The 57,553-nt window shown below is 59.8% G+C and carries 48 protein-coding genes and 4 pseudogenes (1 of these 52 running past the window's edge); 30 read left to right on the top strand and 22 right to left on the bottom strand.

Features of this window, described 5'->3' with window-relative positions:
• Positions 1–312, bottom strand: a 312-nt coding sequence (locus EYW47_RS41415) for an FAD-dependent oxidoreductase (protein ID WP_205710168.1), incomplete at its 3' end; no start/stop codon positions are given.
• Between the two features lie 241 nt (positions 313–553).
• Here EYW47_RS41415 and EYW47_RS27930 point away from each other — a divergent pair.
• From EYW47_RS27930 to EYW47_RS27955, 6 genes are all read left to right on the top strand, one after another.
• Complete coding sequence (locus EYW47_RS27930; RefSeq protein ID WP_133198082.1) at positions 554–1,531, top strand: LysR family transcriptional regulator; 978 nt, start codon at positions 554–556, stop codon at positions 1,529–1,531.
• A 163-nt stretch (positions 1,532–1,694) separates the two neighbouring features.
• The gene (locus EYW47_RS27935; RefSeq protein WP_133198083.1) at positions 1,695–2,651 is read left to right on the top strand and encodes a VOC family protein; all 957 of its coding nucleotides are present in this window, start codon (positions 1,695–1,697) and stop codon (positions 2,649–2,651) included.
• A 54-nt stretch (positions 2,652–2,705) separates the two neighbouring features.
• Complete coding sequence (locus EYW47_RS27940; RefSeq protein WP_240763957.1) at positions 2,706–3,500, top strand: alpha/beta fold hydrolase; 795 nt, start codon at positions 2,706–2,708, stop codon at positions 3,498–3,500.
• 162 nt (positions 3,501–3,662) lie between these two features.
• Entirely contained in the window at positions 3,663–4,754 is a 1,092-nt protein-coding gene (locus EYW47_RS27945) for a maleylacetate reductase (protein ID WP_133198085.1), read from the top strand.
• 1,111 nt (positions 4,755–5,865) lie between these two features.
• A complete protein-coding gene (locus EYW47_RS27950; RefSeq protein ID WP_133198086.1) occupies positions 5,866–6,579 on the top strand; it encodes an alpha/beta hydrolase in 714 nt (237 codons plus the stop codon).
• Between the two features lie 115 nt (positions 6,580–6,694).
• On the top strand, positions 6,695–7,603 hold the full coding sequence (locus EYW47_RS27955) for a SphA family protein (RefSeq protein WP_133198087.1): 909 nt from the start codon (positions 6,695–6,697) through the stop codon (positions 7,601–7,603).
• A 574-nt stretch (positions 7,604–8,177) separates the two neighbouring features.
• Here EYW47_RS27955 and EYW47_RS27960 read toward each other — a convergent pair.
• Positions 8,178–8,525, bottom strand: a pseudogene (locus EYW47_RS27960) (PDDEXK nuclease domain-containing protein); the annotation flags it as partial.
• A 754-nt stretch (positions 8,526–9,279) separates the two neighbouring features.
• On the opposite strand from EYW47_RS27960, the gene EYW47_RS27965 reads away from it, so the two are divergent.
• Positions 9,280–10,059: an alpha/beta hydrolase family protein gene (locus tag EYW47_RS27965; protein ID WP_133198088.1), complete on the top strand. Its 780-nt coding sequence runs from the start codon at positions 9,280–9,282 to the stop codon at positions 10,057–10,059.
• Positions 10,060–10,192: 133 nt separating this feature from the next.
• On the opposite strand, the gene EYW47_RS27970 is transcribed toward EYW47_RS27965, so the two are convergent.
• Entirely contained in the window at positions 10,193–10,825 is a 633-nt protein-coding gene (locus EYW47_RS27970) for a malonic semialdehyde reductase (RefSeq protein ID WP_133198089.1), read from the bottom strand.
• 518 nt (positions 10,826–11,343) lie between these two features.
• On the opposite strand from EYW47_RS27970, the gene EYW47_RS27975 reads away from it, so the two are divergent.
• Complete coding sequence (locus EYW47_RS27975) at positions 11,344–12,063, top strand: hypothetical protein (protein ID WP_133198090.1); 720 nt, start codon at positions 11,344–11,346, stop codon at positions 12,061–12,063.
• A gap of 1,599 nt (positions 12,064–13,662) precedes the next feature.
• Here the strand turns inward: EYW47_RS27975 and EYW47_RS27980 are convergent.
• Both EYW47_RS27980 and EYW47_RS27985 read right to left on the bottom strand, forming a co-directional pair.
• Positions 13,663–14,430: a hypothetical protein gene (locus tag EYW47_RS27980; RefSeq protein WP_133198091.1), complete on the bottom strand. Its 768-nt coding sequence runs from the start codon at positions 14,428–14,430 to the stop codon at positions 13,663–13,665.
• Between the two features lie 823 nt (positions 14,431–15,253).
• On the bottom strand, positions 15,254–15,793 hold the full coding sequence (locus EYW47_RS27985) for a hypothetical protein (RefSeq protein WP_133198092.1): 540 nt from the start codon (positions 15,791–15,793) through the stop codon (positions 15,254–15,256).
• A gap of 744 nt (positions 15,794–16,537) precedes the next feature.
• Between EYW47_RS27985 and EYW47_RS27990 the strand changes: the two genes are divergently transcribed.
• Entirely contained in the window at positions 16,538–17,188 is a 651-nt protein-coding gene (locus tag EYW47_RS27990) for a hypothetical protein (RefSeq protein WP_133198093.1), read from the top strand.
• Positions 17,189–17,248: 60 nt separating this feature from the next.
• Here the strand turns inward: EYW47_RS27990 and EYW47_RS27995 are convergent.
• Together EYW47_RS27995 and rdgC are read right to left on the bottom strand one after the other, a co-directional pair.
• Positions 17,249–18,002, bottom strand: a pseudogene (locus EYW47_RS27995) (IS5 family transposase); the annotation flags it as partial.
• Between the two features lie 466 nt (positions 18,003–18,468).
• Positions 18,469–18,798, bottom strand: a pseudogene (rdgC, locus tag EYW47_RS28000) (recombination-associated protein RdgC); the annotation flags it as partial.
• A gap of 284 nt (positions 18,799–19,082) precedes the next feature.
• Between rdgC and EYW47_RS28005 the strand changes: the two are divergent.
• The 3 genes from EYW47_RS28005 (at position 19,083) to EYW47_RS28015 (ending at position 21,250) form a co-directional block, all read left to right on the top strand.
• On the top strand, positions 19,083–19,517 hold the full coding sequence (locus tag EYW47_RS28005; protein ID WP_133198094.1) for a hypothetical protein: 435 nt from the start codon (positions 19,083–19,085) through the stop codon (positions 19,515–19,517).
• Between the two features lie 151 nt (positions 19,518–19,668).
• The gene (locus tag EYW47_RS28010) at positions 19,669–20,319 is read left to right on the top strand and encodes a hypothetical protein (protein WP_133198095.1); all 651 of its coding nucleotides are present in this window, start codon (positions 19,669–19,671) and stop codon (positions 20,317–20,319) included.
• Between the two features lie 286 nt (positions 20,320–20,605).
• Positions 20,606–21,250 carry an ankyrin repeat domain-containing protein gene (locus EYW47_RS28015; RefSeq protein WP_133198096.1) on the top strand — a complete coding sequence of 215 codons (645 nt, stop codon included), beginning with the start codon at positions 20,606–20,608 and terminating at the stop codon, positions 21,248–21,250.
• A 796-nt stretch (positions 21,251–22,046) separates the two neighbouring features.
• Here EYW47_RS28015 and EYW47_RS28020 read toward each other — a convergent pair.
• Complete coding sequence (locus tag EYW47_RS28020; RefSeq protein ID WP_133198097.1) at positions 22,047–22,262, bottom strand: DUF3820 family protein; 216 nt, start codon at positions 22,260–22,262, stop codon at positions 22,047–22,049.
• 279 nt (positions 22,263–22,541) lie between these two features.
• Here EYW47_RS28020 and EYW47_RS42495 point away from each other — a divergent pair, with 279 nt between their 5' ends.
• From EYW47_RS42495 to EYW47_RS28035, 4 genes are all read left to right on the top strand, one after another.
• Complete coding sequence (locus tag EYW47_RS42495; protein WP_276322965.1) at positions 22,542–22,670, top strand: hypothetical protein; 129 nt, start codon at positions 22,542–22,544, stop codon at positions 22,668–22,670.
• 103 nt (positions 22,671–22,773) lie between these two features.
• Entirely contained in the window at positions 22,774–23,280 is a 507-nt protein-coding gene (locus EYW47_RS28025; protein WP_165976694.1) for a papain-like cysteine protease family protein, read from the top strand.
• Between the two features lie 42 nt (positions 23,281–23,322).
• Positions 23,323–24,336 (top strand): hypothetical protein, encoded by a 1,014-nt coding sequence (locus EYW47_RS28030; protein WP_133198099.1) that lies wholly within the window; start codon positions 23,323–23,325, stop codon positions 24,334–24,336.
• A 644-nt stretch (positions 24,337–24,980) separates the two neighbouring features.
• The gene (locus EYW47_RS28035) at positions 24,981–25,685 is read left to right on the top strand and encodes a LuxR C-terminal-related transcriptional regulator (protein WP_133198100.1); all 705 of its coding nucleotides are present in this window, start codon (positions 24,981–24,983) and stop codon (positions 25,683–25,685) included.
• A gap of 43 nt (positions 25,686–25,728) precedes the next feature.
• Here the strand turns inward: EYW47_RS28035 and EYW47_RS28040 are convergent, their stop codons facing one another.
• A complete protein-coding gene (locus EYW47_RS28040) occupies positions 25,729–27,675 on the bottom strand; it encodes an ATP-binding response regulator (protein ID WP_133198101.1) in 1,947 nt (648 codons plus the stop codon).
• Positions 27,676–27,744: 69 nt separating this feature from the next.
• Positions 27,745–29,694: an ATP-binding response regulator gene (locus EYW47_RS28045; RefSeq protein WP_133198102.1), complete on the bottom strand. Its 1,950-nt coding sequence runs from the start codon at positions 29,692–29,694 to the stop codon at positions 27,745–27,747.
• A gap of 593 nt (positions 29,695–30,287) precedes the next feature.
• Between EYW47_RS28045 and EYW47_RS28050 the strand changes: the two genes are divergently transcribed.
• The gene (locus EYW47_RS28050; protein ID WP_133198103.1) at positions 30,288–30,641 is read left to right on the top strand and encodes a DUF4148 domain-containing protein; all 354 of its coding nucleotides are present in this window, start codon (positions 30,288–30,290) and stop codon (positions 30,639–30,641) included.
• 70 nt (positions 30,642–30,711) lie between these two features.
• Here EYW47_RS28050 and EYW47_RS28055 read toward each other — a convergent pair whose 3' ends face one another.
• The 4 genes and pseudogenes from EYW47_RS28055 to EYW47_RS28070 all read right to left on the bottom strand — a co-directional run bounded on the left by EYW47_RS28055 (position 30,712) and on the right by EYW47_RS28070 (position 33,936).
• On the bottom strand, positions 30,712–30,948 hold the full coding sequence (locus tag EYW47_RS28055; protein WP_133198104.1) for a hypothetical protein: 237 nt from the start codon (positions 30,946–30,948) through the stop codon (positions 30,712–30,714).
• Between the two features lie 10 nt (positions 30,949–30,958).
• Positions 30,959–31,495: pseudogene (locus EYW47_RS28060) on the bottom strand (sigma-54-dependent Fis family transcriptional regulator); the annotation flags it as partial.
• Positions 31,489–33,057 carry a methyl-accepting chemotaxis protein gene (locus EYW47_RS28065; protein WP_133198105.1) on the bottom strand — a complete coding sequence of 523 codons (1,569 nt, stop codon included), beginning with the start codon at positions 33,055–33,057 and terminating at the stop codon, positions 31,489–31,491. The pseudogene EYW47_RS28060 and the gene EYW47_RS28065, both read right to left, overlap by 7 nt.
• Before the next feature lie 201 nt (positions 33,058–33,258).
• Entirely contained in the window at positions 33,259–33,936 is a 678-nt protein-coding gene (locus EYW47_RS28070) for a TetR/AcrR family transcriptional regulator (protein ID WP_133198106.1), read from the bottom strand.
• Positions 33,937–33,999: 63 nt separating this feature from the next.
• Here EYW47_RS28070 and EYW47_RS28075 point away from each other — a divergent pair, with 63 nt between their 5' ends.
• Positions 34,000–36,129 carry an alpha/beta hydrolase fold domain-containing protein gene (locus EYW47_RS28075; protein ID WP_133198107.1) on the top strand — a complete coding sequence of 710 codons (2,130 nt, stop codon included), beginning with the start codon at positions 34,000–34,002 and terminating at the stop codon, positions 36,127–36,129.
• A gap of 519 nt (positions 36,130–36,648) precedes the next feature.
• A complete protein-coding gene (locus EYW47_RS28080) occupies positions 36,649–37,722 on the top strand; it encodes a porin (protein ID WP_240763951.1) in 1,074 nt (357 codons plus the stop codon).
• 27 nt (positions 37,723–37,749) lie between these two features.
• Here EYW47_RS28080 and EYW47_RS28085 read toward each other — a convergent pair whose 3' ends face one another.
• From EYW47_RS28085 to EYW47_RS28100, 4 genes are all read right to left on the bottom strand, one after another.
• Positions 37,750–38,406, bottom strand: coding sequence for a Crp/Fnr family transcriptional regulator (locus EYW47_RS28085; protein ID WP_240763952.1), 657 nt, complete (start codon positions 38,404–38,406; stop codon positions 37,750–37,752).
• 210 nt (positions 38,407–38,616) lie between these two features.
• Positions 38,617–38,931, bottom strand: a complete 315-nt coding sequence (locus EYW47_RS28090) for a hypothetical protein (RefSeq protein ID WP_133198109.1) — start codon at positions 38,929–38,931, stop codon at positions 38,617–38,619.
• A 273-nt stretch (positions 38,932–39,204) separates the two neighbouring features.
• Positions 39,205–40,011 carry an acetoacetate decarboxylase family protein gene (locus EYW47_RS28095; RefSeq protein ID WP_133198110.1) on the bottom strand — a complete coding sequence of 269 codons (807 nt, stop codon included), beginning with the start codon at positions 40,009–40,011 and terminating at the stop codon, positions 39,205–39,207.
• Between the two features lie 52 nt (positions 40,012–40,063).
• Positions 40,064–40,468 carry a tautomerase family protein gene (locus EYW47_RS28100; RefSeq protein WP_133198111.1) on the bottom strand — a complete coding sequence of 135 codons (405 nt, stop codon included), beginning with the start codon at positions 40,466–40,468 and terminating at the stop codon, positions 40,064–40,066.
• Between the two features lie 284 nt (positions 40,469–40,752).
• Between EYW47_RS28100 and EYW47_RS28105 the strand changes: the two genes are divergently transcribed.
• The 6 genes from EYW47_RS28105 to EYW47_RS28130 all read left to right on the top strand — a co-directional run bounded on the left by EYW47_RS28105 (position 40,753) and on the right by EYW47_RS28130 (position 47,357).
• A complete protein-coding gene (locus EYW47_RS28105) occupies positions 40,753–42,390 on the top strand; it encodes a fatty acid--CoA ligase (protein WP_133198112.1) in 1,638 nt (545 codons plus the stop codon).
• An 18-nt stretch (positions 42,391–42,408) separates the two neighbouring features.
• The gene (locus EYW47_RS28110) at positions 42,409–42,873 is read left to right on the top strand and encodes a MaoC family dehydratase (protein WP_133198113.1); all 465 of its coding nucleotides are present in this window, start codon (positions 42,409–42,411) and stop codon (positions 42,871–42,873) included.
• Positions 42,874–42,929: 56 nt separating this feature from the next.
• Positions 42,930–44,636, top strand: a complete 1,707-nt coding sequence (locus EYW47_RS28115) for an alpha/beta fold hydrolase (RefSeq protein ID WP_133198114.1) — start codon at positions 42,930–42,932, stop codon at positions 44,634–44,636.
• 59 nt (positions 44,637–44,695) lie between these two features.
• Complete coding sequence (locus tag EYW47_RS28120) at positions 44,696–45,118, top strand: phasin family protein (protein ID WP_133198115.1); 423 nt, start codon at positions 44,696–44,698, stop codon at positions 45,116–45,118.
• A 110-nt stretch (positions 45,119–45,228) separates the two neighbouring features.
• The gene (gene phaZ, locus EYW47_RS28125) at positions 45,229–46,071 is read left to right on the top strand and encodes a poly(3-hydroxyalkanoate) depolymerase (RefSeq protein WP_205710169.1); all 843 of its coding nucleotides are present in this window, start codon (positions 45,229–45,231) and stop codon (positions 46,069–46,071) included.
• Positions 46,068–47,357, top strand: a complete 1,290-nt coding sequence (locus tag EYW47_RS28130) for a DUF445 domain-containing protein (RefSeq protein WP_240763953.1) — start codon at positions 46,068–46,070, stop codon at positions 47,355–47,357. Before phaZ ends, EYW47_RS28130 begins: the two co-directional genes overlap by 4 nt.
• Before the next feature lie 194 nt (positions 47,358–47,551).
• Here the strand turns inward: EYW47_RS28130 and EYW47_RS28135 are convergent, their stop codons facing one another.
• Entirely contained in the window at positions 47,552–48,736 is a 1,185-nt protein-coding gene (locus EYW47_RS28135) for a helix-turn-helix transcriptional regulator (protein ID WP_133198169.1), read from the bottom strand.
• 475 nt (positions 48,737–49,211) lie between these two features.
• Between EYW47_RS28135 and EYW47_RS28140 the strand changes: the two genes are divergently transcribed.
• From EYW47_RS28140 to EYW47_RS28155, 4 genes are all read left to right on the top strand, one after another.
• Positions 49,212–50,579, top strand: coding sequence for a DUF1329 domain-containing protein (locus tag EYW47_RS28140; RefSeq protein WP_133198116.1), 1,368 nt, complete (start codon positions 49,212–49,214; stop codon positions 50,577–50,579).
• 101 nt (positions 50,580–50,680) lie between these two features.
• Complete coding sequence (locus EYW47_RS28145) at positions 50,681–51,121, top strand: nuclear transport factor 2 family protein (RefSeq protein WP_133198117.1); 441 nt, start codon at positions 50,681–50,683, stop codon at positions 51,119–51,121.
• Positions 51,122–51,183: 62 nt separating this feature from the next.
• Positions 51,184–51,939 (top strand): glucose 1-dehydrogenase, encoded by a 756-nt coding sequence (locus EYW47_RS28150; protein WP_133198118.1) that lies wholly within the window; start codon positions 51,184–51,186, stop codon positions 51,937–51,939.
• Positions 51,940–52,040: 101 nt separating this feature from the next.
• Positions 52,041–52,763 (top strand): TetR/AcrR family transcriptional regulator, encoded by a 723-nt coding sequence (locus EYW47_RS28155; protein WP_133198119.1) that lies wholly within the window; start codon positions 52,041–52,043, stop codon positions 52,761–52,763.
• 786 nt (positions 52,764–53,549) lie between these two features.
• Here the strand turns inward: EYW47_RS28155 and EYW47_RS28165 are convergent.
• On the bottom strand, positions 53,550–54,002 hold the full coding sequence (locus EYW47_RS28165; RefSeq protein ID WP_133198121.1) for a monooxygenase family protein: 453 nt from the start codon (positions 54,000–54,002) through the stop codon (positions 53,550–53,552).
• 60 nt (positions 54,003–54,062) lie between these two features.
• Here EYW47_RS28165 and EYW47_RS28170 point away from each other — a divergent pair, with 60 nt between their 5' ends.
• Positions 54,063–54,650, top strand: a complete 588-nt coding sequence (locus tag EYW47_RS28170; RefSeq protein WP_133198122.1) for a TetR/AcrR family transcriptional regulator — start codon at positions 54,063–54,065, stop codon at positions 54,648–54,650.
• Here EYW47_RS28170 and EYW47_RS28175 read toward each other — a convergent pair.
• The gene (locus tag EYW47_RS28175; protein WP_133198123.1) at positions 54,626–54,985 is read right to left on the bottom strand and encodes a hypothetical protein; all 360 of its coding nucleotides are present in this window, start codon (positions 54,983–54,985) and stop codon (positions 54,626–54,628) included. The genes EYW47_RS28170 and EYW47_RS28175 overlap by 25 nt on opposite strands.
• Positions 54,986–55,549: 564 nt before the next feature.
• Positions 55,550–57,553, bottom strand: the 3' portion of a protein-coding gene (locus tag EYW47_RS28180; protein WP_240763954.1) for a winged helix-turn-helix domain-containing protein. The gene runs 828 nt beyond the window's last position; 2,004 of the gene's 2,832 nt are visible here — the last part of the coding sequence; the start codon falls outside the window, past its right edge — the gene reads right to left on this strand; its stop codon occupies positions 55,550–55,552.

Here is a 57,553-nt window from a genome sequence, read left to right on the forward strand (position 1 = left end):
GTGAAAGCGGAACGGAAAGTCGGTAGCGTCGGCGAGCACGCCGAGATCGAATTCCGCGTACACGCCATTGACTCGATCGCGCATCTGCCAGACGGGAATGCGCAGGCCCATCTTCATCAGCGGCTCGCCGACGCCTAGCTCATGCAACATCTCGAGCGTGGGCGGGTGAAACGCAGCGCCGCGCTGCTCGCGGGCGATTCCATGAAGTGATTCGTAGACGACGCAAGGTACCCCGCGTCGCGCGAGTCCGAGCGCGGTCGTCAGCCCGACAGGCCCCGCTCCGATGATTGCGATTTTTTCATCCTGGTGCATATTGCTTTCCTGAATCATACGTTTGTCCGTACTGGGGAGTGATTTCCCCAGCGCCTCTCCAAGCGTGTGTCGCCTTGGGCAAACTAACGGTCAACCGGCACGATGTCGACATCGCAACCTGCATTCACGTCATGCCGAATCCGAATGCGCCACTAGTGTGGGAGTCGAGACCGTTCCCTATTGACGGGAGTTCGCTGGCGTACGACGATCGCTGCGAAATCCGGAACTGGAGGTATCAATCATGGCCGTCCCCAATGGGCTCGCCGCGTCGCTCGACCTGCGACTGCTGGTCGTGTTTGACGCGGTCATGCGCAAAGCCAGTCTCACGGTTGCGGGCGACAGTCTCGGCATGAGCCAGCCGCTCGTGAGCCAGTCGCTTGCGAGGCTGCGTCAGTACTTTGGCGATCCGTTGTTCGTACGGACCTCGGGTGGTATGTCGCCCACGCCACGCGCGCGCGAACTTGCACCGAAGATCGAAGGGATGATCCAGCTGATGCAGGAGGCGCTGGAAGTCACAGCACATTTCGATCCGGCCACCTCGTCCCGCACGTTCAGCTTCGCCGCCACGGACTTTGGGGCGGCCTGCCTGTTGCCAAAATTGCTGCGGCACCTGACGCAGCATGCGCCCCGGATTCGTGTGCGAGCCACCAATGCTCCGCGTCATGGTGTCGATGAAATGCTCGAACAAGGAGAGGTGGACATTGCCGTGGGCAGTTTTGCTGTCAGCCGGCAACCGTTCTACCAGCGTCGCCTGTATTACTCCGACTACGTTTGTCTGGTGCGGCGTGAGCATCCAACGATCAGAGGCCACCTCACGCGAAACACTTACCTGTCTGCCGTCCACGCGGTGGTTGCTCCGTTGCCGAGCGGCTACGAGGCGCTCGAACATTTTCTGCTGGAAAACATTCCCGCCGCGAATTTCGCCGTTATCGTGCCGAACTTCCTCACCGCGATCACGACACTGCCGAGTTCTGACGCGCTCTTCACAGTCTCCCGGCGCGCGGGCGAGCAGATCGCGGAGTTGCTCGGCGCGCAAGTACTCGAACTGCCGGTTGATATTCCCGGGTTCACGGTGCGCCAGTTCTGGCACGAGCGTTTCCACAAAGATCCCGCGAACAAGTGGTTTCGCGATCTAGTTTATGAGTTGCTCGCCAATCCCGGCTATTTGCCGGGCGACGACCCCGGTGTTGCCTCCGACTCGTCGCCACCGACAGCTTGATGATGTGTTTGCGTAGCTGCATGCCGATTCGGCATGCAGCCCATTCAGCACTGAGGATGGTGCTTCGTTTCCTGAGCCTGCATACTGGTTTCCAAGCCAGCCGGCACGCGCGGCAAGCACGCCTTGCGCGCTGGACTGAGTTTTTACCAGCCAAGGAGACGCAATGGAAAGCGGACTGATACGTGGACTCCATCACATCACGCTGTGTACGTCGACGGCGCAAGGCGACGTGGACTTCTTTGTCAAAGTCATAGGGCAGCGCTTCATCAAGCGCACGCTGTTTTACGATGGTCGCATCCCGATTTACCACCTGTACTTTAGCGATGCGGATGGTACGCCAGGCACCGTCATGACGACATTCCCGATGCGGCGCACTGGGCTGACCGGGCGCAAAGGGTCGGGACAATTTACCGCGATCGCCTATTCGATTCCAGGTGGGTCGATCGACTTCTGGCGCGAGCATTTCCGTCGCAATGGCGTGGCTGTTGCCGAAGAATCCGAACGTTTTGGCGAAAAGTATTTGCGTGTCGTTCACGCAGGGATCGACTTTGAGGTGGTAGAGGATCGCACGGATCAGCGCAAGCCGTGGAAGTCGGAGTACGTTCCCGAGCAATTTGCAGTACGTGGCTTCCACAACTGGACTGCGACAGTTCGCGAGCTGGAGGACATGGATTCGTTCATGACCGGCGCCTGGCATCTCCGTCAAACCATGCGGGATGGGCGGTTCACGCGCTACGAGGCGGACGCGGGCGGCGCGGGTCGGCGCATCGATGTCCTGCACTCTCCTGATTTGCGCCAAGGCACGTGGACGCTTGCCGAAGGAATCGTTCACCATGGCGCATTCGATGTACCCGACTACGATGCACAGGCCCGCGTCAAGTTCGACACCGAAGGTATGGGCTTTACCGACTTCTCCGACAGAAAGAATCGCGGCTATTTCGAGTCCGTTTATGTGCGCACGCCCGGCGGTGTCATGTTCGAGGCAACCAAGTCGCTCGGCTTCAAGATGGACGAGGAAGAGTCGATGTTAGGCACAGAGCTGAAGATCTCGCCGCAGTTCGGCATGTCGCACGACGATCTGCGCAAACTGATGCAGGTTGAGGACCCTATCCATGTCTGACTGGAAGAATCGGCGGCAACTCGTCTGTACGACGAAGGAGCGACTGTGAAATCGATGAAGCTTGTTGGGAATGGGCCGGGAAAAGTCTTGCTATTTCCTGGGTTGCTCGGCACGCGTGATGCCTTTGACGAGATGCTACGTTACGCGGATCTTGACACGTTTCAGTACGCCGTGGCGGAGTACCGTGGCTATGGACACGCACGGAATGACGTCGGATTGCTGACGCTGCGTGAAGTGGTCATCGATGCGGTACGGCTTGTCGAGTATCTGGGCTGGACGAGATTCGCCGTAGGAGGGCATTCGTTAGGGGCGCTAGTAGCGCAGATGCTGGCCGTCGCGTTGCCAACCCGCGCAAATTCGATCGTATCGATCGCAGGATTGAGCGCGGCGGGTGCCAGTGCCGAACCGGGACGGCTGTCCTTCATGCGGTCGCTAGCGGACTCTCGTGAACGACGCGAGGAACTGGTTCGGAAGGGAACGGCAGATCGCTACGCGCAGGCGGTCGCGCGAAGGATCGTGGCATCGACGTGGGATGAAATCGACGGTCACGCGCTTACGAGCTATACGTCCGACGCGAGCCGAACGGACATCCATGAAGAGGTTCAGAAGCTGGATGCGCCCATGCTCGTACTCATCGGCGAATACGATCCCAATTGCACCGAAGCGGCTGCTCGCGACAGCACGTTGCGATGGTATCGACATGCGACACTGGAGATATTGCGCGGCGCGGGGCACTACCCGATGTTCGAAACACCTGTCGCGACGATGTCGGCTATCGAGAGCTTCGTTGCCACGCAAAGTGTCGGTGTCGAGCAAACAAAAGGAAAATTGCCGGCGGTGCAGAAGTAGCGGAACGCTGCATGAGACGTTTTCCGGCAAAGCTGTGATGCCGGAAAGCGCTGTGCGGCCCGTATCCTCCCATGTGTAGTATGCGAGACGTATGCGCAATGCTCAACCTCTGCGCGGCCGCGTCAGCATCTTGATCAACGCCCGGATATTCCTGGCCTCGTTATGTTCCAGCGCTCATTTATTTTTTCCCCACTGCCGTCACGAGTTGTTTTCGGTGCCGGTAGTCTTGGCAATTTGCTCGCCGAATTCAATCAGTTGCGGGTGGCGCGTGCACTCGTTATTTGCACGCCAGAGCAGACCCACCTTGCTAATAGTGTGGCCAACAAGCTCGGAAACAAATGCAGTGGTGTGTATCCCGGGGCCCAGATGCATGTGCCCATTGAAGTCGCTCGACACGCGCGTGCGCACGCACGCGAAACTGGTGCCGATTGCATCGTGGCCGTCGGCGGCGGCTCGACGATCGGACTCGGCAAAGCGATCGCGCTGGAGTCTAGCATTCCAATTCTGGCAATTCCTACTACCTACGCGGGCTCTGAGATGACGCCTATCTACGGTCTCACCGAGAACGGCGCAAAGAAGACCGGGCGCGATATCAGGGTGCTGCCACGCACGGTTATCTACGATCCGGAACTTACGCTGTCTTTGCCTGCGCGGATGAGTGCGACAAGCGGAATCAACGCAATCGCCCATTGTGTCGAGGCGCTCTATGCAGCGGACGCGAGTCCGGTCACGTCGATGATGGCCGAGGAAGGGATCCGCTATCTGGCGCGCGGCCTGCCACGCGTCGCGCGATGCCTCGAGGATATCGACGCACGCGCGCAATGCCTGTACGGCGCATGGCTTGCCGGGACGGTGCTTGCCACTACGTCGGTGGCGCTTCATCACAAGCTGTGCCATACGCTAGGTGGAATGCTGAACCTGCCCCACGCCGAGACGCATACGATCGTGCTCCCTCATGCGACTGCCTACAACGCTTCGTCGACGCCACAAGCAATGGATCGCATATGTAGCGCGCTGGAAAGGAGCAACGCGGCTCAGGGTCTGTTCGACCTTGCGGCGCAGTTGGGCGTACCTATGTCGCTGGAGGCTCTGGGTGTGCAATATACGGACCTCGACCGAGTCACCGAGGCCGCGTTGGCCGCGCCGTATCCGAATCCACGTCCTCTTGATCGCGATGCGGTTCGCGCTCTTCTGGAGGATGCTTACTGGGGGCGCCGTCCCGATGATTGTCCGCCGGAGATGAATGCACCATAGGGTTGCACATGGGGCGGACAATTACATAATCAAAATCCCCAGCGGAATACGGTCGGTTGATTGCGCGTGACCTTTTTCAGATTCCTTTCAACCAATTGCTTTCGGCGCGCGGTATCGCTTCCTCACCGCAATGGAGGCGGACAAACTTCCGTAGCAGACGGACGAATTCGTGTGAGTCCTCTTGTTCCGTTCTGTCGAACAGGCGGGCGTGTATTTCTTCTCCTGCCAGTCTCAGGCGGATCAGCAACTCCTCTCCCGCAGGATGCAGGACGAGCGGGCGTTGGCGTCTGGGGAGTATTTCTTTCAAGATCGCGCTTTTCGCGTCAAACGCTACAGCCGTGTCCTCCGTCGCTTACGTGTCGAGAGTAACCTTCTGTACCAGTGTCACCTGATCAATTCGCGGCCGTTCGTCGAGTATGCGAAGCACCGCGAGATGAAATCCGCTTCAGCCTTAGCATGCAGGGCATATCGATCAAGACGGGATCGAAAGCTACTTTCAGATAAGCGACTGATGTCACATTGAGGATTGCCGCATTCGGATTTCTAATGGAGTGAATGCGGTTTCGGCGATCGACATCCCACCGTGGGAGGAACTAAGCTACAGACATTGAATATTAAAACCATAGATCGGAGACAACTGGCCATCCACGACTTCAAACCGGTGCGAGCGCGCAGATATTCATGCGCCCTGCTCGTGGCCTTTCTTTTTCATTTTGATCGACACAAGGAAGATGTCTATTCCACGGTTTTTAATCTACTGAATTGACAGGGCGTCGACGCTCTTAATGTTCCGACCAGGTTGGGTTTGTTTCGGGCGGCGTAATTGTGCGCGCAACTGCATGCGGACTCGGTCTACCGCACACCTTCACAGCGTACCTTTGCTTGCTTTCACGTCCAGTGGGAGCAGTCAATAAACTGCAAAGGTAATTCCGTGAACAGGTTGACGCAATACAGGCGAAAAAATTTGAATTACTTATTTTTTTGAAAAACCTCTGCCGCCAAGAGTTTATTTCCCTCCGAGTGCTTCGGGCGGCTGCCTTAAGCGTAGACGACTTTAAGTTGAAGATTGACTACATCACCAAAGCGTAAATCTACTAACTGGAGTATTTTCATGTCGACATTCTTGCTTGTTCATGGAGCTTGGCATGGAGCATGGTGCTACACCCGAGTAGCCAAACTGTTGCGCAATGTAGGCCACGACGTCTACACGCCGACGTTGACGGGCTTAGGGGAGCGGTACCATCTTAAAGATCAACTGATAAATCTGGATACACATATACGGGACGTTGTTAATGTCATTCTTTTTGAAGATCTGACAGACATCGTACTTTGCGGTCATTCATATGGAGGAATGGTAATTACAGGCGTGGCAGGGAAGGTTGGCCGGCGCATAAAATCGCTGGTCTACCTCGACGCGTTCGTGCCTGAGAATGGCCAGTCGGTTCTCGATATGGTCGGATCTGAAACTGCAACGCAATTTACTACGCTAGCCGGACAAACAGACGGTCATTGCGTACCGCCGATATCTGCAGCTGTATTTGGTGTAAACGCTGCGGATGCGCCGTGGGTGGACAGTATGTGCGTGCCTCAACCGTTCGGCACGCTGATACAAAAGTACCACTACACCGGCGAGGAGAAGTTGGTGCCTAACCGGACGTACGTTCAAGCGACGGGGTACGACTTGCATGCGTTCGACGACACGGTGGGAAAGCTCAAGCAGAGAGCCGACTGGAAGATGCGCAGTCTTTCCTGTGGACACGACGTGATGCTGGACATGCCTGACAGCCTGCGTGCCATCCTGCTCGAGGAGTTGGTCAGGGAGTAATTCATTTCGCTGGAGTAATTCAAATCTTTTCCTTCAACAGATTAACTACGCATAACTTATTAATTGCCATGATGCTGTCGTTAAGTTGAAAGTGGAATGCAAGGAGCGGAAATTCATGTTCAGAATGAAATCATTATTTGTATTTTGTGCCATTGGGTTTTCCCTGTTGAAGGTTGCGTGTGCGACTGAGAATGGCTTGAATCATTACCCGGTCGGCGTGAACACTATTGCCAACGGGATTTTGCCACCACCCGGGCAATTTGGTTTCTACAACTATATGCAGGATTACAATTCCAATTCATTCATGGGTGATGGCGGAAACAAAATAATTCCTGGCTTTCACTCCAACGTTGCGGTGGACGCTCCCCGATTCCTTTACACGTGGCCCATCACGCTCGGGTCATTCCATATTACTAGCGGGATCATTCCAACTCTTTTAAACGTAGATGTTTCGGCTGCGGGACGTCACGGTCACGCAATCGGTCTAGGTGACATCACGTTGGAACCATTCCACTTAAGCTACTGGAGTCCATCACATAACTTATTTGTCTATTTTGGAACGGACATCTGGATTCCCACTGGTACTTATAACAAGAACAGCCTGGCAAACACTGGATTGAACTACTACTCATTCTCTCCGAACCTGAATTTGACATACTATCCGAATAGCAAGTGGGAAATTTCAACATCAATTTCACCTGAATTTAATACGAAAAACCATGAAACCAACTACCATTCAGGATCCGACATCACAATCGATGCCAGTATTGGTTATCGCCCAATAGGATCAGTACAAAAATTGAAGGTTGCGGTACAGGGGTATTACTATCGGCAATTGAGCGGAGACTCGGCTAATGGACAGGAAGTCGATGATGGTTTTAAGGGGCGCGCGATTGGTCTTGGACCTCAACTCAGTTACGATATCGGGCATGGTGGAGTTGCATTGAAATTCCAAAAGGAATTTAATGTACGAAATCGCCCGTCCGGGAGTCGATTGTGGTTCGAGTTCGCCTCGATATTTTGAAAGTCTGATGGAGTGTGCAAGGAATCACGGGGCCAAATGAACGGGGCCACGCCTACTGCAAATGACGTTCATCTGAAATGCGTTCCTTCATATCTTTTCCACGAACACGCGCAGCCGTTGTAGCTTCCAGGCGAGCGTTGCATTCGCAGAGGGTCGAATAGCCGAATCGGATCAACTTTAGCGGGTCATTTTTGCTAAGGATTATTCGACGTCTGTTCACACGCGCTGCAGCACCCTCACGCACGGAGCTTCAGCAAAGCTGCCGAAAACGTCGCTGATGCGATTGAACGGCCGTTGGGCTTTTGAAACGGCCGTTGCTTTGGCCGCGACCCGAATGACGGCAACGGGCCGTGAAGACTCATTCGACGGCGGTGAGAGCTGCCATTTGTCGACGCCGTTTGCCCGTGGCGGTATTCATAGAACGTTGCGTGCCGCTCGTCATGGGAGGCGTACAGCGCCAAAGAGACATTATCTTCCTGCTCATCGTCGCAGCCCATGTCATCCAGCAGCTGACATCTCACCACTGCGCTGGTGTGTGCGTTGATGTGCGTCCCACGACTGTTCGTTGGATTGACTACTTGTCCCGCTCATCGCGTAACCTCAGTCGCGCCGCTTTGATGGATTGGTGCAGCTTGGCCTCGAGCGTCTCACGCGGCGGCAGCACGGTCAGATACTCCGCGACATGGATGCCGCTTTTGCCCAGCTCCAGCAATTCGATCTGCTCCTGCTTCTTTCCGGCGCACAGGATGATACCGATAGGCGGTTGCTCGTCCGGCTCCTGCTCATGCCTGGCCAACCAGCGCAGATAGAGCTCCATCTGGCTCTTGTACTCGGCCTTGAACGCGCCGAGCTTCAGTGCGATTGCGATGAGGCGTCTCAGCTTCCGGTTATAGAACAGCAGGTCCAGATAAAAGTCGTCATCAGCCTCCGCAGCCAGCGCGGGCGGTCACGGATCAATTTTCCGGCTGATACCGAAACCGCAAATCTGATAACCCGGCTAATCACGGCGGGACGGGCGAACAAGGCCGATCCGGACGACTGCAGCCGTCACGGTGTAGTCCATGCATGCCAATATGCGTAGTTTGACCACATTTAACATTGCACCCCGACTGTCTCCGGCCGGTCTGCGGACGGCCGCGACGCCCAACCGGCCTGCGCGTCGTGCCGTCGCGCGAAGACCGCAAGATCCGGATGGCGGGGCACGCCCCGCCCCTGACCGCAAAAAGACTGTCAGGGCAGACGCTCACGCCTGACGGGCCGCCGTTCGCGGTGCCGTTCCACGCGACGCGGCAGGGCCGCGTCGCCGCGGGTCCATCGATCCATGGCGCATGATACGGCGGTCGTCACCCGGATATCCGGCGAACGTCACCCGGGTCCAGCCGGGGTGCGCCAGAGCGTATGAGAGGTCAGTGGGTTTCACGGCGAGACTGACAAAAAGTCCCATGTCATCGGGACAGAAGGGGACATTTTGTCATGACTGACGGCGACTTCAATCCTGGGCCAGCACCTGGGCGCCGCGCGGCAGCGCAGCCTGGACGCGACGCCTGGCCCGGGCTCCTGAGCGCAAGCGTGTACCTTGTGCCTGTCCACGCTAGTACCAGGTTTGGGCTGGACGCCAGAAAGAATTGTAGAGTTAGGGGATCAGTCCGCAAGCATTCCACCCGTGGAGGTCCGCAATGCCTACCGAACGATTCACGTTTCCAGGATCGGATGGACAACAGCTTTCCGGCCGGCTCGAGCTGCCTGACACGGAGCCTCGCGCGTTCGCCCTGTTCGCGCATTGCTTCACCTGCGGGAAGGACGTCTTCGCGGCGAGCCGGATCGCCCAGGCGCTGACCGAGCACGGGATCGCCGTGCTGCGGTTCGATTTCACGGGGCTTGGCGCGAGTGAAGGCGAATTCGCGAACACCAACTTTTCCTCGAACTGCCGCGACCTGATTGCGGCGGCCGATCATCTGCGCGCGACGCACCGCGCGCCCGCGCTGCTGATCGGCCACAGCCTGGGCGGTGCCGCCGTGCTGGCCGCGGTGTCGGACATCACGGGCGCCGAGGCCGTCGTCACGATCGGGGCGCCGAGCGATCCCGAGCACGTGACGGGGCTCTTCAAGGACTACCTGCCGCAAATCGAGGCCGAGGGCGAGGCACAAGTCCAGTTGTCGGGACGGCCGTTCCGGATCAAGCGGCAGTTCCTCGAGGACGTCGCCGAGCAGCGGCTGACGGAGAAGATCGCCGGCATGGATCTCCCCCTGCTGGTGATGCACGCGCCCGACGACTCGACGGTCGGCATCGTCAACGCGAACCACATTTTCCGGGCCGCACGGCATCCCAAGAGCTTCATCTCGCTGGCCGGGGCGGACCACCTTCTGTCGCGCAAGCCCGACGCCATCTACGCGGCGAACGTGATTGCGGCGTGGAGCGAGCACTACCTCGACGCGAACGGCGCCGAGGGAGCTTAGCGCAGTTATTTCAAACCCGAGTGGATGACCAAACCGGGCGTCAGCTTTGCAGGACACGGCTGCGATCGACGGGAATGGCATGGCTGTACACCCAGCCGAGGGAGATCAGGCCCACGAAGCAGGATTTGGGTGGTTAGAGCAATTTGCAGGCCTCGTCAAAATCCAGGCGCGGGCTGCGCGGGAACAGCCCTGCCGGATCACCATAGCCCAGATTGCAGAGGAAATTCGACTTGATGTGGCTGTCGGGAAAGTACTCCTGCTGGAACGCTCCCTCTGGTGCGCTCGCAGGAAAAAATTCATGGTCAACTTTTGTGTGATCGAACCCGGACATCGGCCCACAGTCCAGTCCAAGCGAGCGGGCAGCAAGGATGAAATAAGCCCCCTGTAGCGAGCTATTGCGCCGTGCCGTGACCTCGGCCAGTTCCGGTGTGTCGGCGAACCAGGCTCGCGCATCTGCGTGCGGGAAGAGTTTAGGCAGCTTGTCATAGAATTTGCCGTCATACGCGATGATGGCAGTCACCGGTGCACTCATCGTCTTGTCGATATTGCCTGGTGCCAATGCCGGCAGGAGTCGTTGCTTCGCTTCCTGGGTCCGCAGGAACAGGATACGTGCCGGGCTGCAGTTTGCGCTTGTTGGACACCACTTCATCAGCTCGTAGAGTTCGCGCAATGTGTCATCACTGACCGGTTGAGGCAGCCAGCTGTTGTGGGTTCGAGCCTGACGGAACAGCAGATCCATCCCTTCTTCATTCAATCGCTTGTCCATATTTGCCTCCCAACGGAAACGAACGCTGCAAGTTGGTTTCCCGTATCAGCAACCATGCAACACTGGAGCGTGGTGTGCCGTCCGGGCGTTTCGTAAACATCACGCGGCGGGTCAGCGATGTTCTGAGCGCAGCCCCGTTTGGGTGTTATAGACGTACAACGCGTCATTCACGGAAAATTTACGCGGCCGGGTACGGCCAACCGCGTCGGGCAGTAGTCGGCCACAACCGGACGGTCGACAGACGACCATCAATCGCCGACAATCCATTGTGCCCCTGAATTTGCAGGCAGTCTCATACTCACTAATGCTTGGAATCGCCCGTCCACGATTGATGGGGTGGCTCCTGCTGTGGATGGCGAGGCAATGTGAGGACAGATATGTCAGATGTGAGCCATTACAAACCTACGACTCAATATTTGTTACGTATTTCTCGCTTGATCACTCGTTGCACCCTGTGAGTTTTAACTTTCCGCGCCACTTTCTTTTCAACAAGGGACTGTGTCCCGACTCGATGCGACATGGACACTAAAAAGAAACGCATCCTCGAAGTCTCCGCTTCGGCATTCTTAATAGCTTATGGAACCTATGGCGTTGTAGCCGATGACTTTGTGCTACCGGCCAAGGGAGGCGGGACGGTCACGCTCTATGGCTATCCTGCTTGGATCATGTACGCGGCGTTACTCTGTCTCGTTGGAAATCTGCTCGTAGACGCCTTCGGTGTAAGCGTCAGGCCCAACCAAGCGTCGCTATATCGTAAGGCCAAGGCACACATGGCCATAGCGGGCGGGGTCCTGTTTGTCTTGGCGCTAGTTCTTGGTCTAGTGAAGCATTCAAGGGATACGGTGTGTGAAAACACGGAATTACTGAGAATTGGGATTCCGCAAACAACGTATTCTGCTGTGGTCTTTACCCGAGTTTGTCGTTGGCCAAAGGAGCCGGTGTCGGCAAAAAGCAGCCCGAGTCTTTTGATTGTTGTTGTGGGTAAAGACGAGAAATTACCGTCCGATATCCATTTTTCATCATTGATCTGGATGAATAGGGCGACGCTTAAAAAAATCATATGGCTCGACGGAAAATTATTTGTTGTATATCAAGATGATAAGCACTTGAAAGACGGAGAGAAAACTCCTCAAGTTCGCAAAGAATTCCCTTTACCCGTCATGCTTGTCGATTTAGACGACCCAGCGAGAAAGGGTTTGCTTTATATGCCTCGGGAGTCGGGAGCGCGAGTTAATTGATACATTGAAATGACCCGGCTGCAATGCCAAACCTAAGCTTTGGATTTGGACGCCGACGTCCAGGGGGGCAATGATCGCCTTACGTAGACTCCTCCGAATGGCAGTTGACGAGCAATGCGGGCGTCCGCAATGGGTCGTTTTATGCCATTTGCATCGCGCGCACGCCCGAGACGATCATCGCGTTCGGTCATCGGGCGCTGAACGGCCACAAGCAGCCACTCGCCGTCAGCGGTCGGGCGGTACCTGCATTGCGCGAACTGCCGCCCAGAAGCCTCAAGATTCAGTCCTGGTAACAATCAATGGCGGTGCGCGAAAATTGCGAGATAAGGTACGCCGATCAAGACTAGGGCAATGCATCCGGCAATCCCCCACAGACATAGGACATAAGCTTTACTTGTACGGGCGCTGGGCTGCTGATTGGATGCAGGGTTTTGACGGAAAATTCGATTAATCACCACGCTACATCCCCCTGCAAGGAGACCGCTGATCACTATACCAGGCACTCTATGAGTAATAAGCGAGATAAGCACACCCAACGCGCAAATGACGTGCAGGAAGCGTAGAGCGATTATCGTTTTGCTCTGAGTCACAGCCATATTTCCCCCCCGTTCGTTGTACTCATGGCCGTTTGTTCTGCGGATGCTGGCCTGTAAGAGTATCTCACCAAGGGTGCGAACTCTTGGTTTCCGGCGATTTTTCACTTCTTGAACGTATCCTTCCCAACATTCGAAACGCCGCTCAGGGTCGACTTCGGCAAGTCGTCGTGGGACCGGGTGCGGCCAATTTGGGACGTTCGACACCACCTCATAAATCGTCGACAATCCGGACAACAAAGTCAAAGCGGGGCAGCGTCGTGATTAAGCAAGGGGCAGCGAGGTTGGTGGCAGTTGGGACGGTCTTAATCTGTATCAACTTCGTTTTCGGGGATGGCCCTGCCGTTTGTGAAGCACAGTCGATCGGTAGGGAGCAGGCGGCAAGCAAGCACTTCCGAGCTGAACAGATGCGACAGGTCAGTTCAGGGATCGACAAGTTGGTGTCCTTGCTTAAGGACGAATACGCAGCCGAGCCACCGAAAGGCCGGCAGATTCAGTTCATGGCAGTGTCGGGGTATGGGACGATCGCCGTTACAACGTTTATCCTGGAAGGGTTCGCTGACGGAAACAACATCCATCAATTTCTAGCTATCTTCGGGCCACCGAACGAACCAGGTGAGACATCGCAACCTCGCTTCGCGCTGTCGGCACTGACTGAGGTCGGTGATGGATGTGCCGTCGATGCGCACCGTGTACATATTTCGGGACCGCGTAGCGATGGTTCGCTTCAATTGGTATTGCCGACATTTTTCACCTCGACCACCGGGTCGTGCGAAGGACAGGCGCACCGGTCATTCGTATTGTTGTCAACACCGAACCGTCTCGAACCACTCGAAGTCCGATAGAGGCGTCGACCTCCGCTAGCGCTTTTCGTTCGCGGCGGATTCCACATCGCGGCTAACACGTGATAGTTTGGCAGGCAGTAAGCTTTACCACGGCACGTACCGTCGTGGCGATGGCTGGATGCGTCGAGGATTGGATACGGCACGGATTAAAGCATCATCGATTAATTTCTAGCAAAACTATCAATCAAGGCAACAATCCTGCCCTCTATTTCAGGCCATTTATAAAGGTCCTTCTTTGTATAAGTAGCACTCGCCATCACGTGGAGTTTTGGCACAAGGAAACGCTGCTGACAAATGTCGAAGGTGCTAAAAGGCGTCACCCGCATTCGAAAAGTCTGGCAAAAAATAGTCGTATCTGTCGTTTTGTCGTAAAAATACTCGACATGCCCATACATTTGTTCCATTCCGTCATCAACGCTTTGCACTGATTCGAAATGCATTAAGTTAAATGGATGATTCTTATCGAGAATGTACGGCCCCCACTCCGGAATCATGTCGGGACGATCCTTGTCCAGGTTGAGGTGATAGCGTTTATCGAGAGAAACCATCAACCATGATCTCATGAACATAGTCTGTCGACTGGCCACGAGCCAATCTTGCTTGTCTTGTTCCGTTCGTATCGGCTGCAAGTTTGACATACGCAGCAGCATGCCAAACGTGTCAATTTCCGGATCTTTGTGAGCCGTTTGCGCAATCCCGGAAATATCAATCCGCGGCTCGCCCTCATGAATCACCGGCGCGAACAAATAATATCGAGGTATCTTTAAATTGACTCCGTTCATGACACCAAAAACGAAATCGCCCGCATCAGACGTGTTAGCCGGATTCTCGGTCCCCGAACAAGCATCGAATTGCCAAAAACTAGCTGCGGCAATCGAAATCAGAATTAACGATTTCAACCTTTGTGTCATAGAATTTCTGATGACCATTTTTTGATGCTTTCGATGATGTCGTTGCTACGACTTCCTCTACACTCACCGTGATCTGTTCCCTCTTAACGGTGAGCCGCTACGAGCGTTTATGAGTCTAGCGCGCTCGTGAGTATGATCCGGAAGCTCGGGTAAGTTTGTTTAAGTGCGGAGCGCATCGCCCACACGCTCGCAGGGACCGTGCAGGCCATACCCACTAGTATGCCGAGCACTGGGTGATGACGTCCAACACCCAGCGCGCCTTCCACGACGCCCACGAAAAAGCCGACAATGAACGCCAGAAAAAAGCCAACGAGCACCGCTCGCCAAGCAAAAGCCCACCAAACACGAGTTGCCGCACCCCACGTCCAGTCGTCCTGCCTCACGGTACCCCTCCACGTCGTCTTTTATGTATTGAATATCGGCAGATTCGCCTGTGGCTTTAGGTGTGAACTAGGTCGTGGAGCGCCTGCCGCGCCATGATACGCGTGCGTACCGACCAGATGCGGTTAGCGCCGTCCGCGCGCATCCGTAGACCGCATTGATTCTGTCACCGTTACGCCGGATGATTGTGTCACTACGCGCCAGACTACCGCCCCCCGGCGCCCGAAGAGCTTGGTCGCCAAGTTGCATGGCGGCCGCGCGCCGACGGGTGCTGGCCGCCCGGACGAAGCGCTGCCGACCGTCGAGGCGAACTGCCGGTGCCGGCCACTTTGGGGCGTTCGACTTGGTCTCCAAGATCAACGACAATTTGTCGGAAGTGTCCTGCGGCCGCCAATAGTCGGTCGCCACTTCGCGCTGTCAGTGCGATCATGGCCGCGCGGGATGCCGACCATCTGCGCTTTTATTGTTGGGGACGCATTGCAATCATTTTCACCATCACCGACGAAGTCTCGCCTTTGATGATGGATCGCAGTATCAAGGTGGTGCCCGGACCTGAGATCCCGTGCCACTCGCTCGTTCTCGCGCCACTTTGATCGGTTTGCGGGGTAGCCGGCGGCAGCTTCATACCATCGATTAAAGCAGTGCGGAACCCGTCCACATCGGGCACCTGAGCAGCAACTGCGCAACTGGTTGCGACTCCTTTTGTACCGTCCATCTCGTCCAGCAGGAGGGCGAAAGGACCTGTCGTTAGCCCCCCTACCCACATTTTGTGTCGAGTGACGCTGCCGTTCGTGCCAGGCGCCGACGTATCGCCCTGAAGGTGCATGTGCATGGCAGTCGCTTTTGCATCAACATGCGAAAACACCGGGAGTTCGAGATTACACATGACCTGAAAAGCATCAAGCACCGAATGATCGCGATCCTTTGGCTGTGACGCAGGCTGCGCTCCGGCACAAAACGGGATCAGGAGAAGTGTGACGATGAGCTTTTGGATTCTCATTGATGACGTCATTTGATTTTGGGCGAGGTGTTTCAGGGCCAAATCCGCATTGGATCGTAAAAACAATGACGGATACTGTCATAAGGTGAACGGCCGTTTCCGGAATATCTGAAGGACCGCTCAGGGTCGACTACGGAAGTTGGCGGTTGATGCTGCAGCGCACAACCAGCGCTCATTGCCGAACTTCCGAGTCCGGCCCGCTCCCTCAAGCGTCTGTGCAAGCCACCATCGCACAAGGCACCGACCGAATTGACGCGGAGAGCTCGTCGCCCCCTCGCCGTCAGGCAAACAAGTTTCCACCCAACCCCTGCCAACTCGACGGGTGTTCTCCGCCCCTGTCGAATATAAATTCCCAGCGTCCTCTCAAGAGTTGGAGTGCCCGCTCGATACGGAGCGGTTCGGCATGCATGAGCTCAGGTTTCAATTATTCGCCGCGCCGCTCGTCTTATCGGTGTACGAGCCTGCGCAGGCCTGCCACGCGTCCGGAGGCATCTTGCTTTATGCCCCGTCCGGATACCCGGCCCCGATTGCGTTCCCTGTGGACGGCATCCGGGATTCCTGCCGCGGCATCCGATGCGCCCGCTGGTGAGCGCCCGATGGCCCTTCCTGCCAACGCACCGCGCCGCGGCGCCATGCCGGAGCGGTTTCCCTCGCCGGCTGCTTGCGCGAGTCGGCTCGTCTTCGATTCTATGCACGCGCTGTTGGCCGAACAAATGGAAGCTTTCAACCAAGGAGAAATGGGAAATGGAACGATTTGGAAATGTAGCTGTGCACACCGGGGATGTGCTTTTGAAAGTCTCCACCGGCAATGTTACCCATACGATAATTCAGATCGGTCAGAAAACGGGAGCGAGTTCTGGTGGATTTTCAGACATAGTCCACGCAGCCATTTATGTAGGCTCGGTGGCGGGTCACAGCAAGGCGATCGCCGAGAGCGTCGGCTCGGGTTTGAGATTTCTTGAACCCAATGCTAATTCCCATTATTCGTGGCACGTATGGCATCTTGGAGGCAATCAGGCCTTGCGACACCTTGCAGCCGATCTGGCTGCAAATCTGGTGGAAAAAGCGGGAACCGACAATGGCTTTGGCAGCTATAGCCAAGGAGGCGCAACCATTTCGGCCTACAAAAGCGGCAACGTAACCAAAAACCCTGTTTCGGGCACGTTGGCGGAAGACATGATGAATGATTTCACAAGCCCGAACGGAACGACCCGATCATTCTTCTGCTCGAATTTTGTTGTCCTTGCATATTCAATGGCAGCGCAAATGCTTGGACTTCCCGTAACAAGCGGGATAAATCTCAATTACAAATATACCAGTCCGGCAGAAATGCAGAAATATTTCTCAAGAAATCACTCCTGGGTAAATGCCGGGGTTATCAATGGCGCTTATTGATGGCGCGAATAGAGTCCGCGAACCGATCGTGACACTGACCAAGAGTCGATAACTGAAGTCATCAACAAAGCGAGAGCTGATGATGGCAGCAGCCAGAGAGAGAAACGCGGTATGAATGTCGAGGCGCGGCTCGAAGCGGATGCGCAGTTTGCCGAAACCAGCAAACCAGGCATGCGTGCGTTCGACCACCCAGCGATGCCGCCCGAGTCGCTCCTTGCTTTCCACGCCGCGCCGAGCAATGCGTGCCGTGATCCCGCGCTGTTTCAAGTACGGCCGGTAGCGGGCAAAGTCGTAGCCCTTGTCCGCATGCAGTTTGTCCGGGCGCTTGCGGGGCGGGCCGTTCAGACCAGACACTGCGGGTATCGCAGCAACCGTGGGCTCGAACGCCATCGAATCATGCCGGTTGGCGCCTGTTACCGTGATCGCCTGGGGAATACCTCTGGCATCTACGACGATGTGCCGTTTCGTCACGAGTTTGCCGCGGTCCGTTGGGTTGGGGCCGGTTTCCTGGCCCCCCGGGGGCTGGGAACGCTGGTCGCATCCAGACTCGCCCGTGCCCAATCAATCTGGTCATGTTCGTGTAACCGGCGAAGCATTGCCAGATGCAGTTTGTCCCGCACACCCGCTGCCTGCCAGTCTCGCAACCGTCGCCAGCAGGTCATGCCGCGACCGAAACCGAGTTCCGTGGCAGGTCTCCCCACGGAATGCCTATATGCGGAACATACAAAATGCCGTTCAATGCCGCTCGGTCATCAACCGTACGACGGCGACCGCCGTTGGGCGACGGTGTGAACGCCGGAACCAACGGTTCCAGTGCCGCCTATAGCTCATTAGTATTCTTTCGTCTTGTCATGCCGCCGGAATATGGCGTTCAGGAACGAATGTCCAGGTTGTGTTAGCGACTCTAAATGAGCACTATTTCAGGGAACTTGCCAAATAGGTTCGCTGAACGGAGTCAAAGGCGAGGCGTCATGGATTGACGTCGTTGGCCCGCCTCTTCGCGCCTAGCCCTTACTGGCGCGGCAGATCTCGCCAACACTCGATTTGGTGACTTCGCGATACTGCGGCCCGGAATCGAGGGTGTGAGTTCACTGGTCTTGGAAGCTAACTTCTATCTGCTCCCCGACGGCGCCTCAGCAATTCGCTACATTGCGGACGAAGAACCCGGCGCCCCTCAACGTCGGTTATGGACGAGAATTTGGCGGCCGAAACTGAGTTCGAATGTCCGTTGCACCTTTGCAAGCTGTCGCAACTCCCGTCGGGTCGAACGGCGGATGTGGGTCGGTAACCTGCTCCTTGAGTTCGCGCAGCTGCTTTCGCCCCAGCTTGAAGCCCTGCTGCTCCTCGACTTCAAGCGCCCGGGCCTTGGCCACCTGATTGACGACCGACGCCGGGAGCAGCCTCTTTTCGGCACGAAACATGAGAAACATCTGCCGGTTGGTCGAATACACGAGCGACCCGTCGTCACGCGGCGATGTCCATCCGAAGCGCTGCATCTCGACGCTGTTGCCCGGCTGAAACGCGTGGGGCGTCAGCCATTTTTCCATCTGATCGGGGGTAACGGCCCAAGGTGCCGGAAGACGATGAAGCTGAAGATTTTTGAACCACATGGGAGTACGGGCAAAGTGCACCATTCTAGATGACGGTGACTCTTCCCGGCCAGTTCCTGCCACGCGCCGGCGTGCGCCCGCAGACGCTCAAACGGCCGAACCTCAGCAGGCAGCGGACGTCCACTCGCCATCCCTCTCGTCGGGCCATCGGCCACTTTCGCTTGTGTTCGTCACCTCCCTGGCTAGAGTGAAAAGTACCGTAGGGGCCTGCTTGAGGGCGGTCGGCCGTCGCGAATCGCGCGGACGGCCGACGGGTGCGCAAATTGCGCCAACCAGGAGATAACATGAAACGCTTCATCGGGAGGCTCGGAATGAGCATTACCTCGAGGCTGACGCGGTGCACTGCGGCAGGCGCGGTTCTGCTGGCGTCCTCCGTCTTTTTCCCGTCAGCGGATGCCCAGCCCGTTACCACGGGTCCACTCAGCATCACCGGGTCGGCCGTCGTCCGCGGGCCGTTGACCGTCGATGGCTCGCTGACAGTGGCCGGTGACATCTACGCCCGCGGGCCGATCACGGCGGCCTGGATTGAACGGATTCCGCCCAACGATCCCGCCGTACGCAGGCGCCGGGGAGAAAACACGTTCGATGGCCCGCTCACTGTGCACGGTCCGCTGATCGTGCACGGCGATCTGGAAGTGGATGGTCCGATCACCGTCGGCGGCCCCGCTGGTGCTGTCGGGCGCGTGGATGCCGAGGGGCCGATTACCGAGCGCCGTTGAATGTGCGTCGGGCGAGATGTCTCGAGGATTGTAGCGATGCGAATGGCGCAGAATACAATCACGAGCACATTCAAGCGCGTGAAAGGACGTTGCGCCTGATTCCGGTCGTTAGGGCCTAGCGTTAGCGACAACCTTGCTACAGAGAGACAAAATGAAAAAAGGAAGGACGAAACTTACCCGGCATGATGCTGAGCGCCTTTTCGAGGGTTTGCCCGCAGGGAACGTGAGTGTATCGAGCCGGCCCGTGAACCCATTTGAGCCAGGGGCGTTCGACGTGGACAAGCGCGTCGGCGTCAAAGACGAAACCAAACTCTGGAAAGACAACCTCATTACTCTTCCGATGGCGATCGAATTGCCTGCTTGTTACGCGTCGGTGGCTCGCATGCGCGAGGCGATAGAGCGGGCGTGGCGCGTGAAATGGATGAGGGAAGGTAAAAACGAGGTTGTCACCGATTTCCCTGAGGGGTGGACGGCCGTTCGCCCGAAAAGCGGACCCATCGAGCTGCGGGATCCCTCCGGCGTTGTCCGCGCCTTATACGGGTGGGCCGAGGATGCTGAGCTCAGGATTCTGCCAAGGTATCTGGTTGAGTCGCAGGCGAACAGTTCAAGCGGACTAGGCAGCTTGCTGGTCCGCGATCGCGGGAACGGTCAAATCCTTGAGCGGTCGTCGATCTGGTCCGCTCAAACAGGTGTCAACCATCCAGATTGGACGAGGTTGTCACAGTGGCTCAGCCAACGCTATCCAGAACACCGCGATCCGCTTCGGTACTGGGATGATTGCGAGGACAACATTCAGAAATGAATTGGCTTTTTGGCTGCTTTGTTTTCGCGTCTACCTAACCCCGCTTGACGGAGCCGAAAGCAGGGCTCACCGCTTGACCGGACTTCCGGGTTCGACCACTGCCGAAGCGGGCGCGCTGATGCTCTCAATCGCGCCAGTGCTTTCGCTTGCCCGATTCCGTTCGACAAACGAGATTGACCTGACTTACGCGGTCACCGGGGTGCGAATGTCGGGAAAGCATTCTTTAGCGGTATTGCCGTAGCCTATATCTGAACAAGGGCGGTATCGGTCGAGCGCGGGAGCGAGAATGGGCAAGCCTTCCAGAACAGCGTTATTCTCCGCGGTCCGTATCTGGGACTGGCCAACAGTCGCTGCATTATTAGCTGCGGCGCCTGAGCTCGTCGCGGCAAGTGACCCAAATGGAAAAACGGCTCTGCATTGGGCGTGCTCGGTGAAGTTTGGCAGCAGCCCACAACTGGTTGAGCCGAATGGCATCAAGACCGTCGAAATCTTGCTCGACGCAGGTGCGGATCTCGAACAGGCCGTGCCGATGGATGAGGACGAAGGCGATTTTCGCGCCACGCCGCTATGGTATGCGGTTGCCCGTGGAGAGAATTTGCCCCTCGTCGAGTTCCTTCTGCAGCGCGGCGCCAACGCAAGCTATTCGCTTTGGGCGGCAGTATGGCGTGACGACGATCTCGTATGCCGCGCATTGTTGAAATCCAGACCAGAGCTGAATCTCAAGGCACATGGCGAGACGCCGATTTTTTATGCAGCGAGGCTCAAGCGACTCGCCACGCTGGCCCTGTTGATCGAAGCCGGAGCGGATCCGTCGATTCCCGATTCTGCAGGTCGGGACAGCGTGGCGATCGCTCGGGAACGCAAATTACCGGAGGAGATTATCGAACAGATGGTTTCTCTACAGCGGCGTAAGCCAGGCGGCCGTGCATGATTGGGAAATCGCGACGGGCGCTTTAGGGGCGGTAGCGGGCGGGTCGAGATGGAGCAGGCTTGCCACGGCTAACATCAGGACATCGCAGACAGCGCACGGGATGGAGTAGACACTTCAGTGCCGCCACCACCGCGTGGGGAGATCGGATGAACTGGCCGCTCACGCCATGACCAACCCGGGCGGGCGGTGCCGCTCAGTCGCTCGAAGCGCCAAAGCAGCGGCCGCACGACCGCGCCTGGCCCAGTCGCAGGCGGCCGGCACTGACTGTCGCCTCACCGCCGCACTCGCATCGGCAAACCCACAAGCCATTGCCAGCGTACCGCTCCGTCGTCAACTGGCCGAACACCTCGCCGCCCCGCAGCGCAGGCGAGCCCGGTCGTGAGCGCCATACCCGACGCTGCTCAAGGCAGCCGCAATCCCGTGTCTGGCCGCGCTCCACCGCATCCAGCCCGGCGCTCACATGGCCGCCGCACTTGCACCTCCAGAGCCACACGCCGGCGCCGCAGTACTGAAGCGCGACAAGGTCGCCGAACCTGCGGCCAGTGACATCGCGGCTCGGCGGAAAGGGCCATGCAGGCGGCAAAGGGGGAGGGATACGCGGATTCACGACAGGTCAATGGGATTCGGCATTCTGCCTTCAAGCATAACCGCTTTCGATTCACGGCCTCGCGGCTGGGCAAAAAGTGGGGATAGAACGGTCCTGTACGGTCGATGTGGCGCTGCATCGTTTCGGCACGTGCGTGCGCATTATGGCACCTCGCGCATGCGGCGCTGTGCCGACGGCGTGTGTTAGGCGTTACCTGCGTTCGCGCAGCGGCTCGAGCAAGCCCCTCAAGCCGTTATGGTCCATCTCGTGCATCAGCGCGAGCAGGCGGCCGAGTTCGCCCCGCGGAAACCCCTCGCGTGCAAACCAGTTAAGGTAATTGCCGGGCAGGTCGGCGATGATTCGGTCTTTGTATTTGCCGAAGGGCATGGTGACGCTGACAAGGCGTTCGAGGTCTTGAACTTGCATAGGCATATTATGCCGGGCTTTTCGGTTCCCACGCGCCCGGCACGGCGTGCTACAGCATGCTGGCGGGTCCAGGACTTTCAAATCTGCGAGTTCTCACTCGCGAGCCGTTCGGCAGCAATGCAGCGCTCGACGCGAGCGCGCGAAGTCCTGCTGCGGCGCGTGGCTTTCCCGTTGGCAGAGTTGCGGCAACCTTCGATTGCCGCCGCCTCGTGCTGCCGCCGGAAACGCTCGACGAAACACGCGTGATCGCAATGCGCTCGATGCGCCGGAAACGAGTGTGTGATCTGGCCGAAGCCGGCTGCCCTCGCGCGCGTCGAGCGCGACCTGAAAAGCGGGAAGTACGGTGCGCTTTTTCAGCGCCCGCACTTCTGGGACGCGTATTTTCTGGCGAGCGATGGGGCGCGCTGAATGGCCATCTGTTCGCCCGACAACAATCTCAACCACCCGCGCCGTCGCCCACCAACGAGATGTCCTACTATTCCTGGTGCCACTTTGACGCCGGGAGATGGTCATGGCCAATTCTGAACTGGTCGCTGTCGACAGTGACGGTAACTATCAGTTCGTCTGGATGCAGGAACTCCGTTTCTCTTGTGGACCGGCCTGCGTCTACATGATCGAGCGAATAAAAAAGCAGGCATGCCCCGCAGGAGGGGAAGAGCGAATCAGACAAATAACAGCGCTACTTCCGGAGGGCTACAGTGAGGCGCAGGGAGGAACACAGTCCTACAATGCGCTCGCCCTTGCATTGCAGGCAATCGGTTTCAGTGCGACAGCGATATTGATCGAGCATTTTCGTGACTTTCTCGCTTTGGCTTCGTTTCCATTCATCACCCGGATTGGATGGCCAGACGGCAGCGGGCATTTTGTCGTATGCGTTGCTTGCACGCGGAACGCTGAACTGGTCTGTCTTGATCCATGGGGTGGCCTGACGCAGCCTAAATTGCAGTTCATCCCGGTGTATCAGGTGCTTTACCAGAAAGGCGGGGTATTCTCCGGCCACACAGTGGTTCTGACCTAGAAAGTCTCAGAACGTCTCGCTGTTTCGATAGGAGGCCGCTCAATGAACAAACTCAATCTTGCGGCGCGCCAGAAGTTGTTCGCGAAACATGCGAAGACTCTCGAAACGAAAATCCACTACTTGCAGTTTCCAACTCGGATTATCCCAGCCGGAGCAACTGTCTTTCGTTTCGTCGAACCGCGGGACCTCGATTATTCTGATCTTTTCCGACAGCTCGATCCGGATCCGGTTGGGCAAAAGCAAGGCTCGTATTCGTTGATCAACCGCTGGAGCGGCAGAAAAGCGGACGGTATAAATCCTGGAGTCACCGCCTCATATTGGGGATCGCTTCACGGCATGTCGGCCGAAACGTTCTTCTACAGTTGCATGAAAGGCTACCACCCAAGCATCGGACCACGCCAATTGCTGCCTCCGATGACGCCGCTTGTGGTCGCAGGGGCACAAAGCTGCCTGCCCTACCATGCCGAGCAGGGTGTGCCAAGTGAACTGCCATTTAGCGGCAATCACAACAAAATTTACGACATTCTGGTCGCAAAGACCATACGCAACATTGAAGTTGCCGACATGGACGTGACGAGCGATGGCTTCAACGAGTGGAATCGTCGCATTACGCAGGCGTTCAGGACGGAACTGGACGCTCTTGAGTTCAAGGACTTCGCTGCGGCCATCGGCGACAGCGAATTCAAGGAGCTTTCACGACTCGTTGGAAACGCGGCGTATGCCAACGGACACGAAGGCCTTGGAGCAAAGAGCGTGCGGCGGGAGGTCTACAACGCCGAGGGCTTTGATCGAACACAGGCCAATAATCTGATCATTTTCGGTAAAGACCGTGAGCCGTTCACGGACAAACTCGTTGGCACCGGCGTGATCGAAATCCGTCCGGATCCGGTAGCGGGTGCGCAAGCCACTATTAAACCGATGACGGTATACGGCGCGAAGGAAGAGCGCGGCCTCGTCGCGCTAAGCGGCTCCAGGCTCCCAACCTCCACTGGGCCATCAAGCGATATCTTGGCAGCGGCCTCGACAGCCGCTCAAGGTACAGAGGAGCCCAGCTAGTCCTGGCACGCACAACTGCGCTTTTCCGGACCAGGTTGATGTTTCCTGTATCCTGGGCGCCGGTCGTTCGAGTCAACTCCGACGACAGTCCCTTGTTGGCAGGCTGCCGTCCGATGCTAATCGCGTGTCGTGTGGTTCGCACCTCGGCGGCGGTGGTCGGTAGCATGCGACCCTAAGCGGCCTCACACGCTAGCGCAAGGACGACGGCGCTTCCAGGGTGCAACGGTCATTCAACGCCGCCTGGTAGCGGGAGATGTAACGCACGACCGTTGGATGCGGCGTTCTGCGAGAGTTGCGGCACGCCGGTCCGCCGCGCGGACCAGGTGCCGGGCGCATACGTCGACGCACTTCGCGCATGTACGGGGCACCGAACTGTCTGTACGCCGCAGACATTCAACGACGTAGTTGTCGGCGCGCCACCACCACTCTGCGGATCGCAGCCATGCCAGCGGCTGCCGCGCAGGCCCGATTCGATCGTGCAACCTCGCGTGCCGCCTCGGGCGCGGCACACGGCACGAACATGGCATACCCCGTGCTAAAGGTTCTGCGGCTTTCCCGATATGCTAAGCTTTTAAGCAGCGCTGCGCGCAGATGTAGCGTGCGATCGATTGCTTTTCTCGGATGTATGAAGAGGAGAAGCGACCATGAAAATACTATGGGTCGATGACCACGAAATTCTTTGCGTCGCGCTTTCCGAATATGTCCAGACACACGCGTCGGAGCTGAGCGCGACCCCGATCGACATCACGCCCGTCTTTACGCTTGCCAGCGCGCTTGAAGAAGTCAACAAGACGCCTCCACCGGACCTGGTATTCCTGGATCTCAATCTCGATGGCGAGAACCGTGGCGCGGCGACACTCGAGCATTTCCAGGCCGGAAATCCCTCCAACGTTCCCGTGGTCATCTGCACAGGACTGGCCCCTGGAAGCGATCATGAAGTTGAAATCTTGCGAATGTGCATGCGTGACTACGCCGCTCGAGGAATCTTGTTGAAAGGAGGCGCGCACAAAAAAATGTTTGTTGGACTGAGCAGGATCTTGGGAGGTGAGATCTGGATTCCGGAAGAAGTCTTGCTCCGCTTTGCCTGCTCGACACAAGCGCCCTCGGCTAACCGGAATCAGCATCATCTTGGGCTTTCTCCGCGGGAGTGGGACTTGGCGCGTTGCATTGCACGTGGCCTCTCGGGGAAACAGATCGCAAGAGAGCTTGGCGTTTCCGAGGGACATGTCAGGCAGGTTTCTTGTGTTATTTACGACAAACTTCAAGTCAGAAACCGCGTTGAAGCGGCACTTCGAGTCAACGCCGAGCTAGCCCTTGGAAGAGGGGAAGCCGATACGCGATTGCCGTAACGATCTCTGCTACACCGCGCTCCATGTTCCCCTGCCATCACTTTTAACCGCTTTCGGTTGACGTTTTGGGCTTATGTTTTGCAAGTGTCGTCAATAAGGTTCGTTCCGAAACCGGTTTCGACAAAAGCTTCATGCCACTGGCGGCGACTTTCTTGAGAACAGCCGACGAGGTGTCGCCCGACCACAGGATCGCAGGGATCGAAGCGTCAGTAGCTGCGCGGACCGCCGTGATCGCAGCAATACCGTCCTCGTTTTCCAGCCGGTAGTCGGAGAGGATGAAGTGTGGGCCGCTTGCCAAAGTCTCGATGCGCAACTTCTCGATGACGTCGGATGATGATGCCCCTGCCACGACATAGCAGCCATGCTCGATCAGGCGCATCGATATTTCGATCCTCAAGTCGCGATTGTCTTCGATGATTGCCACGACCATATTGGTCAGATTCGGGTCGCCGTCTTCAACCGTTTGAACCTCGAGCAACTCCGGCGGTATGAGTCCCATGAACGGGACCGTAACCGAAAAGCGCGATCCCCGCCCTGGTGTCGAGTCCACGTCCAGCTTGTGACCCAGAAGGTTCGCGAGTCCCTGGACAATCGACAGACCCAGGCCGAACCCTTTTTCGCGATTCCTCTCGGGATTGCCGACCTGTACATAGCTCTTGAAGATATCCGCCTGTCTGCCTTCAGGGATACCGATCCCGTTGTCCCACACGCTTATCCTTATGCGGCTGTCTCGCCTCTGGCAACTCACCAGGACATGCCCCTTCTTGCCTCCCTGCTCGCAAGGCGTGTAACGGACCGCATTGATCACCATATTCCTGACGATCCTGTCCAACGCGTGTCGATCCGTACGGACCAGATAAGGACGGCTATGGAGTCTTAACTTCAACCCCTTCGCCTCAGCCAGCGGCTGCATATCCACGACGATGCCGCGCAAGAGGGAAGGCAGCGCCACCTCCTGAACTTCTACATTCCAGGTGCCGGACTCGAGGCGGCAAATATCCAGTGCTCCGTTAATCATCCCTTCCATTGCATCCACTTGCCTTTGCGCAAGCGAGACGTCTTCGACCAGATGGGTCGATTTAATGCTCCGCTCGATGAAATTTAACTTCAGGCCGAGCGTGGTGAGCGGTTGGCGCAAGTCGTGGCTTATTGCAGCGATCAGCAGGTTCTTCTCCGCTTTTGCCGCTTCGGCCCGCTCTCGCGCCTCATCGATAATAATTTCTTTAACATATGCACGTTTCTGTGTGTAAAAAATGAACCACGCGAGGAAGCAATAGCCAACGAGTTGGGCCGTATAAAAAACCAGCATTGCTGGCCGGTAAATAAATAGAGGGGGTCCCAGGCTAAATCCGAACGGGATAGCACCAAGCACGAATGAACCTAAATTCGCACGAAGACTGGGGGCGAGCAGCAGCAAGGTAAATGTATGGCTGATTAGCGTGTACTCGAGGAAGCCAGAACTGGCCAATTTGATGTAGGGAGCGTGGTTCGAGAAATCGGGTGGGATTAGCCCAAAGCTACCCGCCGCCCACCAGAACGATGTCAACGTGACGGCTGCAGCCCATATCCAGTGCATCTGCTCGACCGCGTTGACGCTGACGCGCTTCGGGAGCGCCACGGTCTTTTTCAGCAGGTAGGCTGCCATGGGCGTGGCCATCCCCCACATTCCCAGGACCCAGACGATACGGAACCAACGATAGCTATCCGAGGTTTTGATCCACGATCCATATATGCACAACAGCGAGGCTCCGACCGACACTAGCACGGTCCAACATACCGCCCGACGGGACAGCGACTTCAATAACTTGCGTTTGACAAAGAGATTCTGCTCGGTGCTGAGTGATGCAACCGGTCCCAGAAAGGGATTCACCATTTCTGCGAATCGGCGGAGCTCGACTTTATGAGTCGTTTGACCCGCGCGCAGCGACGTTCTGGCATCGGGAGTTTCACCCGCGTCAGAATCACGTGGTATTCGAGTGAAGGACGCCATAGCAGGCCTCCGGGAGTCAAGTGCAGCTACGCTTCGTTGTGCTGATTTTGCGTTCCTCTGCCATCTCTTTCACGAGCCTTCGATCAATGTTCCTGGCTTATGTTCTGCAAGTATGGTCAATAAGGTCTGCTCCGAATCCGGTCCCGAAACAAGCTTCATGCCACTGGCGGCGACTTTTTCGAGCACCGCTGACGAGGTGTCCCCCGACCACAGGAGCGCAGGGATCGAAGCATCGGTAGCCGCGCGGACCGCCGTGATCGCGGCAATACCGTCCTCGTTTTCCAGCCTGTAACTAGAGAGGATGAAGTGCGGACCGCTTGCCAATGCCTCAATGCGCAACTGCTCGATGACGTCGGATGACGATGCCCCCGCCACGACATAGCAGCCATGCTCGATCAGGCGTATCGATATTTCGATTCTTGAGTCGCTATTGTCCTCGATGATCGCCACGACCATATTGGTCAGGTCCGGGTCGCCGTCTTCAACCGTTTGAACCTCGCGCAATTCCGGCGGTATGTGTCCCACGAAGGGAACCGCAATCGAAAAACGCGATCCCCGCCCGGGTGTCGAACTCACGTCCAGTTTGTGACCCAGAAGGTTCGCGAGTCCCTGGACAATCGACAGACCCAGGCCGAATCCTTTTTCGCGATCCCTCTCGGGATTACCGACCTGTACATAGCTCTTGAAGATATCCGCCTGTCTGCTTTCAGGGATACCGATCCCGTTGTCCCAGACGCTTATCCTTATGCGGCTGTCTCGCCTCTGGCAACTCACCAGGACATGCCCCTTCTTGCCTCCCTGCCCGGAAGGCGTGTAACGGACTGCGTTAATCACCATATTCCTGACGATCCTGTCCAACGCGTGCCGATCCGTACGGACCAGATAAGGACGGCTATGGAGTCTTAACTTTAACCCCTTCGCCGCAGCCAGCGGCTGCATATCCACGACGATGCCGCGTAAGAGGGAAGGCAGCGCCACTTCCTGAACTTCTACGCTCCAGGTGCCGGACTCGAGGCGGCAGATATCCAGTGCCCCGTTAATCATTCCTTCCATCGCATCCACTTGCCTTTGCGCAAGCGCGACGTCTTCAACCAGACTGGTCGATTTAAGGCTCCGCTCAATATAATCCAGCTTCAGGCCGAGCGTGGTGAGCGGTTGACGCAAGTCGTGGCTTATTGCAGCAATAAACTGGTTTTTCTCCGCCGTTGCCGCTACAGCCTGAGATCGCGCTTCCTCGAGAACAACCTCATTGACACACGTGCGTTGCTGATCGTTGCAAATAAACCATGCGATGACACAATAGCCAATTATTTGAGCCGAATACCAGTCAAACATTCCAGGCCGGTGAACGAATAGTAGTGGCGCCATGTTGAATCCGAATGGGACAGTGCCGATTACGAGTGCACCTAAAGCTGCACGAAAACTGGGCGCGAGCAGCAGCAAAGTAAATGCCTGGCTGATCATCGTCAGTTCCAGGAAGCCATACCTGGCGAACCTGAAGTAATAACCATGGAGCATCACGAAGTTGGGTGGGGTGAGCCCAAAACTGGCCGCTGCCCACCAGAACGATGTCAGCATGACCCATGCAGCCCATGCCCAGTGCATCTGCTCGACCGCGCTGACGCTGGCGTGCTTCGGGAGCGTCATGGTCTTTTTCAGCAAGTATGCGGCCAGGGGAGCGGCCATCCCCCACAGTCCCAGCATCCAGACGACACGGAACCAGAGATAAATGTCTGACGTTTTGATCCACCCGCCAAATGCGAACCAGAACGGGCTTCCGGCCAACAGTAGCGCGATCCAATATACCGATCGGCGGGACAGCGATTCCAGCAATTCGCGTTTGACGAGGAGGTTCTGCTCAGTACTGAGTGCTGCAACCGGTCCGACGAAAAGATTCATCAATTCAGCGAATCTGCGGAACCCGATAGCATGAGCCGTTTCACCCGCGCACAGTGATGTTCCGGCCCCGGGCTTTTCGCCGGCGTCGCCATCATGTGATAGTCGAGTACAGGACGCCATAACAGGCCTCCGGGAATCAGGTGCAGCTATACCCCATTGTGCTAGCGGTCCGCCAGCAAGTCGATGGACAAGTGTTCTGTTTTTTGCCGAACAAAAGTTCTGATCCGCGCACGGGGTCCCTGTCTGAAACCCGGGCTGCGTCGCGCTCCCAACAAGTCACGCTAGCGAATAATCGTCAATCGGCACCGAACATTTATTCGCCCGCAAAGGAACATTTAATGCCGAACATCAAATGATCGACGTCGCTACAACTGACACGGTTACACGCCGTAGTAATGCAAGATAATTCGATACAAGGAGGGCGTCAATCACCGCACAACGGCTCGCGTTCTACTCTTGTCGAATGCCTGTTACGAGTACGGCTCCAAAACCGGCCGATGTGGAAAACGCAGTGCGTACAAGCACGGTGTTTTCCACCTCACTTTGAGGGAGATTGACATAATCCGCAAACCGCCCCCGAGTCAAGCCGGCTAAGTCGCGGACGACTCCACACCCCATATCAACCACAACGTCCAGTTTGCCTGCAGAGCCGGCTACGGTGTTCTATTAGGTATCCAGATTATTAAGCGAGCAGCAAATCAAGGAGATCCACTATGAAAACCCTTGCTTGCCTTGTCATCGCCAGCTGTGCGCTGGCAAGCCCAGTCGTCAGCTTCGCTCAGAGCAGCGGGCCCGTCACCCGTGAGCAGGTGCGCGCAGAACTGATCCGTCTCGAGCAGGCCGGCTATCGCGTGGGCGACGACGACCAAACGAAGTATCCCGAGAAAATTCAGGCTGCTGAAGCGAAGGTCGCTGCACAGGACGGCCAAAAGGCGGGCGACAGTGACGTCGGCGGCACGACGATCAACGGTACCTCGGCTTCAGGCGGTGTCATGCAGGTGTCGAGGCCCTCGCCATCGTCGTGCGTCGGCCCCGCAAGTTACTGCAACCTTTTCTTCGGCAATTGACCGCCGATGGTTCGCCCGACAGCGCCCCGACGATCCGGGTAACCTGCCTTCGTCATGGTGTGTCGGGCGCTCAAGCGTCCTTGATTTGATCCAGCAAATGCCGCAGCCGTTGGGCCTGGGCGGGCACGATTTGCGGAGTGGACGCAATTCGCTTGACGCGATCGAGCCAATAGCGTCGACCGAAAACGGCGATGTTGTCGTCGACGGCAACGACGATCTCGAGGTGCGTAATGGCGCCATCGAGATTTTTCGCCGTATAGGGGCTCTCTTCCTGCGCACCGGATTTAGCGTCGTGGCGCGTCTTCACGCGCTTCGTATTCGGCTTCCGCGTTCATGCCTTGCGCGCTGAGATGGGCGCCGCGGAATATCTGGCCCATGCCGCGATAGAAAGCGAAGCCGTTGGCGATCGACACCGATTCGAGCTCGCTCGCGAGCGGCCCGCGTCGCGCCTGATCGTCGAAAAGGCAAGCGAGCCACGCGGCGCCCTGCAAATTGACGGCGTGCGCCAATGCGTGCGTACCCGGCTCGCCAGCGCGCAGGATCAGCATTTCCATCGCGCGCCTGGCCTGCCCGAACTCGCCGATCTGGTAGGCGGCCAGGCCTTCGAATGTCAACGCAAGGCTCGCAAGATCGATTCCCTGCGAACCCGTGCGCGCATCGTCTCTCGTCACGCCGATCAGATTGCCTCGCGCGAGGCAGGCGAGTGCTTCTTCGCTGTCGCCGAGCCAGTAGAGGGTGTTGGTCATGGCGACATGCGCTTCGTCGAGCGACACGCGGTCCCCGCTGTTCTGGGCGCGCTGCAGCATCTCCTGTGCGCTCGCGCGCGCCTGCTAGAGCTGGAGCGTCGTCAGCTGGGCAACGCCTCTTCGCGAAGCCGAAACTGCGCCACCGCTTCATTGAGCCTCGCGCTCTGTTCCTCTAGCGAGAGCGCCACGGCCGCTGCCTCCTCGACTAGCGCGGAATTGCGTTGCATTGTCTGCTCCATCTGCGTGACCGTGGCGTTCACCTGCTCGATGCCTGAAGACTGCTCTTCGGACGCGACGCTGATCTCGTTCATGATCGCATTCACACGCTCGACCGCGGTGACGAGCTCGACCATCGTCGAGCCCGCGAGCGCGACGAGGCCGTTGCCGTCTTCGACACGCCGTCCGGCGTTCCCGATCAATGCCTTGATTTCCTTCGCGGCGGACGCGCAGCGCTGTGCGAGTCCGCGAACCTCCGTCGCGACAACCGCGAAGCCGCGCCCCTGCTCACCTGCACGCGCCGCCTCGACGGCCGCGTTCAACGCGAGAATGTTGGTCTGGAACGCAATGCTCTCAATGACGCCGACGATGCCCGAGATTCGCGCGGAACTCTCCGAGATTGCCGACATCGTCTCGACAACACGCTGCATGGCCTCCCTGCCACGAGTCGCGATGCCGGCCGCGCCCTCGACATAAGTGCGTGCGTCGCGGGCGTTGGCCGCATTCTGGCTCACTGCCGCCGTCAATTGCTCGATGCTCGCCGCGGCCTGCTGCAGCGACGCGGACTGCTGCTCGGTGCGCGCGGAGAGGTCGACATTGCCGCTCGCGATCACGCGGACGTCGCCGACGATCGTTTGCGTGCTCGCGCGCACCTGGCTCACGGTCCCGATAAGGCCGGCCTGCATCTGCTTGAGGGCGTTCAATAGCCAGGCCATCTCGTTCTCGCGGGACGTCACGACAGTGCCCGTCAAATCGCCTTTTGCGATTCTTTCGAAGTGCTCAACAGCCAGATTGATCGGCTCGACGATCGCCTTCGCGAGCTTGCGCTGCGCGATGAAGCCGAGCACGACCGCGAGCGCGGCCACTGCGGCCATCCCCCAGACGATCCGTTGGAACTGCGCGGCGGCAGCATCGAAGCGGGCCTTTTCACGTGCGACCTGGAACGTTTCGAGCGCGCCAATCGCGTCCTGATACGCGACGAAAAGCGCCGGCGGCGCGGCCCGCTGCGTGTCGAGGAAATTGAATGCGTCGTCGTGGTCGAGTTGTGACATCGCCTTCAGGAAGACCTGGTCAAGCAGCGCCTGACGATTTTTCCGCAGCGTCTCGAAGAGGGCCTGCTCGTCGGCGTCGCGCTGGTGCAGGCGCGAGTAGGCCTCCAGTTCGTCGTTGCTCTGCGCAAGCAGCGTATGGAGCCGGGCGATCTCGTCCTTGGCGGACTGGCCGGCACTGATGATCTGTGCGACGTCGCTCAGGCGCTCACGCAGGACGAGCATTCGCTCGGAGCTTGTTTTCAGGTGCAAAAGCGACGCGGTGTCGTCGCGGTACATGGCCTCGAGCGAACCATTGCTCGCGTAAAGGCCGGCGATGCACGCGCCCACCACCAGCACGAGCAGCACCGTATAGGCGGCGATGGTCGCAAAGAGCCCGCCGCGTATGGTGAGTTGTTTTCGCATGAGCGTCCCCTTTGCCATGGCTGGGCGACGCCAGCGGCCGATGTGGTTTGCGGATCGACGCAAGGCGAGCGCCGCCGCACAACGTGTGGCGATCCTCGCTTGCGAACGAGTTAACGGCCGGACGGATGGGAAGGTTTTATCGTTACGCGACGCGGATATACACGATTGCGACAGGGGAGATTTTCTGAGAACACGTCCGCCTCACGACGCATCCAGCAACGCGCGCGTCTCCTCCGAAGGCGCCGACACGAGCACGTTTTCAAAACTATCCATCAAACTCGCCACCGCATAGCCGGGCGACCAGAGCCGCCCCGGCTCGCCACCGTCGCGGCTGGCCTCCCACGCCGCCAGCGCGGCATTGCCATAGATGCCCACGAGCGAGAGCCGGTGATCGATGATGGCCGGCGGGATCTGCGCAAGCAGGTCGCGCAGCAGCGCGTTGCAGCGCTGATAGCCCACGTTCCACTTGTCTTCCAGCGCCTCGCGCAGGAACGCGCGGTTGTTCAACTGCAGATTGGCGATCATGCGGATGTAAGTCGCCTGGCCCGTCCGATCGGCCAATTCGAACATCGGCAAGAGCAGGGCGCCCAATACCGCGCGCACCGTTATCCCTCCCTGCGCTTCCAGCCGGTCGACCCGCGCCTGGCGATCCTCGTCGATCAGGCGCGCGCCGTCGACGATCAATTCGCGCGCCAGCTCCTGCTTGTTGCCGAAGTAGTAGCGCAGCGAGGCGCTGTTGCGCTGTCCCGCCGCCGAAATGATGTCCTGGACGGACACGCCGTCGAGTCCTCGCAGCGCGAACAGCCGCTGGGCTTCCTCTTTCAGGCGCGTTCGCGTCTCGGCGCCATCCGAACGCAGGGTTTTTCCTGGTGTGGTCATTACTTTACCGTATCGAGATAACTAACTACACTGGGTTAATTAACCCGGTAGGAGAAACTTAGCATGAAAGTTGTAATCGCTGGAGGCGGCATTGGCGGCCTCACAACCGCTCTGGCGCTGCTGCGCCACGGAATCGAGCCGATTGTACTGGAGCGTGCCCCGCAGTTGACCGAGGTGGGGGCGGGGGTGCAGATCGCCGCCAACGGCACTATCGTGCTGCGCGAGCTGGGCCTCGAGCCCGCGCTGGCGAGCATTGCCACGGTGCCTTCGGGCTTCGATTACCTCGAGTTGTCGACGGGGCGGCGCCTCTATTACGCCCCGCTCGGCGAGGAGGCCGCCGCGCGTTATGGCGCGCTGCTCTATAACGTCCACCGCGCCGATCTGATCGACTTGCTCGCGAAGGCGCTGCCGCCCGGCGTGGTGCGGCTGGGCGCGGAGTGCGAATCGGTCTCGCAGGACGCGGACGGCGCCTGGGTCACGCTCAAAGGCGGCGAGGTGATTCGCGGCGACGTGGTGATAGGCGCGGACGGCATTCACTCGGCCGTGCGCACGGCGCTGCGGGGACCGGAGGAGAAGCAGTTTGCGAACATCCTGATGTGGCGCTCGCTGATTCCCGCGGAGCGGCTGAAGGGGCTCGATCTGCCGGTGGCGGGGAACAACTGGTTCGGCATCGGCCGCAATATCGTCTCGTACTGGGTGCGCAAGGACCTCTACAGCATTCTCGCCTCGGTGCCGGCCACCGAAGTCAGCCGCGAGTCGTGGACGCAATCGGGCGACGTCAATCAGCTGCGCCGCTCGTTCGAAGGCTCCGAGCCGACCGTCCAGCGGATGCTGGACGAAGTGGACTCGGCCTTCATCACGGGCATGTATCACCGCGATCCCATCGAGAATTGGGCGGTCGGCCGGATCGCGCTGCTCGGCGACGCCGCGCATGCGATGGTGCCGTATCTCGCGCAAGGCGCCTGCCAGTCGATCGAAGACGCCTGGGTGCTGGCGAGCTGCCTCGACAAGCACGGCAAGGCCGGCGTGCAGGTCGCGCTTACCGAATACGAGGCCCGGCGCCAGCCGCGCACGCGGCGCATCCAGGCCGGGGCGCGCTACGTGGTCGACTGGGCGCACGAGCCCGACGAAGCGCGCGTGCGCCAGCGCAACGGGCGGCTGAAGGGGCTCTCGCGCATCGATCCGCTGGCCGAGATTTCGTGGTCGTTCGCATGGGGCCACGACATTCTCGAGGCCGCCAAACTGCCGCCGGGCGAGGTCGTGGGGCTGAGCGCGGCGCGCGAAGGCAAGCGCATGGCGCGCGCCGAAAGCCAGCGCGCCTTCGATCTCTGGAAAGGCGTGTTCACGCCCGACGACGTCGCGCGCGGCGACCGTGGGCAACGCGCGGCCTACGAACGCTTCCTACTCACGCAGTTCCCGGCGCCCGCCAGCACCCAGGTGACCCCGGTCGATCTCGATGGCGTGAGCGCGTTGCGGGTGATGGCCGCAGGCGCCGGGCAAAGCGCCACCGTATTGCATTTCCATGGCGGCGGCTACGTGCTCGGATCGGCGCAGAGTTCGGTCGAATATGCGAGCCGGCTTTCGCGCACGCTGAACGGCCCGTGCTACACGGCCGACTATCGCCTCGCGCCCGAGCATGCGTATCCGGCGGCCATCGACGATGCATTTAGCGCCTGGCGCGGCCTGCTCGCAACGGGCGTGGATCCGGCCACGGTCTTCCTGAGCGGCGAGTCGTCCGGCGGCGGGCTCGCGCTTGCGCTGGCGGCCGCGTTGCGCCGCGCGGGACTGCCGTTGCCGGCGGGCGTGATCGCCATCTGCCCGATGACCGACCTCACGCTCGAAGGCCCCTCGATTCTTGCGAACTCGGGCGACGACCCGGCCGCGAACCGCGAGACGCTGGCCAACCTCGTGGCGTCCTACTTCCAGGGCCACGAGCCGACCGACCCGATGGTGTCGCCGCTCTTTGCCGACCTCGCGGACCTTCCGCCGGTGTATCTCGCCGCCGTGCGCGGCGAGGTGCTGGAGAGCGACACGACGCGCTTCGCGGAGCGCGCCAGGGAGGCGGGCGCGGACGTAACGTTGAACATGGTGGACGATTCGGTCCACGTCTTCACGTTGTTCCCGTTCTTGCCCGAGGCGGCCGCCACGCTGGAGGAAGTCGGCCTGTGGGGCCGCAAGCTGCTGCCCAAATGACGGGCGGCAGCCGCGCCGGGCTTGTGCCCGGCGCGGCTTGGCTGAGCTCGTCGTGCGTTCCCGACATCGGCTAACGGAAGGCGGGAAATGTAAATTTTCTGACTGTCCGAACAATTTTTCCCGGGCAACGTATGGCTGTGGGCGCAACGCTCACGCCAGGAGACGGGAAAATCATCAAGGACGTTCAGATTGGCATGACGAGCCTCGCCAGGTAGCGAGGACTTGAAACGCGGCGGAGCGGGCAGGCTGGAAAGCCATTGATGTGATTCATATGTTTTGGAGTACGACATAACCATAAGATGGAGTCATTGCATGAGGAAGGTAAGGAGATTGCTTGGTCAGGCCATTCCAGGGCGAGCTAGCCGGGCGGAGAAGATAAATAAACGCGTCGCCGCAAGGCCGCAGTGCGCGCACCCGCCTTTGCGAGCGTTGTCGACGCGCGAACCGGTGTCGCGCGCACGCAAATCGATATTGCGCGGCCCAGCCAGGACGGGACTGCTAGCCGGTGTCATTTCAACGGTGACGTTGTATTGCGTGCCGGTATTCGCGCAATCGTCGGTGACGCTTTACGGACTCGTCGATGCCGGCTTGCGCTACACGACGCACGCGAATCCGGCCGGCGATTCGCAGTATCAAATGACGAGCGGCGCAAGCGAGAGCTATTTCGGCATCAAGGGCGTGGAGGATATCGGGGGCGGCACGAAGGTGGTGTTCAATATGGAAAACCGCTTCTTTCCGAACTCGGGGGCGACCGATCCGGCTTATCCGTTCTTCAATACGGCCTTTGTGGGCCTGCAATCGAGCACCTTCGGCAAGCTCACGATGGGGCGCCAGCTCAATCCGCTTTCCGACGCCGTGCTCAGCGCCTACGTGACGAACCGCTGGCTGCCGACGTTCTATCAGTTCCGGCCCGAAGTCATGATGGCCCAGGGCGTGTGGACGAGCAACATGGTCAAGTACGCCGCGCGCTGGCAGTACCTCACGGCCGAGGTCTCGTATGCGTTTGGCGGCAACGCGGGCCAGTTTGGCGCGGGCAGCCAGATTGGCGCGTCCATTCTCTATTTGCCGGCAGCGCCGCTGACCTTCGCCGCGGCCTATCTCGACTCGCGCGATGCGGTGAACTCATCGGCGCACCTCAAATCGTGGACCGCCGGCGGGTCGTACACATTCGCCTCGACGACCGTGACGGCGGGCTGGGCGGTCAACCGGCAGGACGCGGGCTTCGTCGGCAATTTCCCCAACGGGCCGTTCTCCCAACCCGCGTTGAGCGCGCTGAAATTCAACACGTTCAGCCAGCGGCAGATGTTCTACGGGGGCGTGACGCAGCAGATCGGCTTTGCGACCCATCTTTCGGCCAACGTGTGGCGCACGATCCAGACCGGCAAGACGCAGCCCGCGGATGGCAACGCGACACAGTTCCAGTTGCTCGCGGACTACAACTGGTCGAAGCGCACGGACACCTATCTGGAAGTGGACTATTCGCTGTACCACGGCGGCATGGTGGGCGCGCAGTTCCAGGGCATCAATGCAGTAAGCTCCGCGTTCGGCACGACGCAGCTGGGCGTGACGGCGGGCTTGCGGCATTTGTTCTAGCCTGCGGGGCCCACGGCGCGATCCCGGCTATTCCTGGAACGACGCAAGCAGTTCCTTCGAACAGATTTCGATGCGTCCGTACTTGAGCGTGATCGCGCCTTTTTCCGCCATCGCCTTGAGCTCCAGCGAGAGCGTCTGGCGTGTGATGCCCAGCATCATCGCCAGGGTGTCCTGCGAGAGGCTCACGTCGTGGCGGCACTGCGGCGCCACGGTGACGTCGCCCGAAGCTAGCAGCAGCAGGCGGCGGGCGATGCGCGCGCGCGTCGAATGGAGCGTGGCGTCTTCCACCATGCGATAGAGCCAATGCATATGGATCGACTGCAACTCGGCAATCGCACGCACGAACACGGTGCTCTGCATCAGCTCCTCGAAGGCGGCGGTGCGGACCACGAAAAGTGTTGAGCGATCGAGCGCGACGACGTCGCGCGGACGAGGCTGGCGGTTGGTGAGCGAGGTCTGCCCAAACCAGTTGCCCGCTTCGATCACGGCCAGGATTGCCTCTTTGCCGTCTTCGCGCAGGGTGAAGGCTTTGAGCCGGCCGCTCTTGATGCCGTAAAAACCCGTGGGCGCATCGCCGCGACGGAACAGATATTCGCCGGGACGGAGCGTGATTGATTCGCTTTTGCGAATCAATGCCTCTTGCTCTTGCGGCGGCAACGTGCGGAACCATTGGTTCGTCCGCATTGCTTCGGACGTGTCGGTTATGTGTGCCATGGGAAGCAATCAAAAAACATAGCAATACGGAAGCACGTTGCCGGATGGATACGCGGTGTGCCTATTATCGCGCCAAATGCCGCGAAAGACGGGGAGAAAGAAAAGGCCGCTGTTCGCGGGGACAGCGGCCTGGCTTGCGACGGAGCGTGAACGACGGACGCGAATCTCAGATGGGCGCAATTATTGGCCGGCACCCGGCGACTTGGTGCTCGGGGTGGCCAGCGTGTTGTTGGTCCCATACGCGGCGGCGCCGGGTGCCGCGCTATTGCTCATGCCGTTCTGCATGCCCGAGTTCGGCGCAGCGGCGCCCATGCCGCTGTCCGAGCTGGTGGCGCCCGGCATGCCGTAGCCGCTCGTTGCATTGGACGGCGGCACGGCTGCCGCTGCCGGCGATTTGGTGGTCGGGGTCGCCAGCGTGTTGTTCTGTGCGTATGCAACGCCAGATAGCGCGAGCGCGGCGCCGGCCGCGATTAACGTGCTGATTGCCTTGTGCATGATGCGTTCCTCCAGAATTGGGCTGGAATATCGACGCAGCCGATCGCCGCCTGCTTGACCATGAGTTGGGCAATCAGCGTGACCGCTGCGCCTCGCGTGAGAACTGGCGGCTGCGGCGACGTGAATGCCCGATACCAGGTGCAAGGAAAATCATCTACTGACCCGATTTCCTGAAGCACTTCAAAAAGTATAGGTCAAGCAGCGAATGCGCGTTGTCGGCGCCTGCGGGACGTCGACGGCCGGCACCTCTGTCCCGCGCTTTTCCAGGTCGGCTTATTTCGTGTGATCGACCAGCGTTTTCAGATCCGTCACGCTATAGGCCATGGAGCCGCGGTAGCCGGCGCCCACGCGCACGGGTTGGAGATCCGCAATTTCCTCGCCTTGCGCGAATGGGAACGTCAGCTTGCCTTCGCCTGCCCACACGTCGGCGATCTGCGCGTTGTCCATGATGGAGAGAACGAGTTCGTTCACCGCGGGCATATCGTGCTGACCGGCAGCAAGACGCGGAAAGTAACGCTGATTGACCACCGGGCGGCCGGCGATGCCGAGCTTCGACACGTCCTGAATCGCCGCCTCGAGCTTGACTTCGGCGTGGGCCAGCCGTTGTCCCGCGGCCGAGGCCGTCGCGGCGAAGCGCGTACCCGCTGCGACGGGCGCCGCCGCCGGACTGAGCGCAGCGAATGTGCGCGTCTGATGAATCTGGCCGTAACGCTTCGGGAAGCCCTGGATCAGCCCGCGCATCATGGCCGAATCGTTGTCCACGAAGATATACGGGCAAAAGGAAACGGGCTTGCCCTCATGCAGGGCGTCGACGAGAACGAAAAACTCGCGGTACTGATAGCGCGCCGGATCGAGCATTTCGTCGTTGCTGGCGGTGAATTGCCAGTCGATGAAGAGGGCGGTTGCGTGGCCCGCGGACGCGGGATCGATGCTCAGGCCTTTGGGGAGCACGGCGGCTGCGGCTGCCGGGTCGGCCCAGAATTCGACGAGGATGAAGTCGCCGGCGTAGTGCCAGGGCGGCGGGGGCGCGATGCTCGACAGGCCACGGGGAGAAAGCGGAACGGCGTACGGCTTGTTCATGAGGATTCCATATTGAATGGCAGGGAGTCAGGAAAGCGGATGGCGAGTCGCCTCAGCTTGCGGCAGCAGCCGGAATGGCGGCGTTGCGGCCGGCCAGCCCGTTGCCCGGCGACCAGTTCTCCGTGGCCACTTCGATGATGTTGATGAAGACGTCTGCGGGATCCACGCCGGGGTTGGCCTGCAGCGTCTTCACGAGGTGCTCGTAGAAGCGTTTCTTGTCGTCGGCGTTGCGGCCCGCGGTCAGCGTGATCTGAATCAGCAGCAGGTCGGGGCCCCGCTTGAACGGGAACGTCTCGTTGGCGAGGAAGTTGGCCTCGTCGTGCTCGGTGATCGTCATGAAGAACGCTTCAGGGTGCACACCCAGCGCCTCGTGCAGCGAGGCGTGAATGCCCTTGAGAACGGCGGTGCGGAATGATGCGGGTTTGCCCTTGCGCATCGACACATGGGTCATCGGCATGAATAGCTCCGTTTGGTGATGTTGGGTGATGTTTGGTGATGGCTGCGCCAAATCTTAGGCGTCTGGCCGATCTCGTCCAACAATCGGAGCGAATTGTTGTGATGAGATTTTTAAATCATCGGCGGTGCGCACTTTTACGCGCTTCACACTGCGCTCCCCCATTCAGGGGATATTGCCCCCCCGTCGAAGTCCGCATGATTGAGTCATCGGCCGCCACCGCAATTAGAACTAGAACACCCCACCGGCGTGCGTGCCATCCATTTCGGTGAGACAAGGAGATATCGATGTCGGAAGACGTGCAGACGGCGGGTGCCTACGCCTACCCCCTGCTGATCAAGCAGCTATTGCATACGCCTTTTGCTCAGGCGCAGGACCAGGAAATCGTCTATCGGGGTCAGGTCCGGATGACGTACGCGACGCTGCGCGAGCGCATTGCGCAACTCGCCAACGGCCTGAGCCAGCATGGCGTACAGCATGGCACCACCGTCGCGGTCATGGATTGGGACAGCCACCGCTACCTCGAAAGCTATTTCGCGGTGCCGATGATGGGCGCGGTCCTGCAGACCGTCAATGTGCGTCTTTCCCCGGCTGAGATCGCCTGGACGATCAACCACGCGGGCGCCGAAGTCCTGCTCGTTCATACCGACTTCATCCCGGTGGTCGAGTCGATCAAGGACCAGTTGGAGAAGGTGCGCACGTTCATCTGGATCGACGAGCCTGGCAGCGAGGCCCCCGCGCACAGCATTGCGTTTGCAAACGAATACGAGGCGATGCTCGCGGCGAGCAGCACGCGCTACGAGTTTCCGGATTTCGACGAGAACACGCGCGCGACCACTTTCTACACCACCGGCACGACCGGCCTGCCGAAGGGCGTCTATTTTTCGCATCGTCAACTGGTGCTGCACACCCTCACGCTCATGGCGGCGCTCGCGAGTCCCGTTGCCGGGCAGCGCTTTCATCGCGGTGACGTGTATATGCCGCTCACGCCCATGTTCCACGTGCACGCGTGGGGCATGCCCTATATCGCCACGGTGATGGGCGTGAAGCAGGTCTACCCGGGCCGCTATGCGCCGGAGCGTCTCGTGAAACTGATCGAGGACGAAGGCGTCACGTTTTCGCATTGCGTCGGCACCATCCTGCACATGCTGCTCACGTGCCCGCAAAGCAAGGCGACGGACTTCAGCAAGTGGAAGGTCATCATCGGCGGCAGCGCCTTGCCGCTCGGACTCGCGCAGGCGGCGCTCGAGCGCGGCATCGACGTGTTCGCCGGCTATGGCATGTCCGAGACCTGCCCGGTGCTGAGTCTCGCGCAACTGCCGCCCGGCGCCGAAGCACTGGACGCCGACGAGCAGGTTCGCCTGCGCTGCAAGACCGGTTTTCCAGTCCCGCTCGTCGAGCTTCGTGTGGTGGACGACGGCATGGCCGATCTCGCACGCGACGGCAAAGCCACGGGTGAGATCGTCGCGCGTGCGCCCTGGCTCACCCAGGGCTATCTGAACAATCCGGACGCCAGCGCGCAACTCTGGGCCGGCGGCTATCTCCATACCCAGGACATCGCGAGCATCGATCCAACCGGCAACGTGCAGATCACCGACCGCCTGAAGGACGTCATCAAGTCGGGCGGCGAGTGGGTCTCGTCGGTCGAAGTCGAGAGCCTGATCTCGCAGCACGAGGGCGTCTCCGAAGTGGCCGTCATCGGCATCAAGGACGAAAAGTGGGGCGAGCGGCCGGTTGCGCTGGTCGTGCTCAAAGAGGGCGTGGCCGTCAACGAGGATGAGATCAAGCGGCATGTGCTCGCGTTCAGCGAAACGGGAAGGATTTCTAAATATGCGGTGCCGCAGGTCGTGAAATTCGTCGAAGCGCTGCCCAAGACGAGCGTCGGCAAGATCAACAAGAAAGGGCTGCGCGAGCAGTTCGTCTGAGTGAGCGGGTCAGGAGACATGAGTATGGAGAACTACCGCGTCGACACCCTCGGCGATTTCGTGGGCCGGGAACTGGGCGTGTCGGACTGGGTGGTCGTGGATCAGGCGCGCATCGATGCGTTTGCCGCGTGCACCGGCGACCGGCAATGGATTCATGTCGATGTCGAGCGCGCCAACCGCGAGAGCCCTTTCGGCGGCACCATCGCGCACGGCTATCTGAGCTTGTCGCTGCTCGCGAGTCTTGCGATCGAGATCGGCATTGTCCCCAAGGACGCTTCAGCGGGACTGAACTATGGCCTCGACAAGGTCCGCTTCATGACGCCGGTGAAAGCGGGCGCGCGCGTGCGTAGCCGCGTCACGCTCGCATCGGTGGAGAACAAGGGCGGCGGGCGCATTCTGATCAACACCACGAACACGCTGGAGATCGAAGGCGAGGACAAGCCCGCGTTGATCGCCCAGACGCTCGCGATGCTGATCGCGTGACCCCATATCTGCGTACCCGTTCGTACGAAGTGCAAGAGATTCTCGAGGAGCACCCCATGGCAGTAGTCACTGAAAATCCCCGGCAAAGCGAGAGCGCGAATGCGTTTGCCGCTTCGGTCGCGCAAGCGCTGCCGGGTCCGAATCCGTTCGTTGGCCTGCGGCCCTGCGATGTGCTGGCCACCGTGCAGCAGATCGGCGCCCAGGCGATGCGTCAGCCCGCGCTCGTGATGGAGCAGGAAATGACGCTGGCCCGCGACATGCTGGGCATCGTCACGGGGCAGGCGCAAAGCGCGCCGCCGCAAGGCGACAAGCGCTTCGCCGATACGGCCTGGCAGCAGAACCCCATCTATAGCATGACCATGCGCGGCTATCTCGCCTGGCGCGATTCGATCGCCGGCTTTGTCGAGCGCTCGGGGCTCGACGCGAACACGAAAGAGCGCGCGAAGTTCGTGGCCTCGCTCATTACCGATGCGGCATCGCCCACCAACACGCTGCTCGGCAATCCGGCCGCAATCAAGAAGGTCGTGGATTCGGGCGGCATGAGCCTGCTCGATGGCTTGAACAACGCTGTCAACGACCTGCTCAAGAATCAGGGCATGCCGGCACAGGTGAACAAGACGGCGTTCGAAGTGGGCAAGAACCTGGGCACGTCCAAAGGGGTGGTGGTCTTTCGCAATGAATTGCTCGAGCTGATTCAATATTCGCCGGCAACCACCGAGGTCTATAGCCGACCCCAACTGATCGTGCCGCCCCAGATCAACAAGTTCTATGTCTTCGACCTGGCCGAGGGCAAGAGCATCGTCGACTATCTGGTCAAGAACGAACTGCAGACCTTTGTCGTGAGCTGGCGCAATCCGACCAGCGCGCACAGCCATTGGGATCTCGACACCTATGTGAGCGCGCTCATCGAGGCGATCGAGGCCGTGCGCGAGATCACTGGAAGCGAGGACGTCAACGTGCACGGCGCCTGCTCCGGCGCGATGACGATTTCCGCGCTGCTCGGGCATCTCGCGAGCCGTGGCGACAAGACGGTCAACGCGACCACGCTGATGGTGGCCGTGCTCGACAATTCCGCAGACTCGCAGCTTGGCCTCTTTGCCACGCCCGAAGCCGTTGCGGCGGCCAAGCAGCACAGCATCGCACGCGGCGTGCTGGCGGGCGAGGAGATGGGCCGCATATTCGCGTGGATGCGCCCCAACGATCTGGTCTGGAATTACTGGGTCAACAACTATCTGATGGGCAATGCGCCTCCCGCGTTCGACGTGCTTTACTGGAACAACGACACGACCCGGCTGCCGGCGAAATTCCATGGCCAGTTGCTCGATATTTTCACCGAGAACCTGTTCAGCAGGCCGGGCGCGCTGACGGTGCTGGGCACGCCGGTGGACCTCTCGCAAGTCACGTGCGACAAGTACGTGGTGGCGGGCATCACCGACCACATCACGCCGTGGAAGGGCGTGTATGGCACGGCGCGCCAGTTTGGCGGCAATACGCGCTTCGTGCTGAGCTCGAGCGGCCATATCCAGAGCCTCATCAATCCGCCGGGCAATCCCAAGGCGAAGTATTTCCTCAATCCCGCGCTGCCCGCGGATGCGGATGCATGGCTGAGCGCTGCGCAAACCGAGAAAGACTCTTGGTGGGCCAACTGGCGCGACTGGCTGGTGGAGCGCTCGGGAGCCAGGCGCGCAGCGCCGGCCGCACCCGGCAGCGAACGGCATCCGGCGCTTGCCGCTGCGCCCGGAACGTACGTTCTGGAGGCGTGACGGGCTCTCGGCCTCGAACGCGAATTTTTATCTTTTACATTCAATCAGGAGATCCAGGCATGGTATCGACGAACCCCAGCGGCATCTTTGCCGAATACACGAAACTCATCACGCAGTTCAAGCTTCCGGGCGTGGACGTTGCGGCATTTCTCGAATCGCGCCGTAAAGACGTCGAGGCGCTTGCCGAGGCCAACATGACCGCGCTCGCGGGCGTGCAGCAAGTCAGCCAGAAGCAGGTGGACATTTTCCGCGCGAAGATGACCGAGTTGCAGTCGCTGGTCTCGCGGCTGGCGAAGCCGGAGAGCGTTGGCGGCGCGATTGCTGGCGAAGACGTGAAGAATGCGCTGCAAAAAGCCTTTATCGACATGCAGGAGCTGGCGGACGCGGCGTATCGCGCCCAGACCGACAGCATCGCGGTCGTGACGAAGCGCTTTGCCGAGCATGTCGAGGAAGTCAAGGCGCTCGTGCAAGTCAAGAAGTGATCCAGCGGGCCCGCGCGAGCCGCTGCCGTTGCGGGCCATCGCGTGACATGGCGTGACGCTACGTGCCATTACCCACCATCACACAACGTCCTGGCAGGGGAAACGACCGGATGAACGACATACAAACAAGCCCGGAGGTGGTCGAAGTCATGCAAATCCAGACACTCGATCTGGACGGCCAGTTGCTGCGCGTCGGGGTTCGCCGCGGCCGTGACGATGGCGTGCCGCTGCTGTTATTCAATGGCATCGGCGCGAATCTCGAACTGGTCGAGCCTTTCGCCGCCGCGCTCGACGACGTGACGGTGATCGTCTTCGATGTGCCCGGCGTTGGCGGCTCGCCCGCTCCGCTGATTCCCTACCGCTTCTCGACGCTCGCAGTGCTCTCCGAGAAGCTGCTGACGCGCCTCGGCTACGCGGGACCTGTCGACGTGCTCGGCGTGTCGTGGGGCGGTGCGCTCGCGCAGCAGTTCGCGCATCTTTACCCACGCCGGTGCCGCAAGCTGATTCTCGCGGCCACGTCGCCGGGCGTGATCATGGTGCCGGCGCGGCTGTCCGTATTGGCGAAGCTGGTCGGCCCGCGCCGCTACACCGATCCGGCGTATCTGAAGGAGGTTGGCGCCGAGATTTACGGCGGCGCCTACCGGCGCGACGCTACGCTGCTCGACGAGCACAGCCGCCACATTCAGGCGCCGCGCGGCCGCGGCTATCTTTACCAGTTGCTGGCGGCGTCGGGGTGGACGAGCCTGCCGTGGCTCGGTGCGCTGCGCCAGCCGACGCTCGTCATGCATGGCAACGACGATCCCATTGTGCCGCTCACGAACGCGAAGATTCTTGCTGCGCGGATACCCAAAGCGACGCTGCATGTGATCGACGATGGCCACCTGTTCCTCATCACGCGTGCGCGGGAAGTCGCGCCGCTGGTCAAGCGATTTCTCGGGCAGGAGACGAGTTGAGCGCGGTAGCCAACGAGAAGGAGCCGCTCGCGGGCACGAAGACCCGCGCAGTGGCTGACGACAAGCTCACGCGCCTCAAGCGCATGCGCGCAACGGCGACCTGTTTGCTGATGGCCATGATCGTGCTGTTGTTCGCGTGTGTCGTCTGGCAGGCGGCCTATCCATGGCTCGCGTGGCCGCGCGCGTTCGCGGAAGCGGGCACGGTAGGGGCCATTGCGGACTGGTATGCGGTGGTGGCGCTATTTCGGCATCCTATGGGTATTCCCATTCCGCACACGGCCATTGTTCCCAACAACCAGGCGCGCATTGGGGAGAGTCTGGGCAGCTTCGTGGAAGAGAACTTCCTGACGACTGAGCTGGTTGTGGGGCGATTGAACGAATACAACGCCGCGCATGCGCTGGCGACATGGCTGGCGGAAAGAGAGAACAGTGCGGCGATTGCGGGTTTGGTGGCCGATTCATTGCCGCGCCTGCTCGAACGCCTTGACGAGGCGGATGTCGAAGCGCTATTCGACCGGTTTGTGTTCGCAGAGGCCCGCAGGCTCGATGTGTCCCGCATCGCCGGCCAGGTCCTCGACATGCTGACCGAGGGCGATCGCCATCAGCCGCTGCTGGATCGCGGGCTGAGCGCGATGAAGACATGGTTGACGGATAACGTCGATCTCATCACGGCGAAATTCAGCGAAGCGTCGCGATTCACGCCTGCACTGCTCGACGCCTATATCGTCAACAAATTCGTCGAAGGCATCGTCGCGCTGATTCATGAAGCGGCCGACAATCCCGATCATGAGCTGAGGGGGCAGTTCGACGAGGCCGTGCGAGCGCTTTCGCGCGATCTGCAAACCGCACCCGCGTATCGTAGATTAGGCAGACTGCTGTTGCGCGATGGCATCCGGCATTTCAAGGCGTGCGGTTATAGCCGGGTGGTGTTCGATCGCGTGCGATTGCTCGTGGCTGCCGATGCGCAAAGCGCACAGCCGGTCGTGCGCGGTGTGATCGCCGGCGCTTTGGTGTCCTTTGGCGAGGCCATCGAAAGCACGCCCACGACGCAGCGAAAGCTGAACGCGTGGTGGCTCGATCTGGCGCGGGCGCTGCTCGCGCGCTACCGCAATCGGCTGTCCGCCATGATCGCCGACGTCGTGAAAGGCTGGAACGCGCAAGAGGTGAGCGGCAAGTTCGAAGCGGAAATTGGCCGCGATTTGCAGTTCATCCGGATCAACGGGACGTTTGTCGGCGGCTTTGTGGGTGTGCTTATACACACCTGCGTGTTTGCGCTTGGGCGGTAGGCGCGCGTACTTTGCCGATGCCCCGATGACGGCCATCCGACTGACGCCGAAACGTTGCATGAGTGCGAGCGGCGGAGTCTATCCGCTCATTGTATCGATGAGCAGAAGCGGCTCGGGGTCATGGCTGAGCAAGTTGTTGTTGCGGACGGCCGTAGCAGTAGCAAATCAAATCCGTAAGTATGCCCCTGCGCCGATTACCCAATCGGTACCATACTCCCCAACAGAAGCCGCACGAGGGTTGCCTGCCGCGTCACGCCGGTCTTCGAGAAAATCGAGCGCAGGTGCGCACGCGCGGTGTTTTTGCTGATGCCCGCGTCGTTCGCTGCTTCATCGAGCGACAGCCCATTCGTCAGCAGGAAGGCGAGCGACGCCTCGGCGGGCGTCAGGTCGAATAGCTTGCGGATGATCGCCAGCGCGCCCTGCGGCTTGCGGTCCGGGTCGCGCAGAAACAGCGCGACGGCCGGCCGCCGCTTGTTGTCTCCCGACCAGTCCGACAATGGGATCGTGCGCACGAGCAGGCCAAGGCGCGACGCGCTGGCACCACGCGAGATCGGCATGGCTTCGGCAATCGCGGACGCAGGTTCGTAATACCCCGCAATTGCTCGGCGGACCAGTTGTTTGAGCCGGCGATTTTCTTGTGCGTCAGACGCCGCGATCCTGTCGCAGACGATGCACAAACCATTGGCCTGGTCGATGATTTCGCCGGCGGAGCTGTTAATGTCGATAATTGCGCCATTTTCGTCGAGCGTGATCATGCCGATCTGCATGCGGTTGACCGTATTCGCGTAGACCTCGCGTTCGACCCCGACTACGTCAAGCCGCGAATGCAGTTCGATCGCCTGCTTCAGATGCGGCAGCACTAGCCCACAGATCGCCTTGTCGCTCGCGCAATACTCGGTTGAAGCGCTCGTCCGGCACACGCGGAACCGACATTCGACACCGGACGGCGTGCGCAGGTCGGCGCCGAGGATATAGCGGATACCTTGCGGCTTCAGGAATTGCTTGTACAACTCGCTCGACAGCCAGCCGGTTTCGCCGAAGACTTCATCGACCGTGACGACGCGATCGGCGGGCAGTCCGACGAACGGATCGAGCAAAAAGTAATGCTGGTTGTACGACGCCTCCCAGTCGCCTGGCACCACATGGCTCGCTTCGCACGCATGCACCAGCAGCGGTGCACGCCCGTCGCGAGCGGGAGCGCGCAGGATCAGCGTCACCCAGACCGCCTGCAACTTCGTGCGAATCAATTCGAGTCCATGCGCCCAGGGTGGGGTTTCAAGCGCCCCCTGATAAACGCACGAAAGCAACTCGCTGAATTCGGCGATGCTCGTTTCCCCTTGCGCTGACCGGCCCTCCCCGGTGGATCGAGTTATCTCCATCAACACATGCCATCCTCCATGCGACGTGACGCATTTCAAGCCAGCTCGAAAATGCAAGTATTGCATCTTCGAATCCGGACGTCAGTAGAGATTTAGAAAGTACAAAACCTCGATCGTGGACGTTGATGTCCAGACGATCGTCATTGCGCACGGAATCTATCGGTTCGACGTTCATCCGAAGGGCCCGCATTCCTGGCTCAGGCATCGCCTCTAATCCATTCGGACGATGTGGCGGCACGCTGCGCATCGTTAGACTTCGCCATCAATTAAGGAAGTTTCCTTAATTTGTTTAGTACCGGACTGCGAAAGGCCGATGCGGTCAATCGCACCGCTCTGTCTTCGGCGCATTGTCTTTGCAGGCCGTTTTGAACGAACGACGCTGCGGATGAGGCACGCATCGAAAAGGCACAAAAAACTCGGCGCGCAAGCTGCATGCGGTGCGCCGCCATGGCGAAAATTAAGAACGGAGACTGAAATGAATCGACGGACGAGCGCTCTGGTACGGACCGGGTTGATTGCATCCGGTACGCTGCTGGCCATGACGGTTTGGGCCGCAACGCCCCCTGAAGCGCTGGATTCAGCGCTCACGCCAATTGGCGCGCAGAAAGCGGGGACAAGCGACGGCGTCCCGGCCTGGACCGGCAAATGGTTAGGTACGCCGCCTACGGTCAAATTCCAGCCGGGCGAGCGCTACCCGGACCCTTACGCCGACGAGAAACCTCTGCTCGTCATTACGGCGCAAAACGCGTCACAGTACGCAGCCAACCTGACCGACGGTCAGAAGGCGATGCTCAAGAAATATCCGGACTCCTTCAAGATCCCGGTCTACCCGAGCCACCGCGATTTCCGCTACGACGACGGCACCTACAAAGACATCAAGACGTATGCGCCCAATGTGGAAATGATCGGTGGCGGCAACGGCATCAAGAACGCTGGACCGACCGTACCGTTTCCGAGTCCGAAAACCGGCCTCGAATTGCTGTGGAACCTGAAGTACGCATCGGCGATCGAGTCGGAGAAGGCCATATTCGATCAGGCCGTCGTCTACCCTGACGGCAACATTGCGTGGGGCAAGGTCAAGTACGACATCTGGTCGCCGAAGGACGCGAGCCCGTTCGATCCGAAATCCTCCGCCGTCAATCGGGCTTACTTCCGTGTAACAACGGAGCAACCCCTGAACGAGCGCGGAACCATCATGGTCGGCTATTCGCTTTACGACAGCCCCGAGTCGAACTCCAACCGAACCTGGATGTATAGCCCTGGCACGCGACGTGTGCGCCAGGCGCCGGAATACGGCTACGACCAGCCGCAAGGTCCGGGCGGATTCCGTACCGTTGACGACGACCATTTTTTCAATGGGTCTCCGGAGCGCTATCAATGGCGAATCGTCGGCAAACGAGAGATTTATGTCCCCTACGACAACTACCGGATGCTGTCGTCCTCGCTCAAGTATGGCGACTTGCTGACTGGGCACCATGCCGATCCGAAAAATATGCGCTACGAACTGCATCGTGTGTGGGTGCTTGAGGCTACGCTGAAACCCGGATTCCGGCATCTGTACGCCAAACGGGTGATCTACCTCGACGAGGATTCCTGGTACGGCCTGCTCTCCGACAACTTCGACAGCCATGGTGAGCTGTGGCGCACAAACATCCAGACGAGCGTCTACGCATATGACGCGCAGCGCTTTTACCCGACTGCGGTCTTCTATCACGACCTCATCTCCGGTGCTTACATGGCGGATCGGTTGACGAATGCCGGGCCCATGGTCGTGCTCAATCGTAATCCGGACTTCAACGAAGCGCACTTCGCGCCTGACGCGGCCCGAGGCTCCGGCCTCTGAAGAAAAGTCTGCGACGCTGCACGGTTCGCCCGCCAACGCGCGCCGGCGATCCGTGCCGAATCGGAGCGCAGTGTGAACCATATTGACAAGGAGAGGAACCCATGAATCGTGATGACTTGGCCGCTGCATATGAAATCTTGCAGGCGCATAGCCGATACGCGCACGCGCTCGACGAGCGGAACTGGCCCATGCTGGATACCGTGTTCGCCCACGACGTGCGCGCCGACTACAACGACGGCGAGTTTGTGACTGACGGACTCGCCGAGCTGGTCAGCATGATCCGCTCCCATCTCGACGGCTGCGGTCCAACCCAGCACCTTCTCGGCACGCCGTACGTCGACGTCGGCAGCGACGGTGCCCAAAGCCGCATCTACGTGCGGGCGGCTCATCGCGGCCGAGGCGAGAAAGAACATCTCGTCTATGAAGCAATTGGGGAGTACGTAGCGAAATGGAAACGTACCGATGACGGTTGGCGGGCGACACGCTGGACGCTACGCGTCGGCCTCGAAGTCGGCTCCCGGGACGTGCTCGGAGCGCGCTGAAGCTTCTTTGCTACCAAACTGAACGCGCAGAATCCGCGCTTACACATCGAACGGAAAACGAAATGAATCAGTTGAAAGGCAAGGTCGCGCTGATTACCGGCGGGGCGCGCGGTCAGGGCGCCGCCGAAGCGAAGCTGTTTGTTGCGCAAGGCGCGCGTGTCGTGATCGCAGACGTGCTCGATGCCGAAGCGCAAAAGTTGGCGGACGAACTCGGGGACGCGGCGCTGTACCAGCATCTCGACGTGACGTGCCCAGCCAATTGGGAGCGGGTCGTGCAGGCAGCATTGAGCCGCTTTGGCAAGCTCGATATTCTCGTCAACAATGCGGGCATCATCAAGCTCGGCCCGATCGAGACGCTCTCGCTCGAAGACTATCGGCGTGTCGTTGACGTGAACCAGATCGGTTGCTGGCTCGGTATGAAGACCGTGCTGCCGGCCATGAAGGCAGCAGGCGGGGCAATCGTCAACACGTCGTCCATAGCGGGTATGGAAGGAATCGCTTACGGCTCCGCCTATGTCGCAAGCAAGTTCGCGATTCGCGGGATGACCAAGGTCGCCGCGCTGGAGTTCGGTCGCTACAACATTCGTGTCAACTCCGTGCACCCGGGCGGCGTCGATACTCATATGGGGCGCCCACCCGAGTTCTCGGACATGGACCCGTCCGCGACGTATCGCGGCCTGCCGATTCCGCGCATCGGCCGCCCGGAGGAAATTGCCGATCTCGTGCTGTTCCTCGCATCCGACCAGTCGTCGTACTGCACCGGCGCCGAGTTCGTCATTGACGGAGGCATGCTGGCTGGCACGTCGTTCGCCGGGTAGCCAGCTCGCCCGCTGCCAGATGCACACGCGTCGGACACCGGATTCGTTTCGCTCGATCTCCAGCGTCCGACGCTTCTTTGCGTCCACTTCATACCAACACCATGACCGCCCGAGAAATTCCGACCGTCGAGCACCTCACGCTCAGAACCGTCTCCACGCGCGCAAAACTAGTTGCGATTGCGGAACGATTGTTTGCGGAACGCGGTATCGACAACATTGCGCTAAGCGATATCAACAAGGCTGCCGGTCAGCGCAATAAAAGCGCAGCGCAATACCACTTCGGCAGCAAGGACGGGCTCTTGCAGGCGATTCTGGACAAGCATGCTCCCGGCATCGTCGCGCGCCGCAACGCAATCCTCGACGAACTGGAGGCGCGCGCGAAGCCGACCATGCGGGACGTGGTCGGCGCGTTGCTATACCCGATTGCCGAGAAGATTGCCGACCCTGATGGCGGCAAGGCGTTCATTCGCATCCACGCGCAACTGGTCGCGACGCACTTGATGTCCATCCACAACTTGTGCACGTCGTCGCTGCAGCTGCGTCAGGTGGACCGGCTCACGCGCGCGCTGAGTGCGGCGATCGGAGACTTGCCCGAGGTCATCGCGCAGCAGCGCCTGATGCTCGCCGCTATCCTGCTGTTTCACGGGTTGGCCGATCATTCACGCATGCAAGATGCCAGCGGCGATACGAACCCAGTGGTGCATAACACGCTATTCATTCAGAACCTGGAGGATTGCCTCGTCGCGCTCCTCACCGCCGACGTGTCGCACGCTGCCATCGAGACGCTTTCGGCGATACACACACGCTCTTCTGCAATGTCATAACGCCGACAGGATGCGAGCGCGGTGCTGGCCAGAGAAGCCATTCGCCTTGGCGTCTCCCAGTGGCACCACGCTCCAGTCACCACGATACGTAGCTGCTTTGCGCGGACACAGGTGCGCATCGGAGAGATGCTTGCCATTCGCCGGCGCCGGTTTGCGAATGTCCGCTAAGGAATGTGCAGCCGCCTCACGGCCCCCAATCACCGACCGTCCGCAAGGGCCGAAGTGTGCGCGTAGCTCGTCCGTCAGGTCCCGGAGTGCTGCTGCTGTTCAAAGGGCAAGTTTCCCCGCTCGCCGAATGGCAGGTCATGGCCGACCAGCCCCGCTAGCACAACTGCCACGATGAGGCGCGGGATGTCCCGTTGCGGCCTCTCTATAGCCCGACACCGTATTGGGGTTGCAGATGCCTACTTATCGCTCCGCTTGCCGCCGACGCCGACCTTCCCGCGCCCGACCTTGAGATGAGGCACACAGGGGCGCAGCCTCTTCCTGGAGCCGGCCGTCAATGTAACGTGCTCCGCTGGGTAGCGGGTTGTTCTGTGCGGCGCGGCCTGACAGGCGGGATGGCCCGGATCGATGCGCTTGATGGCTGACATAACTGGAACCTCCTCAGAGGATTCTATGCCGAAGCGGCACGGCGGTTTTACCGCCTTCTAAAATTCAACGCCGACGTGCTCGTGTTTTTTCGTCAGTACCTGATAGACACGAACGAGGGTTCCTGGCCGACCACTGCCTGAAGCGATCGGCCGAAGATGAACTCCCCATCTTGCCGAAGGCGGGACAACAGGTCTAATCCGCCGCCATCCGCCGTCGCGCGCTCATAAAAGAGCCGGTCGGCTGGCGCTCCGGCGCGAAGCGGTCGAAGCCCACAGGGCAGGGCATGTCGATATAAACCGCTTCCATTCCCTGCCGGCTATAGCTTTCATGCCAGAAGCCCGCGCCAGCGCTGTCGCGCAGGAAGTCGCGCCACCAGCGGGAATGTGGCTCGCTGCGGGTAAAAGCTTCCAGGCTTTCGAGGTCGCGCCAATACTGGCGGATACCGACATGGTTGAGGGCGAAGAGGAATTGCTCGCTCGACAGCAATCCTGGTGGCGGGTCTGACTCGATCCGCCGCAGGCCTTTGCCGATGCCGAGCAAGGCGGCGATCCCTCGCAACCGGCGGACGCGAAAGCCCAAAATGATGACCACGAGATTCGGAAAAGCGCTGAGATCGACGGATCTTCGGATGACGGAGGCTTGCATGGCGGCTCCTTGCTGTTTACGCTGTAAGCGTAGGCTCTTTTGATTACAGTGTAAACAGCGATGAGCGATTCCGTATTGTCCCTTCGTGACCGGCTGGTTGATTGCGCGCTGGCCTTGCTCGAACAGGATGAAAGCGATGTCAGCCTGCGCGCGGTTGCGCGGGCTGCAGGTGTGTCGGCGATGGCGCCCTATCGCCATTTCGAAGACAAGGCGGCGCTGATGGGCGCCGTCGCGCTCAAGGGCTTTGCCATGCTGGAGGCGGACGCCGCACGGGCCGATGAGGCGGACGATCCGGGCGAAGCGCTGACCGCGCAGGGCTTGGCCTATGTTGATTTCGCTCGCGCGCATCCTGCGCTGTTCCGGCTGATGTTCGCGGCTGGGGCGGGGTTGGACCTGCCGCATGAGGATTGCCAGGGCGCTTATGGGTTGATGGCGCGGCGGGTGGCAGAACTGGCTCCGGATCGGGCCGCGGCGGGGGCGCTTGCCTGCTGGGGGCTGGTGCACGGGTTGGCGACGTTGGCGCTCGACGGACGAATCCCGGCCGATCCGGCCAGTGAGAGGGCGGCGATCGCCTTGATGGCGCAAGCGCTGAGGGCGCCGCCGCATGACCGCGAAGGCGGTCATCAGAACAAGAGCGTGTTGATGTAGCGCGTCTCCGTGATGGGCTCGACTTCGTTCGGCTGGATGCCGTCGATGGCCGGCAATAGATTGAGGCTGGCTTCCGTAGCCGGCTCGATGCGCGCGCGCACGTCCGCACCGCCCATTGCCGAGTCGAGCTTCGCACCCGCCGCGCTGATGCCGCCCGCAATGCCATCGCCGATGTTGTTGGTCTTCGACAGGTACGTCGGTTTTGCACCCACGCCCAGCGTGAAGGCGAGCTCCCCGGCGATGCGCGCGCAGACGTCACTTGCGAGGTCCTTTGCGGTGCCGCTGCCGCCAAGAACGGTAGCCTTGCCGAGCGAGATCACCTTGCCTTCGAGCATGAACGACACACCGAAATCAGAGCGCTCCGCCTGGTTATCGGCAGCTTATAGAAAGCATTTAGAAAGTGATTTGTTGGAATGCGCGAGTGGGGCTTCGATGGCTGCGCTGCGTAATCTCGACCGCTCGCAGCATGAATGGTGAGCGCGCAACCATGTCGCCGCCCTGAAACACAGCAAGTTGCCGAGCATGGCGCCGATGAGCATGACCGGTAACGCATGGCCATGAAGGCCGCAAGCGTGGATTCTCGACTCGACTCAGATTTAGAATAGGTAGGCGAGCATTCATTTTGCCTACATCGACGTTCTGGCATCGTTGGCAAGCTTGAGCACGGCAAGCTCATTGGAGCCGTCACCCGAATTTCGGTCTTTTGCGTGGGTGTCGTGATGTATGAGGTGTTTCAGTAGCTTTGATGGGCAGTGTCACAAGCGGAAGAAATCAAACGTCAAGACCTGCTCGCACGCAAATCCATCGAAAGCCGAGCAGATGGCACGGGCTGCGTCGAGCCGTCGAGTAACCGGCCTCAAGCTTGAACTGTGTCCCGCGAGGCGCGGCAGGTCCATAGACTAGTGACGGCCGATCAAACCGAGTGCCTGCGCGCGCGAGACGGCTTGAGCGCGCTTGTCCACGGCCAGCTTGACGAAGATGTTCTTCAGGTGAGATTTGACCGTTTCAGGCGTGACGCCCAGCGTGCGCGCGATTTCCTTGTTGGATTGCCCCTGCGCGATCAATTCGACGATCTTGCGTTCGCGCGCGCTGAGCGGTTCGCGTTCGCCTTCGCCTTCGCGCTGGAGTTGGCTGCCCGGCTCGTAGATCGCGCGCCACCCGTCGAGCAGGCGCTCGAGCCACGCGGCAGTTTCTCTTGTGCGCGGCGTGTCGCGAAAGCGTTCGCGTGCGAGCTTCAATAGCGGCCCGATTTCCACGCCATGATCGAGAATGGATTGATAAAGGCCGGCGGGCGCGCAAAGCTGCGCCACTTGCTCGAATGCCCCGAGTGCGCGCTCTTGCTTGCCTGCGGCGAGCCACGTCATGGCGAGCACCGTGCGAAGCCGCGCCGCCAGCCAGGTGCCGTGCAGGCGTTCGCAGCGCGCGAGCGCCGCGTGCGATGCGTCCGCCGCCTCGGATAGCTGCTGGCGCTTCAGCGCGAGGAGGGCAACCGCGAGATCGCGAAAGTTCTCGATCTCGGGCGAGACGGGGGAAGCGGAAGATTTGGCGGGGCGCGCGAGCTGGCCAAGTTCCGCCACGCACACCGTGGCTTCGGTGATGCGGTTTTCGGCGAGATAGAGGCGGGTGCGCTCGACAAGTGCGGCCGCGAGCAGGCGGCTCCAGCCGCGCGCCTGACCGAGCGCTTGCGCCTGATCCAGCAACAGGTGAGCACCGGCATAGTTCTGGCGCACCTGGGCGATGCGCACGAGGATGCGGTAGGCAATCAGCACGCTGTCGAGCAGCACGGCGCGCTCGATGACCGGCATGAGCTCGACGAGCAGCGCTTCGGCCTCGTCCAGGCGGCCGTGCTCGTAGTGAATCTGCGCGATCATGGGCGCGCATAGTGCGGCCGAGACCGAGTGCGGACCGGCGTGGCGTTCGGCGAGCTGCATCGCTTCGTCGAAGCGGCGTGCCGCGATCGGAACATGCAGTTGCTGCAATTCCGCATGCCCGAGCAGGCACAGCCGATAGACCGATGAAAAAACACTGCGCTGGTCTTCTTCGAGCGAGTCGGGAATCCACGGTGTCGCGTAGAGCGCTTCGAGATCCCCGCTCTTCCAGTGGCAAAAGCGCGCGACATTGGAAACCGCATTGCGGGTCCAGACGTCGGTCGACGGTCCGTTCAGGAAACGCCGCGCGAGCTCGAGCGCGAGCCCCGGATTGTCCTGCAGGGCCGCGAGCGCCGATCGTATCGCGAGACAGCTCCAGCGGATCGCCTCGGCATCCGGGCTGGCGTCCGGGTTTGCGTCCGGGTTTGCGTCCGCGTTGGCGCTCGGGTTTGCGTCCCGGTTGGCGTCGATTTCGCGCGCTTGTGCATCGCGCTCGATCGAGTCGAGCATCTGGGCGGCTTCGTCGAAGCGCATCGAGAGCGCCGTGCCCCACGCCGTCGCGAGCGTGACGCTTACTTGCGCGCGCATCAGATCGGACGGGAACTGGCGTTGCCAGCCGACCAGCGTCAGCAGATCGCCGCGCTTGAGCAGCGACTGAGCACAGCGCTCCATCAGGCGAATCGCCTCGCCGGTCGCGCCGGCAGCGATGGCGTGCCTGACCGCATCGGTCCATTGCTCCTCGCGCGCGTACCAATGCCAGGCGCGGTCGTGCAAGTGCGCGAGTTCGTCGCGATGCCGGTCTTGCAGGCGCCGTTGCAGGTATTCGGCCATCAGGCGGTGATAGCGGAACCAGCGTCCTTCCTGGTCCAGCGGCTCGAGCAGCAGTTGACGGGCCACGATGCTCTCGAGCATGTCCTGGCTGCGCGTGACGCCCGTGAGCGCTTCGCACAATGGCGCGGACAGGCGCTCGAGGATGGCGGTGCGCAGCATGAACGCGTGCATCGCGGGCGGCAGGTGCGCGAGGATGTCCTCGAG

The sequence above is a fragment of the Paraburkholderia silviterrae genome (assembly GCF_004353915.1).
GTDB lineage: Bacteria > Pseudomonadota > Gammaproteobacteria > Burkholderiales > Burkholderiaceae > Paraburkholderia > Paraburkholderia silviterrae.

What these genes read in the sequence shown, in the direction of transcription:
- EYW47_RS27930 (WP_133198082.1), top strand. Translation starts at nt 554, where the DNA reads ATGGCCGTCCCCAATGGGCTCGCCGCGTCGCTCGACCTGCGACTGCTG.
- EYW47_RS27935 (WP_133198083.1), top strand. Translation starts at nt 1,695, where the DNA reads ATGGAAAGCGGACTGATACGTGGACTCCATCACATCACGCTGTGTACG.
- EYW47_RS27940 (WP_240763957.1), top strand. Translation starts at nt 2,706, where the DNA reads ATGAAGCTTGTTGGGAATGGGCCGGGAAAAGTCTTGCTATTTCCTGGG.
- EYW47_RS27945 (WP_133198085.1), top strand. Translation starts at nt 3,663, where the DNA reads ATGTTCCAGCGCTCATTTATTTTTTCCCCACTGCCGTCACGAGTTGTT.
- EYW47_RS27950 (WP_133198086.1), top strand. Translation starts at nt 5,866, where the DNA reads ATGTCGACATTCTTGCTTGTTCATGGAGCTTGGCATGGAGCATGGTGC.
- EYW47_RS27955 (WP_133198087.1), top strand. Translation starts at nt 6,695, where the DNA reads ATGTTCAGAATGAAATCATTATTTGTATTTTGTGCCATTGGGTTTTCC.
- EYW47_RS27965 (WP_133198088.1), top strand. Translation starts at nt 9,280, where the DNA reads ATGCCTACCGAACGATTCACGTTTCCAGGATCGGATGGACAACAGCTT.
- EYW47_RS27970 (WP_133198089.1), bottom strand. Translation starts at nt 10,825, where the DNA reads ATGGACAAGCGATTGAATGAAGAAGGGATGGATCTGCTGTTCCGTCAG.
- EYW47_RS27975 (WP_133198090.1), top strand. Translation starts at nt 11,344, where the DNA reads ATGGACACTAAAAAGAAACGCATCCTCGAAGTCTCCGCTTCGGCATTC.
- EYW47_RS27980 (WP_133198091.1), bottom strand. Translation starts at nt 14,430, where the DNA reads ATGGTCATCAGAAATTCTATGACACAAAGGTTGAAATCGTTAATTCTG.
- EYW47_RS27985 (WP_133198092.1), bottom strand. Translation starts at nt 15,793, where the DNA reads ATGAGAATCCAAAAGCTCATCGTCACACTTCTCCTGATCCCGTTTTGT.
- EYW47_RS27990 (WP_133198093.1), top strand. Translation starts at nt 16,538, where the DNA reads ATGGAACGATTTGGAAATGTAGCTGTGCACACCGGGGATGTGCTTTTG.
- EYW47_RS28005 (WP_133198094.1), top strand. Translation starts at nt 19,083, where the DNA reads ATGAAACGCTTCATCGGGAGGCTCGGAATGAGCATTACCTCGAGGCTG.
- EYW47_RS28010 (WP_133198095.1), top strand. Translation starts at nt 19,669, where the DNA reads ATGAAAAAAGGAAGGACGAAACTTACCCGGCATGATGCTGAGCGCCTT.
- EYW47_RS28015 (WP_133198096.1), top strand. Translation starts at nt 20,606, where the DNA reads ATGGGCAAGCCTTCCAGAACAGCGTTATTCTCCGCGGTCCGTATCTGG.
- EYW47_RS28020 (WP_133198097.1), bottom strand. Translation starts at nt 22,262, where the DNA reads ATGCAAGTTCAAGACCTCGAACGCCTTGTCAGCGTCACCATGCCCTTC.
- EYW47_RS28025 (WP_165976694.1), top strand. Translation starts at nt 22,774, where the DNA reads ATGGCCAATTCTGAACTGGTCGCTGTCGACAGTGACGGTAACTATCAG.
- EYW47_RS28030 (WP_133198099.1), top strand. Translation starts at nt 23,323, where the DNA reads ATGAACAAACTCAATCTTGCGGCGCGCCAGAAGTTGTTCGCGAAACAT.
- EYW47_RS28035 (WP_133198100.1), top strand. Translation starts at nt 24,981, where the DNA reads ATGAAAATACTATGGGTCGATGACCACGAAATTCTTTGCGTCGCGCTT.
- EYW47_RS28040 (WP_133198101.1), bottom strand. Translation starts at nt 27,675, where the DNA reads ATGGCGTCCTTCACTCGAATACCACGTGATTCTGACGCGGGTGAAACT.
- EYW47_RS28045 (WP_133198102.1), bottom strand. Translation starts at nt 29,694, where the DNA reads ATGGCGTCCTGTACTCGACTATCACATGATGGCGACGCCGGCGAAAAG.
- EYW47_RS28050 (WP_133198103.1), top strand. Translation starts at nt 30,288, where the DNA reads ATGAAAACCCTTGCTTGCCTTGTCATCGCCAGCTGTGCGCTGGCAAGC.
- EYW47_RS28065 (WP_133198105.1), bottom strand. Translation starts at nt 33,057, where the DNA reads ATGCGAAAACAACTCACCATACGCGGCGGGCTCTTTGCGACCATCGCC.
- EYW47_RS28070 (WP_133198106.1), bottom strand. Translation starts at nt 33,936, where the DNA reads ATGACCACACCAGGAAAAACCCTGCGTTCGGATGGCGCCGAGACGCGA.
- EYW47_RS28075 (WP_133198107.1), top strand. Translation starts at nt 34,000, where the DNA reads ATGAAAGTTGTAATCGCTGGAGGCGGCATTGGCGGCCTCACAACCGCT.
- EYW47_RS28085 (WP_240763952.1), bottom strand. Translation starts at nt 38,406, where the DNA reads ATGCGGACGAACCAATGGTTCCGCACGTTGCCGCCGCAAGAGCAAGAG.
- EYW47_RS28090 (WP_133198109.1), bottom strand. Translation starts at nt 38,931, where the DNA reads ATGCACAAGGCAATCAGCACGTTAATCGCGGCCGGCGCCGCGCTCGCG.
- EYW47_RS28095 (WP_133198110.1), bottom strand. Translation starts at nt 40,011, where the DNA reads ATGAACAAGCCGTACGCCGTTCCGCTTTCTCCCCGTGGCCTGTCGAGC.
- EYW47_RS28100 (WP_133198111.1), bottom strand. Translation starts at nt 40,468, where the DNA reads ATGCCGATGACCCATGTGTCGATGCGCAAGGGCAAACCCGCATCATTC.
- EYW47_RS28105 (WP_133198112.1), top strand. Translation starts at nt 40,753, where the DNA reads ATGTCGGAAGACGTGCAGACGGCGGGTGCCTACGCCTACCCCCTGCTG.
- EYW47_RS28110 (WP_133198113.1), top strand. Translation starts at nt 42,409, where the DNA reads ATGAGTATGGAGAACTACCGCGTCGACACCCTCGGCGATTTCGTGGGC.
- EYW47_RS28115 (WP_133198114.1), top strand. Translation starts at nt 42,930, where the DNA reads ATGGCAGTAGTCACTGAAAATCCCCGGCAAAGCGAGAGCGCGAATGCG.
- EYW47_RS28120 (WP_133198115.1), top strand. Translation starts at nt 44,696, where the DNA reads ATGGTATCGACGAACCCCAGCGGCATCTTTGCCGAATACACGAAACTC.
- phaZ (WP_205710169.1), top strand. Translation starts at nt 45,229, where the DNA reads ATGAACGACATACAAACAAGCCCGGAGGTGGTCGAAGTCATGCAAATC.
- EYW47_RS28135 (WP_133198169.1), bottom strand. Translation starts at nt 48,736, where the DNA reads ATGGAGATAACTCGATCCACCGGGGAGGGCCGGTCAGCGCAAGGGGAA.
- EYW47_RS28140 (WP_133198116.1), top strand. Translation starts at nt 49,212, where the DNA reads ATGAATCGACGGACGAGCGCTCTGGTACGGACCGGGTTGATTGCATCC.
- EYW47_RS28145 (WP_133198117.1), top strand. Translation starts at nt 50,681, where the DNA reads ATGAATCGTGATGACTTGGCCGCTGCATATGAAATCTTGCAGGCGCAT.
- EYW47_RS28150 (WP_133198118.1), top strand. Translation starts at nt 51,184, where the DNA reads ATGAATCAGTTGAAAGGCAAGGTCGCGCTGATTACCGGCGGGGCGCGC.
- EYW47_RS28155 (WP_133198119.1), top strand. Translation starts at nt 52,041, where the DNA reads ATGACCGCCCGAGAAATTCCGACCGTCGAGCACCTCACGCTCAGAACC.
- EYW47_RS28165 (WP_133198121.1), bottom strand. Translation starts at nt 54,002, where the DNA reads ATGCAAGCCTCCGTCATCCGAAGATCCGTCGATCTCAGCGCTTTTCCG.
- EYW47_RS28170 (WP_133198122.1), top strand. Translation starts at nt 54,063, where the DNA reads ATGAGCGATTCCGTATTGTCCCTTCGTGACCGGCTGGTTGATTGCGCG.
- EYW47_RS28175 (WP_133198123.1), bottom strand. Translation starts at nt 54,985, where the DNA reads ATGCTCGAAGGCAAGGTGATCTCGCTCGGCAAGGCTACCGTTCTTGGC.